Consider the following 43,858-nt stretch of genomic DNA (forward strand, 5'->3'; position numbering starts at 1 on the left):
CCGAATTTTCGGGGTGGCTTTCTTCCAGGCATCCCCCGTCCATTTGAACCACTGTTCCTGGTCCTGGTCGAATACATAGAGCGGTTTGTTGAACAGCTTGGCCAGTTCGGCGCCCCAGCCGGTGCCGCCTTTTACCGTTTTGTCTTCCAGGATATGACCGACCACGAACACTTCCCCCGCTTGGTTGACCATGTGCCAGATACTTTGCAGGACTTTTCTAAACAACGGTCCGTCACTGTACTTGCGGCGCATGAGTTTGGAGACGTAAACCAGGCTGACATCCCCGTGTTTTAGCTCTTCCTGGGTAAGAAACCGGGTGCCACGCTTGCGGACGATTTTGTGGCCGTCGAAGGTGAAGTGGACTTCCTCCATGCCCAGGCGTTCGGCATTGGCACCGAACTCCGCCTCCGCGCCTTTCACGCCACCACTGAATAATGTGAAATCTTCCGGCTTCATAAACGACCAAAGGGCAAGAAAAAGAGATGGAAACCGGTCTGGACCGGTCTCCACAAGCCAAAACAATGTATGCGAATCCACCTAAACTCTCAAGGAATTTCTTGGTTTGAGCGGATATAATGAAGAGAGGGGAGACGCTGCCGTCCACCCGGACGCCACAAAAGGAGTGATTATGAGCCACTTGTATGTACCCCCCGACTGGAATGAAAATTCCCGAAGCATCACCCCGCAGACCCTGTTTTTCAATCGCCGCGATTTTCTCCAAGCAATGACGGCCGCTGGTCTGGTGGTTGGCGGAGCATTATTGCCGAAATCTGCGCAGGCCGAGACCGGCTGGCTGGACCGCCTTCTGGGTGAGCCCGATCGAAAGCTCCAAACCGATTTCACCCCCATCCCCGGTTTGAAACGCAACCCGGCCTATACGGTTTCGCGGCCAATGACTCAGGAGGCCGTAGCGCTCCAGTACAACAATTTTTATGAATTCACCTCCGTCAAGGAAGGCGTGTGGAAACTGATCGATGCATTCCAGCCCCGACCGTGGCAGGTTGAGGTTTCGGGTCTCGTCAACAACCCCAAAACGTATGATGTGGACGACCTCATCAAGACCATGCCGCTGGAGGAACGCGTGTACCGCCACCGTTGTGTGGAGACGTGGGCGATGGTGGTGCCGTGGAACGGGTTTCCGCTGCGCGAACTCATACGCCGCGCCGACCCCAAACCCGGGGCGCGGTTTGTGAAATTCACCAGCTTTCTCAATCCGCAAGTGGCCCCGGGGCAGGAGCAGAGCCACCTGCCGTGGCCTTACACCGAGGGGCTGACGGTCGCCGAGGCGATGAACGAATTGACGATCATGGCTACCGGGGTGTACGGTCACGTGCTGCCCAACCAGCACGGAGCGGGAATCCGGCTGGTGACGCCCTGGAAGTATGGTTATAAAAGCATCAAGTCGGTGGTCAAAATCGAGCTTGTGAGTAAACAGCCGGCGACCTTCTGGAATACACTGGTTCCCCACGAATACGGGTTCGTTTCCAATGTGAACCCGGATGTGCCGCACCCGCGTTGGTCTCAAAAAAAGGAGAAGATGATCGGCACCGGCGATATTTATCCGACCGAAAAGTTCAACGGCTATGGGAATTGGGTGGCCTCCCTCTACGCCTGATCGAACCAGGGATTCGCGGAATCAAACCGGAAACCGGGACAAAAAGGAATGGGGCTACTGGAAGTCCCGGAGGTCCTCTTCGTCGAGGATGTTTTCGTTGACCCCATCCTCAATGATGGCGTCGGCCAGTTCGCCGAAACCACCGGTTTCGTAATTTTCGACATTTTCGTTGTCGAAGTCATCAAAGTAGACTTTGTGTTCATTTTCACACCATTCACGAATGGTATTGCTGAAACGGAGGACCCGTTGCACGGCTTCCAGTTTATCCATATCCTAGTTCCTGCTGAGATGGGGGTTCAGTAATTTCAGTGTCGAGTGAAGAAAATTTTGGGGATCGATACCAGAATAATTATAATACGAAGTTCAGTGGTTCAAATTAACAGCATCCATATCGGAATTCAACCTGGGTTGAAAACGAAAAGGGGGGGGACTTGGCGACCAAAATCAAAGACATGATCGGTTCCTGGGCGGCCTCGCCGCCTGTCTTGTATTACCAATTGAAGCAGGCCATGGACGATCCGGAGAGCAGTTTTAATGATTATTCCCGGATCATCAGTGCCGACCCTGCACTGACAGCGCGCCTTCTCAAAATCGTGAACAGTCCCTTCTATGGTTTTTCCTCCACGGTGGAAACCATCGACCACGCTCTCAACATCATCGGTACGGACCAACTGATGGACCTCGCTCTGGCAACGGTGGTTGTGAGCAAGTTCAAGGGGATCCCGCGCGACCTGATTAACATGGAGACGTTCTGGATGCACAGCATCGCCACCGGCATTGCGGCACGTAAAATGGCAATAGCCGTGGGTATCGAGAATCCGGAACGTTTTTACCTGGCCGGAATGTTGCATGACATCGGCACCCTCCTTCCTCTCAAACAGCAGACCGAGGTGGCGAAGGGTGTGCTGGAACAGTGCAGGGAAACCAAAAAACACCTGTTCCTCGTGGAAAAAGAAACCTACGGGTTCAGTCACGCCGAGGTTTGCCAGCTTTTGCTTATGGAATGGCAGCTTCCCCAGCGTCTTGTGGATATGGTGACTTACCACCACTTTCCCCTTGAAGTCAGTGACCCCGAAGTGAGGCGGGATTGCTGTATTCTCAACATGTCAGACATCATGGTTTACTTTTTGAAGATCGGGAACAGTGGCGAGCCCGCCGTGCCGCAATTGCTCCCCGATGTGCCGAAACATGCCGGTGTGCCGAAGGATGTCATCGATAAAATCCGTGAAGAAGTCCCCAATGAGGTCGATGAAACCGTCAAAATGTTCATCTGAATTTTAGAACGGGCTGAAGGGGGGCGTGGGCCAGGCTCACGCCCCTTTTAATTTTTATGCAAACTCCACCAAGTGTGATTCCGCCCTTTTTTCTCTCTCTGATTTTCAGTATATTTTTAATAGAACCATCCACGGACCGGGGGGCGCCATGAAACAATCCCAACCCAAATATTGCATCGGCCAGATGATCCACCACAAATTATATGATTATTATGGGGTGGTCCTCGGTGTCGACCCGGAATTCCTGCTCTCAGAGGAGTGGTACGAGAAAATGGCCCGCAGCCGCCCCCCGAAGGACCAGCCCTGGTACCACATAAAAGTGCACGGCGAGGACAGCCTGCGCTATGTGGCTGAACGCCATTTGGAATTGGACAAGAACGTCTTCAACTAGGCCCTTCGGGGCCTGCTCTGCCCGGGAGGGCCGTTGCCCGCTTCTCCTTCATTATTCCTCTGGATTATTGCATCAGGCCTGCTGGCATTGTTTGTGTGGGTGGGGGTGGGATTGGTACTGGACCATCTTCCCTGGACTCTCATTGATACCTCGTCCCCCGGCAAAAAACAGGTGATTGCTGTGGTTTTAATTGTGCTGGGTGGACTGGGCTACCTGTCCTTGCGGGAGGTCCTGAGGTATGTCTGGTGGGGACTTCGTTACTTGCTTGGGATGGAATTCGAAGGCTTGTAGGCAAAAAAAGGGCCCCTGCATCTGGGGATGCAGGGGCCTTAAATTTCCTCTGGATTACTGTTCCAGATGTGCGTTTTTGCGGTCCGGATTGCGGAACAGGGAGGTCTCTGCGCTCAATTCGTCGAGCGCCGGGAACGTCTGGTCCGGGTGGATCTGCTGAGCACGCTCAAGCAGAAGCTCTTCGGATTCGCGGCGGTCCGGGTCCGGGATGCAGCAGTCTACCGGGCAAACTTCCTGGCAGGCTTCCTCACCATGGAAACCAACGCATTCGGTACACAGTTCCGGATCGATGTAGTAGAAATCGATCCCTCCCTTGGTACCATCGTCAATGGCGGCGTTTGGGCATTCCGGCTCACACACACCGCAGTTAATGCATTCATCAGTAATGATTGTTGCCATCGGCTGTCTTCCTCTAATGAATTAGTTAGATAGAAAAAATTTATAACCGAAGAATATTCCCTGTGAAAGGAGGAATTGAGTATTTTCTGTTTGGGCAGTGGGTTCAGGCTTCCTTTTGAAACGCAGGCCTTACCTTAAACTGCTGAAATTGAAATTTCAATCCCTTTTGTATTTTTTTTTGCAGGGAAACCCCGGATTCGAAAAACAGGAAGCACCCCAACCTGCTTTCGCAACTGGGCTTCCTCAGAAAAATACTGATAACCTTTTTAGAAATGGGAAGTTATCAGTTTTTCAGGGGACCGTCAAGGCCCCCCAAATGGCCCCTTTTTTCCAAAGTTTGGAAACCGGCCGGAAATTACATTCTTTTCCACCCACCCCAAAAACCCCGGGCGGCTTGCATGCTCATCGGCAGAAACAAGTCCGTTTTTTTTCGAGTTCCGGTGGCGAAAAAATAAAGGAGCAAGGAAACCGTACCTTGCTCCTTTTCTATTTGGTAGCGGGGACAGGATTTGAACCTGCGACCTTTGGGTTATGAGCCCAACGAGCTACCGGACTGCTCCACCCCGCAATAATACAAAAGGACGCTCCGGCAAATGCCGGAGGGTATTGAGTGAATATACCGATTCTTAAACTTTGTCAAGTGGGAAGCCGGACGGAAAGTGCGGGAACCACAGATATCCGGTTTTGTATTTCGGAAGCACTCAGTAGCCATTGTATAAGAAAGATCCGGGAATAGCCACCCCTCATTTTTGCAGTGTGAACGCTTGATTGCCAACTACGCCCATGGTGTATGGGCCGAGGCCCCCTATCACCGCCAGCGTCCGCTCGCAGAAAAAACCGATGTGGGTGGGATCGTCCTTGTACCACCAGTTCCCGAATTGGAGGGCGGCGTCCGGTTGCTCGATAAATGGAGTGGTCATCCCCGTTGTGAAGACAGCCACTCCCTCAGGCACCATGACGTTCACAATATTGCGGATTTCTTCCAGAGGGTTGGGCAAATGCTCTATGACCTCCACCGCAATCACCGCATCGAAGGGTTGTGCGTAATTCTGCTTGTTCAGGAAACCGTGCTCCATGGGGTCCAGGGCCGTTACATCGAAACCCCGGCTTTGCAGCTCCCGTGTCAACGCTCCCGATCCCGATCCGAAATCGAGCAAACGCTGATGAGGGATGCCCATTTCGCTCAGAATCTGCAACACCCCGTCCGCCTGGCCTTTGAACATATCTTCCGTCTGGTCTCCCCATTGCATCTTGTAGTGCCCTTCAGCCACCTCGTCCGCAGGCAGGTGGTTGGTAAAGATGTACCAGCATTGGGGGCATTTATGGAAAGTCCGGTCATCCCGGTAAAACTCGGGAGACGGGGCCTGGCAAATTCGGCATTCTGGGGCGGAAGGCGATTCGATCATAGATGGATTTTAAACACCGGCAACGATAAAGGCAAGGTGTCGCAGGGAGGGAGCGGGTTCCTGCAACCCAAACGGAAACCGCCATCCGGACCTCAATAAACAATCCGGTTTTGAAATTCATGGACGCTGTGTATTATTGTGAAGATAAGGATTTGTGAATATTTATTTTTCCTTTGAGCCGCCTTCATGTGGACCAAACGCATTCTGATTTTCCTTCCCCTGCTGGTCGTCCTCCTTCTGCTTCAGTCGTATTTCTGGGTACCCACTTATGACAAGCAGGGTTCCGGCAACCCGGACCGCCTGCACCAATTCATCGAGACTTCCATCGGCGACGCGGAAATCCTGAACCCCGTTCTGAGCGCGGATACCGCAAGCAGCCGCATCAACGACTTCGTGTTTAACGGGCTGATCGATTACGACGACCAGCTCAACCTGCGGGGAAGACTGGCTACCGACTGGATCATTTTTGAAAACGCTTATCTGCAGATCCTTCCCGGTTTTCGCGTGGAAAGGAAGGCGCTCGACACGCCGGAAGACTGGATTCAATTCATCCGCGAACGCACCGGTGACAACAAGGCGTGGTGGGCAAACATCGAGTCGGTCACTGTTCAGCCGGCCCGGCGTATCGACGATGTCCTATCGCTTCCGGAACTGGGTGCCGACGACAAGCCGGTTATGAAAAACGGGTTCCCAAAAATGACCGAGGTGAAATACCGTGTTCAACGCCCGCCGCGCATCCACTTCAAACTGAAAAACGTGGACCAGCATTTTTTCAATCCGCTGGAAAAGCTGTTTGGCGACAAGCTTTTTGAACAGTATCCCCACGAGCGTTTTGTGAAAGCGGTTGATACAAAGGAAGCGGGGAGGCTGTCACAACGATACGCGGAAATCATGCCGGTCAAGGAACACAATCCGGTCATCCGTTTTCAACTGCGCAAGGGTGTACGGTTCCATGATGGACATGAATTCGATTCCGGCGACGTGTTGTTCACCTACCGGGCGCTGATGAATCCCAACAACGCTTCGCCGCGCACCTCTGATTACGAACCCGTCAAAACCGCCGAAGTGCTGGGTCCGCACGAGATTCAATTTGTGTACAAGCGGTTGTTCTCACCTGCCATCACATCCTGGATGATGGGCATCCTTCCCGAACACCTGTTGAACAAAGAAGCTCTCAAAAAAGAAGCCCAGGTGGCGGGGAAGACGCCGGAGGAGATCAAAAAACTCTCCATGCGGGACAGTGCCTTCAACCGGCATCCCATCGGTACCGGACCCTTCAAGTTTGAGCGCTGGGAGGGGGATGTCGAAATTCGCCTGACACGAAACGACGACTATTGGGAGGGCCCGCCGGAGTATGGCGAGTACGTCATGCGTATCATTCCCGACGCCATCACACAGGAGATGGAGTTTTACGCCGGGGCGGCGGACAATTACAACGTCCAGCCCCACCAAGTGGTCCGTCTCAAGGACGACCCCAAGTTTCACAGCATCTCCACGGTGGGGAACAATTACTCCTACATCGGCTACAACCTGCGCAAGCCGCTGTTCGCCGATCCCCAGGTGCGCAAGGCGCTCGGCATGGCCATCGACGTGGACAAGATCATCAAACATGTTATGTACAATCAGGCGGAAAGGGTTACGGGACCGTTCGCCAAGGGCACGCAATGGTACGACGAATCGGTGAAGCCGCTTCCGTACGATCCCGAAGGCGCACTGAAAATCCTGAATGAGCTCGGTTGGAAGAAAAACGCCGACGGGTGGCTGGAGAAGGACGGCAAGGTGTTCGAGTTCAACCTCATCACCAACCACGGCAATCCCATTCGCAAAAACATCATGACCATCGTGCAGAACAACTGGCGCAAGCTCGGCATCAAGTGCAACACGCAGTTGTTCGAATGGGCGGTGTTCCTGAAGGATTTCGTCAACGCGCTCAAGTTCGACGCGTTGATCCTGGGATGGAGCATGGGCTTCGATCCCGACCTGTACCAGCTGTGGCATTCAAGCCAGACGCATCCCCGGCAGCTCAACTTCGTCGGTTATAAAAATGACGGAGCCGACCGCCTGATCGTCGCCATCCGCCGCGAGTACGACCAGCAGGTGCAGGAACAGATGACACATCAACTGCACCGAATTATCGCCGATGACCAGCCCTATACGTTTTTGTTTGCAGGAAAATCAACGCTCCTGCTGGATAAGAAGATCGTTGTCGTGGAGAAAAAGCCAGATGGCAGTGAGGAATATAAAAAGATCCGACCGGTGAAGGGCGGGCTGGTGTATTACCATTTCAATGACTGGCGCAAGCTCCCCACCGTTCCCAACTTCGCTAAGTGACGCGCGTTTATTTCATGACGCCGCGCCCCAGAAAGATATCCACCGTTCCCTCCGTGTTGCTGGCGACGGCGACATCGTCCAGGCCATCGTTGTTGAGATCGGTGCTGACGATCGCCAGCGGCGTGCCTCCGGTGACGTAGTCGCGAACCGGAAAGCGAAACGCGCCGTTGGGATGGCGGGTGATGAGGGAAAAGGAACTGCTTCTGGAATTGGCCACCACCACGTCCTTGTGATGGTCGCCATCGAAGTCGCCGATGGCGAGGGAGACGGGTCCGCCGCCGCCGGAAAAGGACACCGGCCGACCGAATTTGCCGTTGGTCCCCATCGGAATGTAATACAGGTTGTCGCCCTTGGCGGAGGTGGCGACCAAATCATACAGGCCGTCCCCGTTCATGTCTTCTTTCGCCAGGGTGAGACAACGCAGTCCCTGGGCGATCCGCTCGCTTTGCCGGAAGGTGCCGCCGGAGCCGCCGGTGAAAATGCGGATGGAACTGGCGTTGCTGGACTGCACGGCCAGCAGGATGTCCTCGAGCCCGTCGTCGTTGAAGTCGCCGGACACCCCGGAACTGGAGCGTGATCCGGTCTCGTAAGTCTCTCCCCGCTTGAAGCGTCCGTCGCCGGTACCGAAGTGCAGCTCCAGTTTGCTGAAGGTCAACGTCACCGCCACGTCCTTGTGGCCGTCGCCGTTGTAGTCGCCGACGATGAGGGCGAGGGGTACCGGCCCGGTCGGAACCGCTGCATCGGATGAAATGTTCCTCCACCTTTACCGAGAAGGACCTGGAACGCTTCGCCGCCTTCGCTGTTGAAAAGCAGGTCCGGCGTGTTGTCATGGTTGATGTCGGTGATGACGATGTGAGACGGCTCCACGGGCACCGGGAGGGTCTGCGGCGATTCGAAAGTACCGTCACCCCTGCCGAACAGGAAGGTAAGAGTGTGGTCCTTGGAGTTGGCCACCACGAGATCCTGATTGCCGTCGCGGTTGAGGTCGCCGTGGGCGAGGAAGACGGGTCCCCAGCCCACTTTCACCGTATTGTACGGGATGAGGACATCGGGGGGAGGTTCAGGCAGGGAGACGTCACAGCCGCTCCAAAAACCCACCAACCCCAGGAGGAGGCCCAGCCAGAGGGTGGCAATCCGGGTAACGGTCCATTTCATGATGTGCTCTCCGGGGCCGGAAACGGGGGTTTTCCCCTTGCTTTTAAGGCCTTGTTGTGACAGTATTTACCAAATTTTATCTTACCCACATCCTCGCTCCGGCCGCCGAGCCGGGGCTATAACTCAGGAGGAGGTCTCAATTGCGAAGCTATCAGTCTGTCCTGATTCTGAAACCTGACCTCGACGAAGGCAATGTCGATCAGGCCGTAGAAAAAATCACCGCCCTCATCCAGAAGCACAGCGGCGAAGTGCTGAGGCTGGAAAAGTGGGGCAAAAAACGCCTCGCGTACAAAGTCAAAAAGAACAAATTCGGTTATTACCTCAATATTTACCACACCTGCGGCGCCGGGGAAATTCCCGCTCTTGAAAAAGAGTACAAGCTGATGGATGTGCTCATCAAGTTTCTTGTGATCGTCCTTGATGAAAAGGAACTCGAGCGGGCCATGAGCCGGGGAACCGAATCCGGCGAAGAGGGCGAGGAGTCCAAGGCATCCGACGGGGAAGGGGAAAAGGAAGCCAAGAAGGAACCGGTTCCAGCCGCATCCTGATCCGTACGTCTGCACCGTCTTGAATCGTTTGGAAGGACATCACCTATGGCCAGTGTGAATAAAGTATTCCTGTTGGGAAACCTGACCCGCGACCCGGAACTGCGTTACACCCCAAGTGGAGCCGGCGTTGCCAGCTTCGGCCTGGCGGTGAACCGTAGGTACAAGGTCGGCAACGAAAACAAGGAGGAAGTCTGTTTCGTGGACATCACCGTGTGGGGCAAGCAGGGTGAAAACTGCGTGGAGTACCTCAGCAAGGGCAGCCAGGTCATGATCGAAGGCCGCCTTCAGTTCCGGTCCTGGGAAACGGATGACGGCCAGAAGCGCAACAAGCTGGACGTGGTGGCCAACAACGTGCAATTCCTCGGGAAGCCGGGCGGCGGCGCGGGCCGCAGCATGGACAGCTTCGAGGAAGAAGACGGTATGGGCGTGAAAGACGATATCCCGTTCTGAACAACGACATTCGAATAAATTGAAAACAAAGGTAGCCAAACAATCATGAACAAACCAAAAAAACGCGCATTCTTTTCACAGAAAATCTGCCGGTTCTGCGCCGAGAAAATCGAGCACATCGACTTCTACGACATCAAACTGTTGAAGCCGCTGATCTCGGAGCGGGGCAAGATCGTGCCGTCCCGCATTTCCGGAAACTGTGCCCGGCACCAGCGACAACTGACCACCGCCATCAAGCGGGCGCGCAATATCGCGCTGTTACCATTCACGGTCGAGCATTGATTTGTGAATGACCCGCTGACACCCAGGGATCTGTTCCTGCCCTTCGGGATTCTGCTGGTCATTCTGCTCCTGGGAACCCTGGTGCCGCCCCTGGGCGTGGTGGGAGGCATTTTCGTCCCGGTGCCACTGATCCTCATATACCTGCGTTACGGCAAGCAGGTGGGGCTGGTCTCCATCGCGCTTGTGTTCGTCGCGGTTTTGATGATGATGGGATTCAAGCAGGCGATCCTGTTCGTAACGGAATACGCCGTGGTCGCGGCCATTCTCGGTGAAACGGTGCGGCTGGGTTTCCCCTTTCAGCGCAGTGTGCTGTTTGCGGCGCTGGGATCGATCCTGCTGTCGGCAATGATGATCCTCGTGATCTCCGCGGGCCAGGAGATGTCGCTGACCCAGCTGTTCGAGCAGGAATTCCGGAAGGGTGCGGACCAGTACATCCAGTCCCTCGAAGGGGCGGGCGGAAAACCGGAAAACAAACAGATGCTGGAGGAGATGGCCGACCGCGTGGTCCACATGTTCGCGCTGTCATTCCCGGCATTGCTGGCGATCGGTTCGCTGTTCGCCACCGCACTCAATTACCTGGCGGTGCGCTGGGTGTGGCTCCGGTTTTACAGGTTGGGCGGCTTGTTTGAAAATGCCGATCTCACCCGGCTGATGATCCCGGACAACTGGGTCTGGTTCTTCATCATTGGTACCGGATGCGCGGTTCTGGGAGAGGGCTACCTGCAGGCACTGGGACTGAATTTGTTCATTGTGCTCGGTGGGCTGTATTTTTTGCAGGGACTGGCCATCTTCCTGCATATTTTGAAAGAGAAAAACATCCCGAAGTTTTTCTGGTACCTGGCGTTTTTGCTGATTTTCACCCAGCCGCTGTTGATCGGGCTGGTCGGCGGACTGGGGTTGTTCGACATCTGGGTGGATTTCCGGAAAATCCGCACCCAACCGCCCGAACCGGAAACCGATGAGGACGACGACATCGGGCCGCTGGGATGAGACGATTTGAAACCGAAATCTGCAGGACAAATTTCTTATTATTGCGTTGTGTCAATCAGGGAGTGTGAATCAAACGATGAAACTTTTACTTTTGGAAGAAGTCGAAAAGCTGGGCCACCTCGGGGATGAGGTGGAAGTGCGCGACGGTTATGGCCGCAATTACCTCATCCCGCAGGGCAAGGCGATTCTGGCAACGGCCAACAACGTCAAGGAATTCCAACACCACAAGGGAATCATCCAACGCAAACTGAAAAAGCTGAAAGGCGAGGCGGAAACCCAGGCCGAAGCCATCGGCAAGCTGCGCATCCAGGTCAGCAAGAAGGTGGGCGACCAGGGCAAGCTGTTCGGTTCCGTCACATCACAGGAAATCGCGGACCTCGTGGAAGCGCAGGGCGTGCAGATCGACCGGCGCAAGATTCAGTTGAGCGACCCGATCAAGGCGCTGGGAGAGTTTGAGGTTCCCCTGAAATTGCACCCGGAAGTGACGGCGAAAATTCACGTCACCGTATCCGCGGAAGAAGAGCCCAAGGCGGATGCGGAAGAAGAAACCGCGACGTCTGAACAGGCCGAAACCGAATCCGCCTGAAGCGGCGCTTTGCCGCGCCGGCGGGCCTTCACCCATCACTCGAACCGGAACCGCCCATGCCGGATGTCTCTGATATTTCACTGAGGCGCCTTCCTCCTTACAGCGAGGAGGCGGAGCAGTATGTGCTTGCCGCCTGCTTCGGTTCCAACGACGTCTTCGCCCGTGCTCTGGAAATCATCGGCCAGGACGATTTCTACAAGGCCGCGCACCGCAAAATCTTCGGTGGCATGCAGGGCCTGTTCGAAGACAACGAGCCCATCGACATTCTCACCCTGGCCGATCGTCTGCGGCGGGACCACGCCCTGGACCAGGTGGGCGGACTCGATTATCTGGATTACCTCGAAAACCTGGTGCCGACGGCGGAAGCCATGGGCTACCACGCACGCATCATCCGCGAAAAGAAAATCCTGCGCGACCTCATCGAAACCGCGACTGAAATCGTCACCCACAGTTACGAGGATTCCGACGGCGCGGACGTGATCCTCGATCGAGCGGAACAATCGATTTTCCAGATTTCCGAGCGCCGCACCCGCAGAACGTTTTTCGGCATCAGCGAAATCATCAAGAGCAGTTTCGATTCCATCGAGAAGCTGTTCGAAAGTCCGGGGATGATCACGGGTATCGAGACCGGGTTCAAGGACCTCGATCACATGACCTCCGGCCTGCAGCGGTCGGACCTGATCATCATCGCGGGACGACCCAGCATGGGCAAAACCAGCTTCGCGCTGGACATCGCCCGCTTCGCCGCAAGCAAACGGAAAGTACCGACGGCCATTTTCAGTCTTGAAATGTCCAAGGAACAGCTGGGCATGCGCATGCTGTGCTCCGAAGCACGCGTCAGTTCCGTGAAATTGCGTACCGGGTTTCTGGCGCGCGAGGACTGGCCAAATCTAACCGCCGCGGCGGGGCGCATCTCGGAGGCCCCCATTTTTATCGACGACAGCCCGCAGGTCAGCACACTGGATGTGCGCGCCCGCGCCAGGCGCTTGAAGGCCGAACACAACCTGGGGCTGGTCATAGTCGATTATCTGCAACTCATGCACGGCATCCAGAAGACAGAGAGCCGGCAACTTGAAATCTCCGAAATCAGCCGGGGCTTGAAAGGACTCGCCAAGGAGTTGGACGTTCCCATCATCGCGCTTTCCCAGTTGAGCCGCGCAGTGGAAAGCCGGACGGATAAGCGGCCCTTATTGGCTGACCTCCGCGAATCAGGCTCCATTGAGCAGGATGCCGATGTCGTGGCCTTCATTTACCGGGATGAAGTTTATAACGAGAACTCAGAGGATGTGGGCAAGGCCGAAATACTGATCCGCAAACAACGAAACGGCCCTATTGGAGAAGTCAAACTCGCCTTCCTGAAAGAATTCACCCGCTTTGAAAATCTGGCGCATCACGAATTTGAAGCTCCGATGGTCGAAGCGTAATCCAATGTCTTGCATGACACGCCTCAACTCATTTTGCTGCCGTCTTTCCGCATTGATTCTATTGCTGGCGGTAACGATGGTTATGACTGCACCCGTTGCCGCGCAGTCGCCGCATACGGAATGGGACAAGCTGTCCCCCATGCAAAAAGGGGAAATATACTTATTAAGAAAAAAGCCGGCGCAGGCGCTCGACACGTTCCGTAATATCTGGCGGCAGGAACCGCACAACCACTATGCCGTGCGCGGTATCGTCCGAGCTTATCAGGTGGCGGATCAACTCGACGAATCGCAGGCGTTCTTTCAGAAATTCGTGAATGACAATCCCGAAGCCGCACCGGCGTGGTATGGGTTGGGATACACCTATTACCAGATGGGAAGGTACCCGGAATCGAAGGTCCCCTTGAAACGCGCGGTGGAACTCGACCCCAATCTCGCCCTGGCATGGAACGCTCTGGGCGCGGCGTTAACGCAGTTGAAAGATTACGAAACCGCTGTGAAATACGTGAAACGCGCGATCGGCCTGCATCCTTCTGAAGTGATGTTTTTCCGCAACCTCAAAATGATATATCAACGCAAGGGAACACCTCAGGAATTTGAAAACGAATACCGGTATCATCTTAAGTCCGGCAATACAGCGGTGGCGAAGCAGTACGGTTTGGTCATGGCGCAAAACTTTCGACAAAAAAGTTTCAGCGAATACGCAGGGGGGAACCAAAGAAAGGCGATTGAACTGACCCGTGAAATGCTACAGGTTTACATGGAAATCAACCACATCACCGGGGTCGTGGCGGCGCACTTCAGTCTGGGCCTGCTTCTGGAGGAGGCCGGAGCCCTTGAGGAAGCCCACTCGGAATACCGGGAGGTCTTAAAAATCAATCCGAACCACCTGCAGGCGCGGGAAAAAATCCGGGCTTTGGAAGAAAAAATAACTGATCCCATATTTTTGATAAGTTTTTGAATTTATGTTTGTTAGGTTTCATCCGCTAAGGATTAAGGATCGCCGATATTCAAAAACCATTGACAACAAAGGAAGTAAGCAATTAACCTTGAGACGATTTCGTCCGCAGAGGGGCTTTCTGCGCTTAAGGGCTTGAAAAGTAAAAATAAAAAGGAGGTATGGTGGATAAAGAAGTCTACACCATAGTGGTTTTTCCCGAAGCCACAGAAAAACCCAAGCGATTCCAGATTCCCAAAAAAATTGCCAGGATTGCTTTGTACACGAGCCTGGTATTGGCAGTGGGATTTGGCGGTGCGTTTGCGTATCTGACTCAGCAGTTTCTTCAGTTCCGCGATGATAAGGTGGAACTGGCCGAACTGAAACGCAAAAGCAAAATCCAGAAAGTGCAGATAGAAAAATTCGGGAAGCGGGTGCGGACGTTTGAAACCGAAATGTCCCGGCTCGAAAACTTTGAGAAAAAGCTTCGCATCATCACTGCTCTCGACAAGGATTCCAAGCCCAGAGATGAAAACTGGGGTGTCGGTGGACCCCACGGTCTCTCCAATCACAGCATACGCACTGCTTTGGATAAAGAAGTGCAGGCCATGCTTGACAGTCTGGAAGGAGACCTGAATATCCTTACCAGCCAGGCGAAACTGCGCCAGGTGAGCTTCCAGGAATTGGACGAATTTTTCAAAAACCAGCGGTCTCTGTTGGCATCCACCCCGTCCATCTGGCCGACACGCGGCTGGGTGACTTCCGGTTTTGGATATCGAAAGTCACCGTTTACCGGCCTTCCCGAAAAACATGAAGGGCTGGATATTGCTTCCCGCAAGGGCTCCGAAATCCGTGCCACTGCCGACGGCAAGGTCATTACGGCCGGGCGGCAATACGGTTACGGTAACCTGATCGAGATCGATCACGGTTATGGCGTGATCACCCGCTACGGGCATAACTCCAAAAACCTTGTTAAGGTAGGTGACAAGATCGAGCGCGGCGACCTTGTCGCGCTGGTAGGCAATACCGGCCGCAGCACGGGGCCCCACGTCCATTATGAAATCATTGTGGACGGGATTCCGGTAAACCCGCGGAACTATATTCTGGAAGACTGATCCGGCTGACCCCGTCTTCCGGCTCCACCCGTCTCATTTCCTCTTGGTGTGACGCATCCCGTGTAGCCTGCACAGGAGTCCACCTTTATTATGACAGGCATTGCCCGCCGCTGGCCCCACGCAGTCGAAAGACTGAAGAAGTCCGTGGGCCTTTTATGTTAATCTGTTCATCAAAATTCGAACTCGAACAGGACGAAAACGCCAATGGTATTAGGACTGATAAAAAAAATTGTCGGTACCCGCAATGACAGGGAATTAAAACGGATCCAGTCTTACGTGGACCAGATCAATGAGCTGGAGCCAAGCATCCAGGACCTGTCCGACGACCAGTTAAAGGCGAAAACCCAGGAATTCAAGGAACGTATCAAAGGCGGGGAGGGATTGGATGAAATTCTTCCCGAAGCGTTTGCCGTGGTCAGGGAGACCGGCAGGCGCACCCTCAAAATGCGTCATTTCGATGTGCAGTTGATTGGGGGCGTCGCCCTGCACGAGGGCAAGATCGCCGAAATGAAAACCGGTGAGGGGAAAACCCTGGTTGCGACGCTTCCGGTTTATCTCAACGCGCTCGCCGGGCGCGGTGTTCACGTGGTCACCGTCAACGATTACCTGGCCAAGCGCGACGCGGAATGGATGGGAACCATCTACCGCTGGCTGGGTCTGGAGGTGGGCGTGATCTACCATGACATGTCTGAGGAGGACCGCAAAAAAGCCTATGCGTCGGATGTCACCTACGGGACCAACAATGAGTTCGGGTTCGATTACCTGCGGGACAACATGAAGTTTGCGGCGGAGGATTACGTTCAGCGGGAACTGAATTTTGCTATCGTGGACGAGGTGGACAGCATACTGATTGACGAGGCGCGTACGCCGCTCATCATCTCCGGTCCCGGCGAGGAATCCACCGACAAGTATTACGTCATTAACAACATCCTTCCCAACCTCCAAAAAGAAACGCATTACACGGTGGATGAAAAGGCGCGCTCCGTGGCGCTCAACGACGAGGGCATTTCGCTGGTCGAGAAACAATTGAATATCGACAATCTTTACGACCCGTCGCACATCGATATCCTCCACCACGTCAACCAGGGGTTGAAGGCTCACGCACTGTTCAAAAATGAGGTCGATTACGTTGTCAAGGACGGGAAGGTGGTCATTATCGACGAATTCACCGGCCGCATGATGCCGGGACGGCGTTACAGCGACGGCCTGCACCAGGCCCTGGAGGCAAAGGAAGGTGTCGAGATCGAAAATGAAAACCAGACTCTCGCCACCATCACATTCCAGAATTACTTCCGCATGTACGACAAGCTGGCAGGCATGACCGGCACCGCCGACACGGAAGCCGAAGAATTCAACTCCACGTACGGCATTGAGGTTCTCGTGATTCCCACCAATCAACCCATGGTTCGCGACGATCATGCTGACCTCATCTATCGCACCGAAAAGGAAAAATTCGATGCCGTTATTGAGGAAATCCAGGAATGTTACGAAGTGGGTCGGCCGGCCCTGGTTGGGACCATTTCCATTGAGAAATCCGAACTGTTGAGCAAGCACTTGAAGCGTTGTGGCGTGCCGCACAATGTTCTTAACGCCAAGCATCACGAACAGGAGGCGGAAATCATTGCGCAGGCGGGACAACAGAAAGCGGTGACGATTGCCACCAACATGGCCGGCCGCGGTACCGACATTGTTCTTGGAGAAGGCGTGCCGGATTTGGGGGGGCTGCACATCATCGGCACCGAACGCCACGAAAGCCGTCGTATTGACAACCAGCTTCGCGGCCGTTCCGGCCGACAAGGGGACCCCGGCTCATCTCGTTTTTACCTTTCCCTGGAAGATGATCTTCTTCGCATCTTCGGTTCAGACCGCATTTCCGGTTTGATGGGCAAACTGGGTATGGAGAACGGTCAGCCCATCGAGCACGCCATGGTCTCACGGGCGGTCGAAAACGCACAGCGCAAGGTGGAGGCCCACAACTTCGAAATTCGCAAGCATCTTTTGCAGTATGACGATGTTATGAACAAACAGCGCGAGGTGATCTACACCTTGAGGCGGGAAATCCTCACTTCGGCCAACCAGAAGGAACTTCTGTTTGACATGGCCGATGAGGTGCTGGGCGAACGCATTGACGAGATGTGCCCGGAGGGGGTGTACCCGGAGGAATGGGACATCGAGCAGGTCCATAACTATACCGACCGGGTTTTCGGCGTGGGAATCACCAAAGCCAGCGATCAGGAACTGGAAGTCTGCGGCAAGACCCGGCTGGAGTTGGAGCATTGTACGGCCGCTCAACTGCAGGAAACCATCCTCAATATGGCCATCGAACGTTACGAGGCCAAGGAAGCGCAGGTGGGTGGGGAATACATGCGCTACCCGGAACGGATGATCATGCTCCAGGTTCTGGATAATTTGTGGCGCGAGCATCTCCTGGGCATGGATCACCTCAAAGAAGCCATCGCCTTCCGTGGTTATGCACAGAAAAACCCCCTCAATGAATACAAGAAGGAAGGCTTTCAGTTATTCAGCGAAACCACCTTTCGCCTCAAGGAAGAAATCTGTGAGTTCCTGTTCAAGGCCCAGATCACCAAAGAGACGGTTTCCACGCTGGAAGAAAATCAGGAACGGGAAGCCCAGAAAGTCCGCGAACACCGCGGTGAAGGGGAAGGGGAAAGTAAAACCGAACCGGTCCGGCGGGATGATAAAAAAGTCGGCCGGAACGATCCCTGTCCCTGTGGAAGCGGAAAGAAATACAAAAAATGCCACGGCCAGTGACCCGGCCGGATTGAAGGCAGAACTCAGGAGACTTCCAGACTTTCCTGGCACTCGATACAAAGCGGCGTCAGCGGCATGATCTGAAGGCGCTTGACCGGAATGTTTTTCGAACACCCCTCGCACACCCCGTAGGTTCCCTTTGCCATCTTGAATAACGCCTCTTCAATCAACTTCAACTCGTTGCGCTCGCGGCTGGAAAGCTGAAACGCCATCTCCCGGCCCTCCAGGCTGGAAGCCAGATCGATCTCATTGCTGAACGTGATCTCGCCGATGTTTCGTTCCACCTCCTGAGACGACTTGATCATCGTCATCAGTTCATTGCGCTGCTGGATTAATTGGGAGCGGATCTTGAGAATGATTGGATCGAGGTTTCGCGGCGGCGGCTCCTTGTGAACCGGCTTTTCGACGGGTTCTTCCACAACGGGAGCCGACCTCGGTTTAGCCGGTGATTTCAATTTCCTTTGCGTCGGTGTGGGTACAGAGGCAGCTGCTTTTTTGGCAGTGACTTTTCTCTTTGCCGGGGTGGCCTTTTGGGTTGTTGTTTTTTGGCTTTGGTGGATGCCTTTTTTACCTTGGCTCTGGTTTTTTTCGTTGCTTTGGCTTTAGTCTTGGTCTTTTTTACCGCTGTTTTTTTCTTGGCAGTTTTCTTTTTTGTGGTTTTCTTCTTGGTCGTGGTCTTTTTCTTAGCCTTCGCCTTGGTATTGGCCTTGGCCTTGGCCTTGGCTTTAGATCCCGACGACTTTTTCTTCACCACTGCCTTCTTTTTGCTCACGGTTTTTTTCTTTTTAACAGCCACCGCGCCGTCTCCTGGTTCAATAGAGGTGTGGGTACGTGTTTTGAAAAAAAATCATTTGGAACTGTGGTTCCGCTTTTGAAATGGCCTATTTAACTCTGATTGCCCCCTAAACTCAAACTTTTTCTTACAGTATGACTAGCTGATTAACTGTAAATGTGTACAGAAAAGCCAACAAAGGTTATCATTGGATGTTTAAAAGTACAAGATTTTATTTAACTTATACGGATTTTCCGGGTTTCCTCAAGCGGGTGGGAACACCTTCAAATTTCATAATCCACGACAACAGTGGGGTGGCAGATCTCCCTTGCGAGCTGAATGACGGGCTGGTGCACCGGGTGCCGGGCGTAGGACTCAAGCCCCTCCCGGTCGTCGAAATGGGTGGTCAGGACGACGTCGAAGGAGCGCTCCGATTCCTTGAAGTCACGCCCCACCTCAAGAAACCGCAGGGAATCGATTTTACCCACCATGCCTTCCAACGCATTCACCAGCGAATCCACGTTATCAGGAGTTTTGTCCTTCAGTTTGAACATGACGATGTGCTTGACCATCCGCATTCTCCCTTGAGGTGATTGAAAGTCAAAGACGCAAGGTTACCCGCATCCCTCGGCACAATCAAGCCCAGCGCGTTTTGAAGTGAAAATGGGCGGTGGGTTGTTGTATGGTGATGCGGGACCGGGAGTTCAATCGATTGATTTACGGGTGAAACGATTCTATGTCGTGGTTGTTTGGCGCCGGATTGGGATTTTTGCGGGGCGGACCGTTGGGAGCTGTGGCGGGCGGCGTAGCCCAGCATTTCCTGTCCAAAAAGTTCCAGAAACTGGTGCGCAAAAGTCTTCCGGGCGTGAAGAACGAACCGGTGTTCGTCGGGTGCATCATCGTGGTGATGACGAAGATCGCCATGATCAAGGGTGCACTCCTGCCGCGCGAGGTGGAAACCATTTACCGGTTTTTTGTACGCAACCTCAATTACAAGGAAGGCGACTTCGACGGGATCAACCGCGTCATCCGCGAGACCTACGAAAAGAACCCCGATCTCCAGCCCATTATCGAGCAGTACAAGCAATCTTCCGAATCGAAATACCGCGGTCTCCTTTTGACGCTCGCCTACCAGATAGCGCTGGTGGAAAATTCGCTTTCCGAAGACACGCAAAAGGAGATCAACGAACTCGCCCACCTGCTCGAGTTGTCGCACGAGAGGCACAACGCCATCCGCGAACAGTTTTCATTGGACAGCCTGGTGACACCGTACGGCATTCTGGGCGTGCCGGTTTCCGCGACGGATGAGGAAATCAAAAAGGCCTACCGCCGGCTGGCGGCGCAGTACCACCCCGACCGCGTGGCGCACCGGGGTGGTGAGGAGGTGGAACAGGCGCACATCCGGTTTTTGCAGTTGCAGGAAGCGTACAAGGAAATCCGTGAGGTGCGACGGTTCTGAGTTCAGGGACGTGACGAGGAAAAAGACGCTTTCTTCGGCTTGTTATGTTTCGGAGGCGTGTCGCTTTCCATGGAAGCCGGATCGGCTGACGGAGCGGAATTCGAAACGGCTGAGGATTTTTCTTTGGAAGCGGCCGATCCTGATTGGCTGTTGCCCGCTTTTTCGCCGTTCTGGGTTTCGGCATCGAAATCCGGCGGCAGTTTGCGCAGAATGACGGAATTGATTTTGCGCTTGCTCGCCTCTTTTACGGTCAAACGGCAGTCCTGAACGATCACCTGGTCGCCGGCGACGGGTATTTTCTCCAGCCGGTCGATCATCAGTCCCGCCACCGTTTCGTAATTGCCTTCGGGGAGATCCAGCTCCAGTTCCTCGTTGAGCATGGCGATCTCGATGTCTCCTTGCACCAGGAAACCATCTTCATCGTATTTTTCGTAATACTTCGGCGGCTCGTCGTACTCGTCCTCGATTTCTCCGACGATCTGTTCCAGCAGGTCCTCAATAGTGATGATGCCCACACACCCTCCGTGTTCGTCCACAACAATAGCCAGGTGAAGGCCGCGTTGTTGCAGTTCCTTCAACAGGTCGTCCAGCTTTTTGTTGGGCGGAATGTAATAGGCCGGGCGGATGAGGTCGGTGATGGGGCTGTTGTCCGGCGGCACCGTCAAGAGGTCGAAGGTATTGAGGATGCCGATCAGGTTGAACATGCGTTCGTGAAATACGGGAAGACGTGAAAAACCCGATTCCATGGCCAGCTTGTTGGCCTCGTCCACCGTGGCCGTGTCTGAGATGGCGTAGAGCTGTATCAGCGGCACCATGCACTGCTCCACCGTAAGTTCGCTGAAATTGAAAATACGGTGAATCATCACCCGTTCTTCCGGTTCCAGTTCCGATGTGTCCGACTCCGGGTGTGAGATGTGGCGGATCTGTTCCCGGCTCACCCTCGTGTAGCCGGGAACATCGGATTGCCGCAGGATTTTTTTGTAGAGAAACGCATTGATGTGCGTGAACATCGCGTTGAACGGCGCCAGAATTTTGCCGACGATGTTGAGCGGATACACCATCGCCGACATGATGGCGTCGGAACGGCTCTGGAAAATGAGCTTTGGGATGATTTCCCCGGCGAACAGGATGAACGGGGAGATGATGAGCATCGAAAGAAAATCACCCCAGCTACCAAATGTCGTGACCAGATAGCTCGTGAAGACGGCAGTGGAACTGACCACGCAGACATTGGTTCCGAGCGAGGTGATGGCGAACAGTTGTTCCGGGGTTTGCAGGAGCTTGTTGATGAGGCGTGCGGATCGCACCCCTTCGCCTGCGAGCTGTTCCATGCGGATGCGGTTGACGGAGATCATGCCGATCTCGCAACCGGAGAAAAAACCTTCCAGCAAAATGAACACGCCTACCAGAAGCAGTGTGGTTCCCAGGTCCATCAGCCTGCGGCCTCCTCTTCAACCATATTCGGTTCGGGCTTTTTCGCGGCGGTCACCGTGAGGTGAAGGCTCAAAATACGCGCTCCTTTCATTTTCTCCACGCGGAATTTGAAGCGCTCGAAACTGATGGTTTCCGCCGAGCGGGGAACGCGGCCGAACAGGCCGAATACAAAACCTCCAATGGTGTTGAACTGTTCATCCGGCAACGATGCGGTGAAGTAATTGTTGAACTCCTCTATGCTCAGCATGGCATTCAGGCGGTACCGTTTTTCCGTGATCTTGTGTATGAAGCTTTCTTCCCGGCGCATCTCGCTGTCAATTTCACCCACCAGCTCCTCCAGAACATCCTCCAGCGTGACCAGGCCGTCAATGCTTCCATACTCGTCCAGCACGATGGCCATGTGGCGCTGAGACTTGCGGAAATTCTTCAGCATGTCTTTCAGGTTCTTGGACGCGGGCACGGTGAGTGCCGGCTTGGCGATGTTTTTGAGATTGAATTTTTCCGGCGGCAGTTGCCGGTAGTTGGCCAGGTCCTTGGTCAACAGCACCCCGACCAGGGTTTCTTCGTCCTCTTCGAAAACCGGAACGCGGGAATAAAAGTTCTCGATGATCTGCGGCAGGATCTCGTCCATCTTCTGGTTCACCGTGATGTAGAACATGTCGATCTTGGGCGTCATGATCTCCCCCACGGTCTTTTGCCCGAACTCGATGACGTTGTGAATCAGTTCGCCTTCCTCGGCGTCGATGATGCCTTCGCCCTCGCCGATCTTCACCATGGCGCGAAAATCCGCATCGGTGATGATGCCTTCTTCTTCAAAGGTCGGGACGCCCAGGTAGGTGATGACTTTCTGGGCAAAGCGCACGAAAGGCTTCTGGATGGGTTGAACCAGGTAGGCGAACACTTTGAGGGGAAACGCCGCCAGCAGGGCGAACCGCTCCGCAAAGTTGAGGGCCATGGATTTCGGCAGGATTTCGCCGAACAGCAGGATGAGGAAGGTGCCTATACCGATGGCGATGGCGACACCCACGTCGCCAAAAATCGTCAGGGCAATGGAGGTGGCCAGTGCGGACACACCGATGTTGACCAGCTCATTGCCGATGTAAATGGTGATAAGCAGTTCGCGGGGCGTTTGCAGCAAGTCGCTGACCAGGGTCCCTGTCCGTCCGTGTTGGTCTTTGAGAGAGGCGACCTGCGCGGTGTTGAGTGAAAAGAACGCCGCTTCGCACGCCGCGAAGAATCCGGAAAGCCCCAGTAAAGTGATCAGTATGACGGACCGGGGTAATATCGATGACTCGTCCAATAGTTTTTTTAAGCCCCCAAAAGGCCGGAACTCATTGCCTGAGCCCGGGAGATGCGTTCCCGCAAGGGATGAGGTCGTGGTTCAACCATTTTCTTTAAAGTGATTGAATCCCGCAGGCTTTCGGAGAGTTTGGCGGCGTCCGTTGGTGCGGACCCAAACGACCCCTTGGCGGGCCGTGACCTCTCCGATTTGAGTCACAGGCGTTCCGTAATTAACAAACGACCTCAACAATTTTTTAACATCTTCAGATTTTAATGTAAATAACAATTCATAATCCTCTCCACCCCCGAGAGCCAGTTCTCCAGCCTCCAAACCGTTTTTAATGCACGTATTTTCAAAGGGTTTGCTGAGTGGCAGGGATGCCTCCCAAAGCTCTGCCCCGACTTCGGAGGCGCTAAGCAGGTGACCCAGGTCCTGACCCAGTCCGTCGCTCACGTCGATCATCGACGTGACCCTCAACCTGGATTTAGCCAATTTTGCGGTTTCTTTCACCCGGGCGGTGGGCTCCAGATGCCGTTGGATGAGGTGTTTGCGGTCAGCGGGGCTCCCGGACCATTTTTTACCCGGCGATTTCAGGATCTGAAGGCCGAGAGCGGAGTCGCCGACGGTGCCGGTCATCAGGATGGCATCCCCCGCCTTGGCCCCCTTGCGGGTGAACAGGCGTTTCTTGCGCGTCTCGCCCAGCATGGTCAGGCTCAGCATCCAGTGTTCCGGGGTGGACACCGTATCGCCGCCCACGAGGTCCACTCCGAACGCCTCGCAGGCACGGCCGAGTCCCTTGTAGAGCCGGTCCAGAAAATTGACCTTGGTGGTTTTGGGAATGCCCAGGGTGACGACGGCGAAGCGCGGCGCCGCACCCATCGCCGCTACATCGCTGGCGTTGACCGCCACCGTTTTCCAGCCCAGTTGCTCGGGTGTGGTTGTGTTGAGGTCGAAATGAACGGATTCGATCAGAGCGTCGGCGGTCACCACGAGGTAATTGCCGCCGGGCTGGGAATACACCGCGCAGTCGTCGCCGATGCCTTTCACGACGCGTCGTGACCGATGGGGTATGTGGGAGGCCAGCCGGGCGATCAGCCCGAACTCGCCCAAGCGATCGAGGTCCATTGCCTGCCCCGGGTTAGGGTATCCGCTGTCACTGGTTTTCTTTGAAGAAGTCGCGGGCGAGGGAATCGAAATCCGCCTGCTTTTCGATTTTGATGGTCAGCTTGTCGCCCACCTGGAACCCGTTCTTCTGAAAGGTATTTAAATCCAGCGTGATTTCGAATTCGTTGCTGGTCTCGTCGATCCAGATCTCGAGATCCCTCTCATACTCCGCCTTGTTGGGCGGAACCTTGATATGTGTGATCTCACCTTCAAACATGAGCATACAGTAAATCCTTTCTTGCAACGGCCCTGCAATGCCGCGCGGATAGAACGCTGATCGATGTGAAATGGTTTCGCGGGCCTCACGCGGAACAGCTGACCTGCATGCCGAGGTAAGGTTCCGGTGTGTCGCTTGCGTAGTGTTCGGGATCGATACTCCATTCCCGGAACAACTCCGGTTGGTCCCCGAAGGGGTGCTTCAGGATAACCCGAAGCCGTTCGATTTCCGAATAATCATTTTCCTTGAGCGCCCGGTCGATGGCCTGCTGGGCGAGGTAGTTGCGGAGAATGAATTTGGGGTTGACGGCGTCCATCGCTTCCTTCTGCTCTTCGGGGGAGACGTCCTCCCGCTCCAACAGGCGCGTGTAACGATCCAGCCACCCGTCGAGTTCGTCAGGGTTGTTGGGGAAATACGTTCGCAGGGCGTCGAGCGCGCCGCAACGGAACCCGGAAAGCGTGCGGAAAAAGTTGGTGTGGTCGGGTTTGTGCCGGGAGAGGAGTTGGATCAATCCGCTCACCAGGTTATCGAATTCGGAATCGAGCACACTCAATCCCAGTTTACGTCCCATCATCGTACGGTTGTAGTGGTTGAAGCGGGCGGCATACTGTTCCAGCTCTTTCTGCAAACGTTCGGGTTCGACCAGGTGAGTCAGCGTTTCGCCCAGCTTGGCCAGGTTCCAGTGGCCGATCTGGGGTTGCTGGGCGTAGGAGTATCGTCCGTGAATGTCCGAGTGGTTCGGGACGAAAATCGGGTTGTAGCGGTCCATGAAGCCATAGGGTCCGTAGTCGAACGTCTCACCCAGGATCGACATGTTGTCGGTGTTCATCACCCCGTGGCCAAACCCCACCGCCTGCCAGCAGGCGATCATCCACGCTGTTTTGTCCACCACCTGGGCGAACATCTGCGCGTACTTGTCCGGCGCCGATTCCAACTCCGGAAAGTAATGGTGGATGACGTGATCGGCCAGCTCAGCGACTTTTTCCGGCCGGTTGGTGTAGTGGAAGTAATCGAAATTGCCGAAGCGGACGTGAGTGCGGGCGATGCGAACCAGCACGGCGGCGGGTTCCGGCAGTTCGCGCTGGATCAACTCCTGAATGCCGACCACCGCAAGGGATCGGGTGGTGGGAATGCCGAGCCCGGCCATGGCCTCCCCGCACAGGTATTCGCGGATGGAGGAGCGGAGCGTGGCCCGTCCGTCAAAACCACGGCAGAACCGAGTCTGGCCGCACCCTTTGAGGTACACGTCCCAGAATTCGCCCTGCTCGTTTTGGACTTCGCCAAGCAGAAGGCCGCGTCCGTCGCCCAGTTGCGGATTGTAGCTGCCGAACTGGAAGCCCGAATACACCATCGCCAGAGGCTGGGCTCCGGGCAACACCCGGTTCCCACCGAAGTGCTGCCAGAACTCAGGCCGTTCGAATTCCTGAGGATCGAGGTCCAGCAGACCGGCGACGTCCGGGTTTTTGGCCACGGGGAACGGGTTTGATACCGGGGTGGGGGGCTTGTACTGATAAAACTCCCCGCCCAGGCGGACGAACCGGTTTTGAAAATTCAGTGTTTCCAGAGTCTGCAACAGCTTCCCTTAAAAGTCTTCCCTTACCCTGAAATCTTTCGAGTAGTAGGCGACCAGGTCCTTTATGGAAAGGATGCCCACAATCTTGTCGTCATCCGTAATCCCCAAGTGCCGGATTTTATTTTTCTGCATGTACCGGTTGGCCTCCTCGATGGGCATGTAACGGTCCATGCTTTTGACCGGGAAACTCATGATCTCGGTGGCCTTGATTTCCTCCGGATTTTTCCCTTTTGACAGAACCTTCTGTGTGAAATCCCTTTCTGTCAGGATACCGATGTCCTCCCCGTACTGCTCGACAATCAAGCTCCCGACGTGATTCTGTTCCATCAGGATGGCTGCGTCCTGAACGGACGCCTCCGAGTCGATGCGCAGAACCGGGGAAGACATGAAGTTTCCGACTTCTTCAAGAATATCTGTCATGGGATCCTCCTTTTGCATAAGTTGAAGGAGCGATGAACCCTGCGCTTGTGTTTAAGATGTGCTGTCAAAAGGCAGGGATTTTTTTATGACTGAAAACGTTTAATGAAAAACCGGTTTTGATATCGGAGGGGGCAGGAAAGGACACAACAGGAACGGAACTTCCCGGTGGTGAAAGGAAAACCGTCTGAGAAGGGGAGAAACTACTCGCTATTTCGGACCAGCCAGACATAATAGTTTTTGGCCGTAGTGTGATGCCAGAAAATGGCACCGATATTAAAATGGATCAACCAGGCTCCCTGCTCGCCCTGCTGGCACAATTTTTTCTGATACCTGTCTTCCACCACGGATACTTTCTCGCAAGTGGTGGAGGTCCAGTAATAATGCCCGCGTCCATCATCGAATATGGGGTTGACCCATGCCTTTTGTCCACTGGCGTTTGCAACTCTTTCATTATACAACAGAGTTTTCAGCTCGGGTAAAGTCGGAACCCGCCACCCTGTTTTTCCCGACTGTTCTGCGGTCAACGCCAGGTCTTCGGCCTCCTTCAAGGAATACTTTTGGTCACGGATGCCGGCTTTAAGCCACTCCAGGTGGTTGACGGTGTCCTTGACCGTGCCGTCTCCGGATTCCACAAACTTGGGAGTGGCCAGATCTTCCAGGCGGGTTTCAGAAACCTTTTTGCATTCCCCCAGCAGTGGCGCGGCATTCGGGCATTTATCTAGAATGTCAAAATGGCCCATGGTTTTCATCATGGAGCACACTTCCTCCTTGGTGCAATCCGCCCACACCGAAGACGCCATGGAAAGCCAGATGATCAATCCGATTGCCAGAATACGCATTGTGCCAACTCCTTGAGGATATGAAACGATTATTCAGGGTTCTTCATCGAATTTGGCAAAGAATACTATATTTTCCGACATGAAGATACGCCAAATTTCCCGTTCCGGAGGCCCGTATTTTGTGGGCGTTCATTCCATTTTTTATTTCCCTGCGCACTGGAGCATTCAGTTTCTCAAAGAGGAAATAGCCTGATCGAGCGCCTCCAGTGCTGCCTTACCAGGCATCTCCAGCATGAACTCGGTGCGCAACAGGGCGTTTGCGGAAGGGTCGAGATTGATGTTGACCACCGGTGCACCCTGATCGCGGAAATGCATGGCCAGATAATCGTTGGTGGGCACCGCGCCGGAACTTCCAATCAACAGCACCGCGTCTACCGGGTTCTTAATGAAGCGCGAAAAGTTGACGTCCTGCTCAGGGTGCCCGGTGTACTGTGCGTCGCCGAACATGAGGATGTGCGGACGCGCCACCGCCCCGCATTGAGGGCACAGCGGAAAGTTCGACGCCTTCATGGTGTCATAATCGAGCCCGCAAAGCGGTACTGCCGGTTCGTCCCAGAAATCGTCACAGCAGGGGCGCGTGCACTGCAATCTCCACATGGAACCGTGGACTTCCTTCACCTTGTCTACCGGGGCTCCGGAGCGGAGATGGTACCCGTCAGTGTTGGTGGTGTGGATGAAAGCGTTTGCAAATACCTCGTCCATCCAGCGGTTGAGAATGTGATAACCGGGGTGCGGCTGGTTTTCATCGGCGTTGCGCCGCCGCCATTCATAAAATGCCCAGGCATGCTCCAACTCGTGTTCGAACGCCCACGGGTTCGCCAGGTCCTGCGCTTCCAGTCCCTTTGATTTGAACGGCGGAAAATTCTTCCAGTACCCCTCCTTGTCGCGAAAGGTGGGGATGTTGGAGTCGGCACTCATGCCGGCGCTTGTCAGGATCAAAATGGAGTCGGCCATCGAAAGCACTTTGGCACAACGAAGGAGTTGGCTAGAGGTTTCCATCCCATTCTCCGAAAAACTGTTGGAGGTACTGTTCCATGAAGCGGTGCCGCTCCTCGGCCAGCGCACGGGCCGTCGCGGTGTTCATGCGGTCCTTGAGCAGCAGAAGTTTTTCATAAAAGTGATTGATCGAGGGTCCCTTGTTTTTTTTGTATTCGCCGAAGCTCTGGTGAAGCACCGGTTCCTGCGCCGGGTCGTGGATCAGCCGGTTCCTGTTTCCTCCGTAGGCGAACGCCCGCGCAATACCCACCGCGCCGATGGCGTCCAGACGATCCGCATCCTGCACGCACTGACCTTCCAGGCAGTTCACGGGTGTCGTCACCCCGGCTCCTTTGTAGGAGACTTTGGAGATGATATCGCACACACGTTCCACCGTCTCCGCAGGCAAATCGTCCTTGAGCAGATTGCGGATGGTTTCGTAACCCTGCTGTTCTTCGCCGTTTCCCAGCTTCCAGTCGGCGACATCGTGCAGGAGGGCGGCGATTTCCACGACCGTACGGTCGGCGCCCTCGGCGTCGGCCAGTTTGCAGGCCATCTGCCACACCCGGTGTACGTGCCACCAGTCGTGACCGGAACCGTCGTCAGCGAAAAACGATTGTGCGAACTTCCGGGTTTTTTCAATGACGGCGGAGGACATGAGGGTACTCTTTCGGTTGGGGGTGGTGTATTTTGCGGAATCTTAATATACTCATTCACAATTTCAACAACTAATCGGCCTATTGGAAAGGAACCGGCAACGCATGGCGGGTCACACCCCTTTGTCGAAAAGTATTCTTGAAAGCCGTTACCAGAAGGGCGATTCCTTTTTTCATAAGTTGAGCCCGGGCTGGAAGATTCTTACGGTGCTGGGTCTCCTTGTGTGGATTGCCCTTGCGGACCTGACGGTGCTGGTCGGTCTCACGATACTGGTCGTGCTTTGCGCAATCAGCGCGGGCATTCCCCTTGCCACGTTGCTCAAGCTGCTCCGGTCATTGAGATGGTTGCTTCTGGTGATCGGGGTGTTCCCGATGCTGTTCACACCCGGCACCGTGATTCCGGTTTTGAGTTTTCTTCAGGTTCCCATTACATGGGAGGGCATTCATGGGGGGACCATGGCCTGTGTGAAACTGACCGTGATGTTTGTACTGTCGATCTTGCTCACCCGCACCACGCCGCCGATGGCTCTCATTGAATGCCTGCAAAGGTGGGTGATCCTTCCCTCGCCCGTTTGGAGACAGAAAATTCTGGACGTGTTTACGGTTGGATTGTGGTCGATTCAATTGATCCCGATTCTGTGCGTTGAAGCGGAGCGGTTCATTCTGGGCGAAATGGAACGGCGGCGGGAAGCGAACGCAGAAACGCAAAAGAAAATGGGCCTGCGTGATGCATGGTCGGCGGCGCTGCTTCTCGGACCGCTGGTCACGCACCTGTTTGGTCAGGTGGACCGCTTTGCGTTGGAGTTGCAGCAGGAAGGCGACACCGTGCCAGAGCAGGGAGTGGCTTGAATGGAAGGGAGAATCAGCGGGGTCGGTGCAGGCCGCATTCCTTGTGCTCGGGATTTTCCCACCACCAGCGTCCGGCGCGGATGTCTTCCCCCGGTTCAATGGGCCGGGTGCACGGCGCACAGCCGATGCTCGGGTAATTCCTCGCGTGCAGGGCGTTGACCGGAATCTTGTGGTCTTGGATGTACTGGTTCACCTGCGCCTCGGTCCAGTCCGCCAGCGGATTGAATTTGATGAGGGGCGGATGGTCTGCATCCTCATGCGCTTTTTGAATGTCGCTACGCGTCACACTCTGCTCCCGCCGGACACCGGTGATCCATGCATCGAGCTCTTTCAAAGCACGTCCGAGCGGTTCTACCTTGCGGATGCGACAACACTCTTTACGGTTTTCCAGGCTTTCGCGGAACGAGAACAGACCTTTTTCCCGTTCCAGGGTTTCCACGGCAGTGGCGTCCGGAAAGTAGGCGCGAACGGGGATGCCGTACCTGGCGCGCGTCTTTTCCATAATCTCGTAGGTTTCCTCGTGCAGGCGACCGGTATCCAGCGTGAACACGGTGAAAGGTTTGCCGGAGCGGTGCGCGAGGTCGATCAGCACCATGTCTTCCAAACCGAAGCTGGAAGCGATGCCAGCCCGCTCGCCGAAACGGTCCAGCGCCTCGTTCATGATCTCAGAAGCTGATTTTTGCTCAAATTCCTGCCAGTTCATACTTAAACTCCCGAATCGACGAAGGATTATGTGAGACAGTGTACTACACTGCCGGGCGGGGAAAAAGAAACTGTATTATTTACCAAGGTTTACACCGGATTGCAAGAAGCGCTTTTTCCCTTGACACCCTCATCAAATCTGTATATATAAAGTGATTCGAAGGGCTCCAAAGCCTTTATTTTTTCAGGGTCTAAGGGTATCCGGGCAGGGTATAAGGCCTTGAAAATAATGGACTTTTGGGGTACCCATTGCGCCAATGGGGACCGCAGTAGGAAGAGAAATAGTGGTAGATAGTTTGGTTGTGAGGCGACCTGTTCGTTGCAAGACCTGTTTCGGTCCACCCCAAACGGAGTGATCCCTCCATTTTCTTTTCTTTCCGGGTTTCTGGAATAAGGAGCACCACCGCTAGTAGGCGGAAAACTGGCAGGGTTGAAACATGAAAAGCCGGTTGGTTACCAACATATATTTCTTGTTGGCGTTTGTCCCGTGTTTGATGTTGGGTTCAAGCGCGTTGGCCGGGCATTCATTGGGCAATGGTTTGCGTGTTCTGGAAGAGGTGGAATCGGGCCTTGTTGGGCTCGCGGAGCATACGTTGCCTTCCGTGGTCAGCATTTCGCCGTTCGTTCCGGAATCTTCGGTGGGCACGCCGGAATCCCTGCGCAAGCGGCCGAACAACGCCGGCGCCGGTGTGATTGTTGACGGGCGGAACGGATACCTGATCACCAACGCGCATGTGGTGAGGAAGGCTGAAAAGATTAGGGTGACTCTTTACGGCGGTCAGGAATATGTCGGAAATGTCTTGGGGACCGACGAAGAAACGGACTTGGCGGTCGTTCATATTAATAGCGACGAGATCTTGCCGCAGGTGAGCCTGGGGGATTCGTCAAAATTGAAAATTGGCCAACTGGTTGTCGCCATCGGCAACCCCTATGGATTGAAAGAAACCTTGAGCCTTGGCGTGATCAGCGGTCTCAACCGGGAGAACATCAACCTTTCCCGTTACGAAGACTTCATTCAAACGGATGCCTCCATCAATCCGGGCAACAGCGGGGGGCCTCTCCTCAATATCCGTGGCGAAGTGATCGGAATCAATACAGCCATCATCAACTATGCGCAGAGCATCGGCTTTGCCATTCCCTCCAATGTCGTCAAAAACGTTTCACGCCAGATCATTGAGCACGGTGAGGTCAACCGCGGCTGGTTGGGAGTGGGTATTGAGAACGTTCCTGAAGACGTTGCCGCCCAGGTCAACCTCGCCAAAGGGCGGGGTGTGATGATCAATTCCATTTTCGAGGGGCAGCCCGCCCATATGGCGGGACTCAAGGTGGGGGATATTATTTTGAAGATAGGGGGTTCCAATGTGGATTCCCCCAACGGGATGATCCGGCTCATCGGCAACGTTTCCCCCGGTCAGTTCATCAACCTGGATATCCTCCGCGATGGCGAGGAGCGAACGTATTCGATTCAATTGGGGCACCGCAAAGACCAGATGGAAATGGCGTCCCTGCAGCAAAATCCACTTCCCGAGCTTGGTTTCGATTGGACGGAGCATGAGGCTGGCGCCACGACGGGGGACCATGAAGATTCAGATAAGAAAAAAGAGGGCGTCCTTGTGACCCGGGTGGAACCGGGTGGGTCCGCGGACCGGGGCGGCCTCATGGTAGGCGATCTGATCACCGCCCTGAACGGGCAGGATGTGATCAATCGCGGTCATTTTGAAAGTATACTCCGGCAGAATCATGTGCGGGGGTCGATTTCGGTAACCGTTCAACGGGCCGATGAAGAGGTGAGCCTGACATTGAGCAGGAGCGAATAACCCGATGGGTTTTTCAATATAGGTTCCAAGATTCATTTATTATTTTTTAGCGGAAGAATCTTAGGAGGTAGCTAATGGCAATCGCTAAATCAACAAAGTGGGTGGGGCAGCTTCTGGTTGTCCTGCTGGCCGCGCTGAGCCTGGGTATCACTCCGGCCCTCGCGAATCCCAAGCATGAGGGGCACGACGGCGCTGATCGTCCCGACTGGTTGAAGAAGCTCGAAGAGCAAGTCGACTACGAGGAGATGATGGAAGGCCTGGGAGGCAACCAGCAGAAGCTGGACAAAACCTTCCGCACCCTCATGGACAACCTGAAGGGCAAGCTTTTGGAGCACGCCGTTCCCGCATCTTCAAGCGGTATGTTCCATGAGTCGTGGGCAGCACATCAGTTGCAGCAGGGTTACCTGTTGGGGCCGACGAAAGCTGCCAACAAGGTGTACAGGGGTGCACATTGCCCGGCAGGAGTGCCCACCAAGCACTACGATGTCAGCGCCATCAACGTGGAGATCACGTTGAACCAGTGGGGCGACTATTACCCTGGTTACATGTACGTGCTGACCAAGGACATCGATAAAGTGCGTGCTGAGGAAGAAAAGAACGCCGCAGCTCGGGAGGAAGCTCTCGATCCGGGTGCGGTGCGGACGGGTCATCAGGGTGATGCCATTACCCCCATGTCCATTCGTGCCAACCAGGGCGACTGTGTGCGCATCACCTTCCACAACAAGCTCGAATACGAATCTGCCGGATTTCAGATCAACGGTTCCGCAATGATCATCAGCGAAACCGGTGAGCCGAACACGGCGGCGACCAAAGGCGCCATCATCGCTCCGGGTAAAACCCAGGAATACGAGTGGTACATTCCGATCGACGAGCAGGAAGGCGGTCGAATGATCGTCAGCCACGCCGGCCGGGATCCCGCATCCCTGGGTCTCATCGGTGCGTTCATGGTTGAACCGCGCGGCTCCGAGTACCTGAACCCGTGGACCGGTGAGCCTCTGGAAAACGGCTGGATGGCGATGATCACCAACAAGGACGCCAAAGACTTCCGTGAGTTCGTGATTTTTTACCACGAAGTCGGTGACGAGTCTTTCCGCCCGCTCAACCGCCACGGTGAGATGATTCCGCAGCGCGATCCGCAGACCGACTCGTATCGACCTTCGGCGCGTGCGATCAACTATCGCAGTGAGCCGTTCGGTATCAACAACCTGGCTGTTCAGGAGAAGATGTTCCACTTCGAGGACGAATCCCTGGGTTACAGCTCGTACACCTTCGGGGATGCCCCGACCACGATTCCGCGGTCGTACCTCGGTGACCCGGCGAAATACCGCCTGGTACACGGTGGTGGTGAAGTGTTCCACTCCCATCATCCGCACGGCGGCACCATCCGCTGGACGCGTTCCCCGAAACGGGAGCCGGGCCTCGAAAACCTGGTGACCGCCGCGTGGGATGGTCCTGTGAAATACCCCGTTGTCCGCACCACCACCGACCGTGTTGACGTGCAAGTCATCGGCCCGGCCGAAGTGGTGGATCTGGAAACCGAGTGTGGTTCCGGTCTGTGTCAGCGTCTGGCAGGTGACTTCCTGTTCCATTGCCACGTGGCGCACCATTACGTGGCCGGAATGTGGGGGTACTGGCGTGTGTACAACACTCTGCAGGAAGGCAATTACCCGCTCGGTTCCACCGACATCATGCCGCCCCTGAAGGAGTTGCCGGATCGCAAAGGCCGTATCCCGAGAGGTGTGACCTCGGACCAGCTGGTCGGCAAGACCATGGACTGGTTCGGCAAGCATTTCCAGATTGTTGATAAAGGCAATAGCGACTGGAACCGGGAATCCCCTGTCGTCAACGTGAAGGACTGGGTCAAGTACATGCTGCCCCCTCAGGGCAACCCGGGCCATACCAACGACGAGAAGGGTCAAATCCTGTCGTACGATGGTACCGTGCTGGGCTGGGCCTGGAATGGCAATCAGGCCTTGTCCGAGAAGGAAACCACGTACAAGGTTCCGAAGTACATTTCTCCGCGCCCGGGCAAGCGGCATCCGCTCCAGTTCAGCCCGCTGACGGGCAAGCTGGCGTGGCCGCACCTGACGCCGCATTTCGGCAAACGGGTTCCGTTTGCACGGCATCACGGTGGTGCTCCGTGGCTCGAACCGTTCCATATGCTCCCCGATCCGAAGATTCTGCATTCCGAGTCGGGAAGTGGCCGGTCCGGTCCCAACGTGGAGAACTCGTCTCCCGCCAAACCCGGTGCGCACGGACGTTGGAGTCTGTGCCCGGAAGGTGCGGGACGCAAGCAGTACAATCTGCACTTCATCAACACGCCGATCGAAGTATCGGGCGCCTATGGCAACACGCCTCCGGTTCTCGATAAGTACGGTCTGATCTACGTGATCGATGAAGATATGGCCGGGGTGAAAGCGGATCCGAAGAAAGCGATTCCGCTGGTCATCCGCGCCAACGTGTACGACTGTGTGGACGTCCTGTTGACGAGCGAATGGAATGACGATGATTTCACCAACTTCCAGATGTCCAAGGTGAACATCCATCCTCATTTCTTCCAGTTCGACAACCAGGCGTCGGACGGCGTTATCACCGGTTTCAGCTACGACCAGTCGATGCGTCCGTACACGCAGTTCACCAAGAAAGAGAAGAAAGGGCATCATGTCGGTTTGCCGGTGCCCATGAACGCGAAGGTTTTGGAGGATACGAAACCGGGCGACACCACCGTGAAAATCAAGATGGCGGAGGGCGCGACCCCCTACCATGTTGGTGCGGACATCATTGTTGGTATTGAAGTGCCCAACAAGAAGGATGCGCGGTGGATCAAGAAGATGAGCCCGGATCCGAGCAAAGGCTTCGCCAAAGACGGTGTTTATACGATCACCTTCTCGGAGGGCATGAGCCATCCGCACAAGAAGGGACAGATCGTTTCCACCGAATATGTGCGGTACCGCTGGTGGGTGGATGCGGACGTCGGACTGGTGTTCTGGCATGACCATGCCTTCGGTGCGACGACCTGGCCGCATGGCGGTATTGGATCGACGATCGTAGAGCCCTGGGGTTCGACCTATCACGATCCGAAAACCGGCAAGGAAGTACGGAGTGGCCCGGTTGTGGATATCCACGGCACGGAGCCGGTCGCGTACTCCCGCAGCGGTGCGTTCCGCGAAATCGTGGTTCAGTTGCACGACACGGTTCCGCACACGGCACAGCTGGTAAGCAAGGGCAACCCCCCGGGACTGTCGCGTGAGAACGCGATCGCCGCGGGTCAGTCGGTTTCCTTCCAGATGCCGAAAGACATGTTGGAGGTGGCGTTCCCGCATCTGAACGGCGGCACGCACACCACCGGTTCCGGTTTCAACTTCCGGGCGGCGTCTCTGACGTCCCGCCTGAGGGCGAACCCGAAAGCGGAATGGCTGTTCAGCAGTCTGAAGCATCGCGATCCGGATACCCCGCTTGTTCGGGCGTATTTGGGTGACAGCGTGGTCTTCCGGCTGTTGCACGGTTTGATGAACGAGACCCATACGTTCGTTGTGTCGGGTCACGGCTACCGCCCCGAGCGGTACGACGGTGATTCCCGCGTGACGAACACGATCCATATCGGTATCGCAGAGCGGTACGATTTGGCCACGACGGCAGGTGGTTACCAGCAGATGGCCGGTGACTACTTGTTCTACAATGGCCGGACGTCCCATCTGTCGGAAGGCAGCTGGGGTATTCTCCGGGTCTACGATGAACTGCAGAAAGACCTGAAACTGTTGAACCCGCATGCACCGATTCCGAAATCAAAAACGGAATTGTGCCCGGCGGGCGCACCGGTGAAACAGTTCAACGTGGTTGCTGTCAACAAGGAGCTCAAGTTCAACCCCAATGCGGATGACTACCTTGAGGTGGATTTTGAGCGCAAGCTTTTGTTGGCGAACCCGGAGGGCAAGGTGTTCATGCTGGAAGACGAAGTGAGCAAGGCTTCGGACGACGACGTGATGCCGCATCCGCTGACGTTGCGCGTCAACATCGGCGACTGCGTGAAGATCAAACTCACCAATCGTCTGGAGAAGAGCAATACTTCGTTGCATGTCAACAACATCGCGTTCGATCCCAAAGATTCTCAGGGGATCAACGTGGGCAACAACCCGGGAGACCAGACGGTCGCCCCAGGCAAGTCGAAGAATTACACCTTTTACGCGCATCCGGGATTCAAGATCAACGGATCGCTGATTTGGGACTTCGGCAACCTGGTTGGGAACGTCCGGGATGGCCTGTACGGTGGTATCATTGTCGGCCCGCGGGGTTCCGTTTACCGGGATCCTGAAACCGGCAAGGACATCTCCCTGGGTAACTCCTGGAAAGCGGACGTCATCATCGATAAATCCTATCCGGAGAACTCGGATATGGAGAACTATCGTGATTTCGCCCTGTACTTCCAGGACGAGGACAACATCATCGGTACGTCTTTCATGCCTTACCTGCAGAATGTGGCGGGCCTGACGGGCGTCAACTACCGGCTGGAGCCTTGGCTGTATCGGGAATTCGAGGGTTGTGACTTCGGTAATATGTTCACGCCCTGTGTCGCTGCGGAAGGCGATCCGGCGACCCCGGTGCTCAAAGCGCATGCTGGAGACAAGGTGATGATCAACGTCTTCGGTGCCCACAACGAGCAGAACCAGATGTTCAACCTGGATGGCCACCAGTGGCGCCGTCATATGGACCAGGAAGGTTCTGATATGATCGACGTCGAGCAATTTGGTGGCGGTGAGTACATCCAGGCCCACCTGCGCAACGGTGCAGGCGGCACGTATCACAACCCGGGTACCTACCTGTGGTTGAATGCGCGGACGCCTTACCAGCAGGCGGGGCAATGGGGGTATTTCAAGGTCCTGCCGCAAGGCGACCGGTCGATCCTTCCTCTGGATGGAGCGACCCCCCAGGGCTTGAAATCCGCTCAAAATGTGGATGACAACAAACTGTCCATGCGATAGCATCGCTTGAGACAGAAAAAACGAGGGGCCTCCTACCCGGGGGCCCCTTTGTTTTAAGTTTTTTCCATTTTGTGTTATGATTTCTGCTTTCGGTTTGAAGCGAGCTGTAAATTTTGTGGATTTCTGTTTCAGTTCTCAGTTAGTTTTTGTTGCTTGAATATTCAAGTATTAAGGAGAGAGAAGGAATGATTAAAAAAAGCTTGTTCCAGATTCTGGCAGTACTGGCGGTGCTGGCACTCACAGCTTCCCTGTCCATGGCAAAAAAGGGGAAGTATGAGGAAGGCAGCGTCAGCAATGGAGGTTCTATCAGCGGTGTGATCAATTTCAAGGGCACGGTTCCTGATCCCATCATGGAAGACCTCAATAAAGGTAAAAATGTGGAATTCTGTGCGACGCACCCAAACACCCAGGACGGTAACATCCGCCCTCGGCAGAAGGTGGTTGTGAGCGGTGGTAAACTGAAAGACACCGTGGTTTTTATCGAAGACATCTCCAAGGGCAAAGCATGGCCGGGACCGATCAACTTCGATTTCGCGAAGTGTGACATCGAGCCGAAGGTGACTGTTGTTCGCCGCCCGCCGCGGGGTGTCCGTGAAGGCCTGGTCATGGTTACCAACCAGGACCCGGATATCCTCCACAACCCGCACGGGTATTCCGTAATGGGTGCTCGCCGTAAGACCCTGTTCAACAAGCCTCTGCCCAGCAAAGGTGACATTGCGGACGTCACCAAGAACCTGATGCGGATGCGCCCGGGTAAAGACCAGCATTTCTTCCTGCAGTGCGACCAGCACAACTTCATGGAAGCCGATGCTCGCGTTGTCTGGAATCCGTACTACACTGTTAGCGGTGCTGATGGGTCCTTCAAGATCGATCAGATTCCTGCCGGCAAGTACAAGGTAACCGCCTGGCACCCCTATGTAGGTGAGGTGACCCAGGAAGTGACCGTAAGCGGTGGTGCAGATGCGAAGGCGGACTTCACGTTAGAGAAGAAGAAGTAAGCATTTCGCACTGGTAAAAATTAACAGCACCGGACAATGTCCGGTGCTGTTTTTTTTGACCATCTTTTAACTTATTTCCGGTTTCAGATTGTACGCTCAACCCCAACAAGGAGCATGGGGCCACGGGCGGAGCCTCTATGAGCCGGGGCCAAGCCGCTTCTTTTTTGATTAACAAAAGAGTGGGAATAGGATATCCTCTGACCAGAAAGTTGGGATCTCCAATCAGAAATTCCTATGTGATTTTTCATGCTTCGAATTCTGAAATCATTCTTCCTCACAATTTTTATTTTGGCGGTTTTGCCATTTTCTGCTGGTGCCCAAGGCGAAATCGAACGAATCAAAAATAAATTCGATGCCCTCATCAAAAAAGGCCGCCCCCTGTACCTGCACTACTGTGCGCATTGCCACGGCCTTTCTGGAAACGGCGATGGTTACAATGCCGAGCAGCTGGAAAAATGGCCCGCCGAACTCTCCGATCCTGACTTTGTCCAGAAGAAGTCCAACGAACAGCTTTTTCGAGCCATCAAACTGGGGGGGGAGGGAACACGCAAATCCCACCTGATGCCCGTATTTGGCCGCACCCTCTCCGAAGAGGAAATCTGGAGTCTCGTGGCTTACGTGCGGTATCTGGCCGGAGACCGATCTCAGCCTGTCACCCTTCCGGAAGATGTCAATACCCAAAGGCCACACGTTCCGTCCCTGGATTCCAAGGAGGTTGATGAGTTCCGTTCGTGGTACGAAAAGAATGGCAATAATCCAAAAAATATCGGGGACGGCCGCTGGTTGTTCCGTGAAAAGAAAAGTTGCTTCGCTTGCCATAGGGTGAATGAAGAAGGCGGAGTGGTGGGTCCGGATTTATCCCGCGCGGGCTTTATGTACACTCCGGAATGGATTTACGCCTGGATCCGCAGCCCGCAACTTGTCAAACCTGAAACCAAAATGCCAACCATTGGTCTGGATAAAAAAGAAGACCGTTTGATCACCGCATTTCTTTCCAGCCTCAGTGGAACGGAAATTGCCAAAGGGTGGAAAACCTACCTTGAAAAGAAAGGGGATGCCAAACGTGGTAAGAAATTGTTCTACGATTCAAAGGGGAATGCTTATTGTTCCAAATGTCACAGCATTGGCGGTGATGGCGGGAATGTAGGGCCCGACTTGAGTTACGTGGGCGTCAGCCGGACACGTCCCTTTATTCTGGAATCGATTCTCAACCCACGGGAGGTGATCACCGTAGGCTATTCATCTGTCCTGATTCTTACCAAGAAAGGTCAGTTCCTGACCGGTATCAAAATCAATGAAGACGACAAGTCGATCGATATCGTCAACAAAGAAGGGGAAAATATTCATATTGAGAAAGACGATATCAAAAAATATAAAACTCAGGATATTTCCATAATGCCCGGCAACTTTGGTGACATTCTCTCCCAGCAGGATATTCGCGATATTCTTGCATACCTGTCCACGCTGGAACCGCCCCAATCTCCGCCGGGAAAGAAGAATGTTTCGGTCGTCAAGCGCTGATCAATCCAGTATCAGTTTGTACCAGCTTGAGACTGCTTTCTTGCTTCCCGACTCACCCTCGTTTCCATCCCAGGCATTGAAAGCAATCGGCACTTCCTGTCCCGTTTGGAATTGAATATCACGTTTCCTGTCGGAAGTGGTTAGGGCGCGCTTCAGCACCAATTGGTATTGCCCATAGCGGAATGCCACCTTGCCCTTCACTTCCTGGCTCATTCCTTTGCGGGACCATTGCGAAACACCTTGTGCCGTCCATTCAGTGATCTGGTTCGGGTAAGAAGTCCAATGCCAGAGCGTCACCGGGCGATCCGGGGACCCGTTTAAAAAATGAGGAAGGTTACCGGAGCCCAGCGAAGCCGGAAACTGCAACGCAAACGCGTCCGGGATTTTCTGGGGTTTGGGTTTGGGAGGAGGCGGTTGATCCGCGGGATCCGCCTGCAGGTGGGCAGGCAGAGGAGGTGGAGGCGACTCCAGAACCTTTGCTGTTTCTTTTAAAATCGGGTCGAAGGTCGGGTCATCCCAACGGATGCGGAACGCGATTTCGCGTCCGTTGTGGACTGCCTGGATCCACAAACTGCTGGTAGTGGTGAAATTGGATTTGGGTTCTTCTTCCAGTTGTCCCCCCAGCGGAAAATAGTAGGCGGTAACCAATTTCCACGCGGGGTCCTCCGGATCGTCGGGCAATGGGCCCTCCACCCGTTCGGCCCGCATTTCTTCCAATACTGCAGGCTGAACCGCGGGCGAAAGGGTATATACGTAGTTGACGAGATCCCACACAGTCTCATCCGAATGCACCCGCGGGGACAAGCGGGGCATGGCTGTCAGCGACAATCCCGTCCTCAGGGTCTGGAAAAGGTCCTTGCGAGTGTGGCTCCGGCGAAACAGCCAGGATTGGGTCAGGTTCCGCGGGCGTAACTGATCCTTGGCGATGTTGACGATCTTGTGCGTGGAGGCGCCGTCACTCCTTCCTTCCACCCCATGACAGCCGGAGCAGTTTTTTATAAAGAGTTTGCGGCCGCGCTCCTTGCTTTCGAGCGTAAAGGGTGCGGGTTCCGGCACCGGGATCACCTTGTGCGATTTTCCGCGTTTCTTGAATTTCTCAAATTTTCGTCCCAGGGATTTCAGGTAGAGAACCAGGCTTTCCCGGTCCACTTCCGGCAGGTGTTTCCATGAAGGCATGGTGGTGCCAGGCATGCCCGTAACCAGCATTTTACGCATATCATCATCCGTGGGAATTTTACCAAAGGCCGTGGAGCGGAATTTGTAATGTCCCTTGGTGAAGTTGCGTGGCCGCGGGCTGGAAAAAGGGGCCGCGATACCCTTGCCGTCGCCTTTCGCTCCGTGGCAGTGCAGGCAGTGCTTTTCGTACACCTCGGTGCCCCGTTCAACGCTGGCCTTTTGGGGCTCGTTGGGCACAAAGGGATATCGAACCGAATCAAAGAGAAAAAGAACCACCTGCCAGATTTCCTCCGGGGTCAGTTTTCCTTCCCATTCCGGCATGGCGGACTCCCACGGCCGATGCGCTTCCGGCAGCCCGCGACCCCCTTTTGCGATCCGCCAGAATGCGTAACTCTCTTTCTTGTCCGCGTCGGCCACAAGCTTTCTCAGGTTGGCCGGGGCCGGACTGAAACGGTCGCCAAACACACCACGTCCGTCCTTCAAATCGCCGTGGCACAGGTAGCAGTGGGTGAAGTACAGCTTTGCTCCGGCTTCTCTGTGGTCCTTCAATTTGGTTTTGTCGGCGCGAAGCGGGTTGTCCAGGTTGGGCAGGGAATAGGTGGTGGAGCCGACAGTGATGGTTTTCGGCAGGTCGGCACTCGTTGGGTTGGTGAACGCAGAAACCGGGCTGACGAGCAGGCTCACAAGCAAGGCGAGCCCCCCCAGCCCGGGTCGATACGTCCGTTGAAGTTTATCGATAACGGATGAAATCAACGGGTTATCCAGCGGAAAGTATGGTTCCGGATTGATTCCTCAAGGCATCAATGAATGGTTCCCGGCAACCGGGCGTCTTTCTTGATGCGTCCGGACTTGATCGTTTCGTAAAAAGGCCGCTCGATTTCGTCTCCATCGAAATGGAAATCGATCTTCACGTCCTCATTCGGCCCGATCTTGATTTTTTGGGTCCGCACCTTCATCAGGTAATGCCAGGCGTTGACGGTGTATTCCCCGGGGGGGATGTTTTCGATTTTGAAAGTACCATCGGCGCCGGTTTTGAAGAAGTAGGGATTCTGTACACGGTAGCCCCAGGTCTGCATGAACTCGTGCATGCCGCAGATCATCTGAAAGATTTTATAGTGCTTCTGGAAATGCACCTTGCCTTCTGAGATTTCCTCTGCGGGGATGGGGATATTCAGAATAATCTTGCCGCGTTCCTTCTGGTAAACCTGGCTGTTGTGCATCACCGCATCCTGGTTGTCTACGAAAAAGGTCTCTCCTTGCCGGATCACGTTCACGTCCGGATAAAATTTGCAGTTCTCGGACAGGATGTTGATGGGTTTGGGCCTGAACGGTTTGCCCGCATCCACGTGCTCCAGCGTGACGACCACATCGCGCATACCGCGGTTTTCGTCCACGATGAAGTCGTAGAGAACGCGGTTCATTTCGTCATCGGTTTCCACCTCGGCGCAGATGTCGAGATTGGGGAACAGCACCAGGTGATACACGCGGGGCTGGGGCATGGGGCCATCCAGAATGGCTCTTCCGGAAATCGAGCCGCCGTTGGTCACTTCAATTTCCTGGTATGCCCAAGAGGAAGGGGCCAATCCCAGCATGAGGACAAGCAGGGCGGTGAACGCGCAACTCATTTTTACGGAAAAATGTTTAATCCAATTTTCAAACATGGTAACGACTCAGGAAAACTTAAGGTTATTGGTTCAGTGATACCTGTTCGGCCAACTCGGGGAAATCGAAATGAATTTCCTGATTGGCGCCGGAAACTTCAACTTCCAGACTCTGCGTTCCCAGAACTTCGTGCCAGACATTCAAGGTGTAATTTCCCGCAGGCACATCTGGGATGGTGAACGCGCCGGACTCCAAGGTGGTGGAATAATAAGGATTCGGGGTCACCACAATCCAGGCCTGCATCCAGGAATGCAGGTCGCACTCGACTTTCACGATCTCCGCCTCTTCAAATTCCTGGACGTGTTCCTGTCCCGGAATGAACATCAGGTTGATCGGATCGTTGTCGAAGGAATAGGTATGAATGTTGTGGTTGATCGGATCACTGGAAAGGATCGTCAACTCGCCGCCCCGCGGCATGGCCACCACGTGTGGTGCATAGCGGCACTTCGTCTGATCCAGCACGAATTCGCCCGAGGCGTCTTTATCTTTGAGGGCATGGCCTTTTTTCTCGGTCAGCCAGACCACGGCGTTCTGTACGTTTTTTCCTTTAAGAAGTAGCGTCTGACCGGCAAACTCCGGTCCACAAGCCTTGCTGTATCTTCCGGTTTTATGGATGGTCGCAGGGGGCGGCGTTCCGCTGAATGTGACGGTCCCTTTGAGCTCGGCCGCGGACGCGGTTCCGACCAACGCAAACAGGCTGAGTGTAAGAAAAAAACCTTTAAACATATCGACTTAAGTCCTACAAAGGAGTATTACTAACGAATCATATCTCAATCCCCAAACAAGTGCAAGGGGGGACTTGATGGGCCACAAGGCCGGATTTTCAGCCGCTTTTGTCAGGTTCGCGCGGCGCATCCCACTCTTTAAGTCTAAACCGGTTGCATTAAACGATGCTTAACCGGAGATGAAATTCGCTTAATGATTGATGTACACCTTTTGTCTTTAATTCGCATTCCCCGTATTTTAAAATGATGAAAAAGGTGCCCATTTAAAGTGCAAATCCGGGCTCTCAACCGTAGCGTTAAGGAAGGAATGAGGACACCATGAAAAAATGCGCCATTTTCGTCACAGCGTTGTTGTTGATCTGGCAGACTGCCTGGGCGGCTGTTCCAAAAGCGGGAGACCCGGCCCCGGGTTTTTCCCTGACCTCTGTGGACGGCCAGCAGGTCTCGCTGAGCGACTTCAAGGGCAAGGTGGTCCTGGTCGGCATGTTCCACATTTGTGTTCCCTGTATGAACCAGGCGATGGAATTTGAAAAAGTCCGCAAAGAACTCGGCGATAAGGTTGCAATCATCGGTATCAACACCAGTGGCGATTCTAAAGACAAGGTAGTCGATTACCTTTCCCAATTCCCGAATAAGGTGGATTTTCCCTATTTGCTGGACCCCAACCACACCGTC

General features: G+C 54.6%; 43 protein-coding genes and 1 tRNA gene. 21 read left to right on the forward strand and 23 right to left on the reverse strand.

Annotated elements, in window-relative coordinates:
- On the reverse strand, nucleotides 1–456 hold a 456-nt coding region (locus TX82_RS16290), incomplete at its 3' end, for a hypothetical protein (protein WP_042251022.1).
- Between the two features lie 172 nt (nucleotides 457–628).
- Between TX82_RS16290 and msrP the strand changes: the two genes are divergently transcribed.
- The gene (msrP, locus tag TX82_RS09675; protein ID WP_005009829.1) at nucleotides 629–1,615 is read left to right on the forward strand and encodes a protein-methionine-sulfoxide reductase catalytic subunit MsrP; all 987 of its coding nucleotides are present in this window, start codon (nucleotides 629–631) and stop codon (nucleotides 1,613–1,615) included.
- Nucleotides 1,616–1,669: 54 nt separating this feature from the next.
- On the opposite strand, the gene TX82_RS09680 is transcribed toward msrP, so the two are convergent.
- Entirely contained in the window at nucleotides 1,670–1,885 is a 216-nt protein-coding gene (locus TX82_RS09680) for a hypothetical protein (RefSeq protein WP_005009832.1), read from the reverse strand.
- Between the two features lie 161 nt (nucleotides 1,886–2,046).
- Between TX82_RS09680 and TX82_RS09685 the strand changes: the two genes are divergently transcribed.
- The 3 genes from TX82_RS09685 (at nucleotide 2,047) to TX82_RS09695 (ending at nucleotide 3,571) form a co-directional block, all read left to right on the forward strand.
- The gene (locus TX82_RS09685; protein WP_005009834.1) at nucleotides 2,047–2,889 is read left to right on the forward strand and encodes an HDOD domain-containing protein; all 843 of its coding nucleotides are present in this window, start codon (nucleotides 2,047–2,049) and stop codon (nucleotides 2,887–2,889) included.
- Between the two features lie 148 nt (nucleotides 2,890–3,037).
- On the forward strand, nucleotides 3,038–3,280 hold the full coding sequence (gene hspQ, locus TX82_RS09690; protein WP_052338244.1) for a heat shock protein HspQ: 243 nt from the start codon (nucleotides 3,038–3,040) through the stop codon (nucleotides 3,278–3,280).
- 33 nt (nucleotides 3,281–3,313) lie between these two features.
- Complete coding sequence (locus TX82_RS09695) at nucleotides 3,314–3,571, forward strand: hypothetical protein (RefSeq protein WP_005009836.1); 258 nt, start codon at nucleotides 3,314–3,316, stop codon at nucleotides 3,569–3,571.
- Nucleotides 3,572–3,625: 54 nt separating this feature from the next.
- Here the strand turns inward: TX82_RS09695 and TX82_RS09700 are convergent, their stop codons facing one another.
- The 3 genes from TX82_RS09700 to TX82_RS15280 form a co-directional block, all read right to left on the reverse strand.
- Nucleotides 3,626–3,970, reverse strand: a complete 345-nt coding sequence (locus tag TX82_RS09700; RefSeq protein ID WP_005009838.1) for a YfhL family 4Fe-4S dicluster ferredoxin — start codon at nucleotides 3,968–3,970, stop codon at nucleotides 3,626–3,628.
- Between the two features lie 491 nt (nucleotides 3,971–4,461).
- Nucleotides 4,462–4,538 (reverse strand) — tRNA-Met (locus TX82_RS09705).
- Between the two features lie 175 nt (nucleotides 4,539–4,713).
- A complete protein-coding gene (locus TX82_RS15280; protein WP_005009844.1) occupies nucleotides 4,714–5,376 on the reverse strand; it encodes a class I SAM-dependent methyltransferase in 663 nt (220 codons plus the stop codon).
- Between the two features lie 186 nt (nucleotides 5,377–5,562).
- Here TX82_RS15280 and TX82_RS09715 point away from each other — a divergent pair, with 186 nt between their 5' ends.
- Nucleotides 5,563–7,707: an ABC transporter substrate-binding protein gene (locus TX82_RS09715; RefSeq protein WP_005009846.1), complete on the forward strand. Its 2,145-nt coding sequence runs from the start codon at nucleotides 5,563–5,565 to the stop codon at nucleotides 7,705–7,707.
- Nucleotides 7,708–7,714: 7 nt separating this feature from the next.
- Here the strand turns inward: TX82_RS09715 and TX82_RS09720 are convergent, their stop codons facing one another.
- Nucleotides 7,715–8,368 (reverse strand): FG-GAP repeat domain-containing protein, encoded by a 654-nt coding sequence (locus TX82_RS09720; protein ID WP_144079150.1) that lies wholly within the window; start codon nucleotides 8,366–8,368, stop codon nucleotides 7,715–7,717.
- Nucleotides 8,365–8,862 (reverse strand): FG-GAP repeat domain-containing protein, encoded by a 498-nt coding sequence (locus TX82_RS09725; RefSeq protein ID WP_005009853.1) that lies wholly within the window; start codon nucleotides 8,860–8,862, stop codon nucleotides 8,365–8,367. Before TX82_RS09725 ends, TX82_RS09720 begins: the two co-directional genes overlap by 4 nt.
- A 140-nt stretch (nucleotides 8,863–9,002) precedes the next feature.
- Here TX82_RS09725 and rpsF point away from each other — a divergent pair, with 140 nt between their 5' ends.
- From rpsF to secA, 9 genes are all read left to right on the forward strand, one after another.
- Nucleotides 9,003–9,410 carry a 30S ribosomal protein S6 gene (gene rpsF, locus TX82_RS09730; protein WP_005009856.1) on the forward strand — a complete coding sequence of 136 codons (408 nt, stop codon included), beginning with the start codon at nucleotides 9,003–9,005 and terminating at the stop codon, nucleotides 9,408–9,410.
- Between the two features lie 45 nt (nucleotides 9,411–9,455).
- Nucleotides 9,456–9,860 (forward strand): single-stranded DNA-binding protein, encoded by a 405-nt coding sequence (locus TX82_RS09735; protein ID WP_005009857.1) that lies wholly within the window; start codon nucleotides 9,456–9,458, stop codon nucleotides 9,858–9,860.
- 45 nt (nucleotides 9,861–9,905) lie between these two features.
- A complete protein-coding gene (gene rpsR / locus TX82_RS09740; protein ID WP_005009858.1) occupies nucleotides 9,906–10,142 on the forward strand; it encodes a 30S ribosomal protein S18 in 237 nt (78 codons plus the stop codon).
- 3 nt (nucleotides 10,143–10,145) lie between these two features.
- Nucleotides 10,146–11,132, forward strand: a complete 987-nt coding sequence (locus TX82_RS09745; RefSeq protein ID WP_005009863.1) for a DUF2232 domain-containing protein — start codon at nucleotides 10,146–10,148, stop codon at nucleotides 11,130–11,132.
- 76 nt (nucleotides 11,133–11,208) lie between these two features.
- A complete protein-coding gene (rplI, locus tag TX82_RS09750; protein WP_005009864.1) occupies nucleotides 11,209–11,718 on the forward strand; it encodes a 50S ribosomal protein L9 in 510 nt (169 codons plus the stop codon).
- Nucleotides 11,719–11,774: 56 nt separating this feature from the next.
- Nucleotides 11,775–13,142, forward strand: coding sequence for a replicative DNA helicase (gene dnaB, locus TX82_RS09755; RefSeq protein ID WP_005009865.1), 1,368 nt, complete (start codon nucleotides 11,775–11,777; stop codon nucleotides 13,140–13,142).
- Nucleotides 13,143–13,224: 82 nt separating this feature from the next.
- The gene (locus TX82_RS09760) at nucleotides 13,225–14,100 is read left to right on the forward strand and encodes a tetratricopeptide repeat protein (RefSeq protein WP_187291946.1); all 876 of its coding nucleotides are present in this window, start codon (nucleotides 13,225–13,227) and stop codon (nucleotides 14,098–14,100) included.
- Between the two features lie 158 nt (nucleotides 14,101–14,258).
- On the forward strand, nucleotides 14,259–15,191 hold the full coding sequence (locus TX82_RS09765; RefSeq protein ID WP_237100698.1) for a M23 family metallopeptidase: 933 nt from the start codon (nucleotides 14,259–14,261) through the stop codon (nucleotides 15,189–15,191).
- 204 nt (nucleotides 15,192–15,395) lie between these two features.
- On the forward strand, nucleotides 15,396–17,963 hold the full coding sequence (gene secA, locus TX82_RS09770; protein ID WP_005009872.1) for a preprotein translocase subunit SecA: 2,568 nt from the start codon (nucleotides 15,396–15,398) through the stop codon (nucleotides 17,961–17,963).
- 23 nt (nucleotides 17,964–17,986) lie between these two features.
- Here secA and TX82_RS09775 read toward each other — a convergent pair whose 3' ends face one another.
- From TX82_RS09775 to TX82_RS09785, 3 genes are all read right to left on the reverse strand, one after another.
- Nucleotides 17,987–18,382, reverse strand: coding sequence for a TraR/DksA family transcriptional regulator (locus TX82_RS09775; protein ID WP_005009873.1), 396 nt, complete (start codon nucleotides 18,380–18,382; stop codon nucleotides 17,987–17,989).
- A gap of 32 nt (nucleotides 18,383–18,414) precedes the next feature.
- On the reverse strand, nucleotides 18,415–18,759 hold the full coding sequence (locus TX82_RS09780) for a hypothetical protein (protein WP_005009875.1): 345 nt from the start codon (nucleotides 18,757–18,759) through the stop codon (nucleotides 18,415–18,417).
- A 260-nt stretch (nucleotides 18,760–19,019) separates the two neighbouring features.
- A complete protein-coding gene (locus tag TX82_RS09785) occupies nucleotides 19,020–19,307 on the reverse strand; it encodes a Dabb family protein (protein ID WP_005009876.1) in 288 nt (95 codons plus the stop codon).
- Nucleotides 19,308–19,471: 164 nt separating this feature from the next.
- Here TX82_RS09785 and TX82_RS17015 point away from each other — a divergent pair, with 164 nt between their 5' ends.
- Complete coding sequence (locus tag TX82_RS17015; RefSeq protein WP_005009878.1) at nucleotides 19,472–20,194, forward strand: J domain-containing protein; 723 nt, start codon at nucleotides 19,472–19,474, stop codon at nucleotides 20,192–20,194.
- A 2-nt stretch (nucleotides 20,195–20,196) separates the two neighbouring features.
- On the opposite strand, the gene TX82_RS09795 is transcribed toward TX82_RS17015, so the two are convergent.
- The 9 genes from TX82_RS09795 to TX82_RS09835 form a co-directional block, all read right to left on the reverse strand.
- Complete coding sequence (locus TX82_RS09795) at nucleotides 20,197–21,627, reverse strand: hemolysin family protein (RefSeq protein WP_005009879.1); 1,431 nt, start codon at nucleotides 21,625–21,627, stop codon at nucleotides 20,197–20,199.
- Nucleotides 21,627–22,928, reverse strand: coding sequence for a hemolysin family protein (locus tag TX82_RS09800; protein ID WP_005009880.1), 1,302 nt, complete (start codon nucleotides 22,926–22,928; stop codon nucleotides 21,627–21,629). The genes TX82_RS09795 and TX82_RS09800 overlap by 1 nt, the downstream gene beginning before the upstream one ends.
- Before the next feature lie 81 nt (nucleotides 22,929–23,009).
- The gene (gene thiL / locus TX82_RS09805) at nucleotides 23,010–24,035 is read right to left on the reverse strand and encodes a thiamine-phosphate kinase (RefSeq protein ID WP_005009882.1); all 1,026 of its coding nucleotides are present in this window, start codon (nucleotides 24,033–24,035) and stop codon (nucleotides 23,010–23,012) included.
- A gap of 28 nt (nucleotides 24,036–24,063) precedes the next feature.
- On the reverse strand, nucleotides 24,064–24,297 hold the full coding sequence (locus tag TX82_RS09810) for a hypothetical protein (RefSeq protein WP_005009883.1): 234 nt from the start codon (nucleotides 24,295–24,297) through the stop codon (nucleotides 24,064–24,066).
- A 79-nt stretch (nucleotides 24,298–24,376) separates the two neighbouring features.
- Complete coding sequence (locus TX82_RS09815; protein ID WP_005009885.1) at nucleotides 24,377–25,864, reverse strand: protein adenylyltransferase SelO; 1,488 nt, start codon at nucleotides 25,862–25,864, stop codon at nucleotides 24,377–24,379.
- Nucleotides 25,865–25,873: 9 nt separating this feature from the next.
- Entirely contained in the window at nucleotides 25,874–26,284 is a 411-nt protein-coding gene (locus TX82_RS09820) for a CBS domain-containing protein (protein WP_005009886.1), read from the reverse strand.
- A 200-nt stretch (nucleotides 26,285–26,484) separates the two neighbouring features.
- A complete protein-coding gene (locus TX82_RS09825) occupies nucleotides 26,485–27,123 on the reverse strand; it encodes an Lcl C-terminal domain-containing protein (protein ID WP_005009887.1) in 639 nt (212 codons plus the stop codon).
- A 165-nt stretch (nucleotides 27,124–27,288) separates the two neighbouring features.
- Nucleotides 27,289–28,122 (reverse strand): SIR2 family NAD-dependent protein deacylase, encoded by an 834-nt coding sequence (locus TX82_RS09830; protein WP_005009888.1) that lies wholly within the window; start codon nucleotides 28,120–28,122, stop codon nucleotides 27,289–27,291.
- Nucleotides 28,109–28,756 (reverse strand): HD domain-containing protein, encoded by a 648-nt coding sequence (locus TX82_RS09835; RefSeq protein WP_005009889.1) that lies wholly within the window; start codon nucleotides 28,754–28,756, stop codon nucleotides 28,109–28,111. Before TX82_RS09835 ends, TX82_RS09830 begins: the two co-directional genes overlap by 14 nt.
- Before the next feature lie 103 nt (nucleotides 28,757–28,859).
- Between TX82_RS09835 and TX82_RS09840 the strand changes: the two genes are divergently transcribed.
- A complete protein-coding gene (locus TX82_RS09840; protein ID WP_005009891.1) occupies nucleotides 28,860–29,603 on the forward strand; it encodes an energy-coupling factor transporter transmembrane component T family protein in 744 nt (247 codons plus the stop codon).
- Nucleotides 29,604–29,616: 13 nt separating this feature from the next.
- Here TX82_RS09840 and TX82_RS09845 read toward each other — a convergent pair whose 3' ends face one another.
- The gene (locus tag TX82_RS09845) at nucleotides 29,617–30,306 is read right to left on the reverse strand and encodes a phosphoadenylyl-sulfate reductase (protein WP_005009894.1); all 690 of its coding nucleotides are present in this window, start codon (nucleotides 30,304–30,306) and stop codon (nucleotides 29,617–29,619) included.
- A 493-nt stretch (nucleotides 30,307–30,799) separates the two neighbouring features.
- Here TX82_RS09845 and TX82_RS09850 point away from each other — a divergent pair, with 493 nt between their 5' ends.
- The 4 genes from TX82_RS09850 (at nucleotide 30,800) to TX82_RS09865 (ending at nucleotide 39,620) form a co-directional block, all read left to right on the forward strand.
- Complete coding sequence (locus tag TX82_RS09850) at nucleotides 30,800–32,122, forward strand: trypsin-like peptidase domain-containing protein (protein WP_042252383.1); 1,323 nt, start codon at nucleotides 30,800–30,802, stop codon at nucleotides 32,120–32,122.
- Between the two features lie 74 nt (nucleotides 32,123–32,196).
- A complete protein-coding gene (locus tag TX82_RS09855; protein WP_005009899.1) occupies nucleotides 32,197–37,101 on the forward strand; it encodes a multicopper oxidase domain-containing protein in 4,905 nt (1,634 codons plus the stop codon).
- A gap of 185 nt (nucleotides 37,102–37,286) precedes the next feature.
- Entirely contained in the window at nucleotides 37,287–38,099 is an 813-nt protein-coding gene (locus TX82_RS09860; RefSeq protein ID WP_005009901.1) for a carboxypeptidase-like regulatory domain-containing protein, read from the forward strand.
- 246 nt (nucleotides 38,100–38,345) lie between these two features.
- Nucleotides 38,346–39,620, forward strand: coding sequence for a c-type cytochrome (locus tag TX82_RS09865; RefSeq protein ID WP_005009902.1), 1,275 nt, complete (start codon nucleotides 38,346–38,348; stop codon nucleotides 39,618–39,620).
- Here TX82_RS09865 and TX82_RS09870 read toward each other — a convergent pair whose 3' ends face one another.
- From TX82_RS09870 to TX82_RS09880, 3 genes are read right to left on the reverse strand one after another with little or no spacing between them, the layout of a single operon-like run.
- Nucleotides 39,621–41,549, reverse strand: a complete 1,929-nt coding sequence (locus TX82_RS09870; protein WP_005009904.1) for a c-type cytochrome — start codon at nucleotides 41,547–41,549, stop codon at nucleotides 39,621–39,623.
- A 47-nt stretch (nucleotides 41,550–41,596) separates the two neighbouring features.
- Nucleotides 41,597–42,457, reverse strand: coding sequence for a peptidase associated/transthyretin-like domain-containing protein (locus TX82_RS09875; RefSeq protein WP_005009908.1), 861 nt, complete (start codon nucleotides 42,455–42,457; stop codon nucleotides 41,597–41,599).
- A 25-nt stretch (nucleotides 42,458–42,482) separates the two neighbouring features.
- Nucleotides 42,483–43,184, reverse strand: a complete 702-nt coding sequence (locus TX82_RS09880; RefSeq protein WP_005009909.1) for a hypothetical protein — start codon at nucleotides 43,182–43,184, stop codon at nucleotides 42,483–42,485.
- A 317-nt stretch (nucleotides 43,185–43,501) separates the two neighbouring features.
- Here TX82_RS09880 and TX82_RS09885 point away from each other — a divergent pair.
- Nucleotides 43,502–43,858 (forward strand): peroxiredoxin family protein (locus TX82_RS09885; RefSeq protein WP_042251031.1); only part of this gene is annotated, 357 nt, incomplete at its 3' end.

The sequence above is a fragment of the Nitrospina gracilis 3/211 genome, assembly GCF_000341545.2.
In the GTDB taxonomy this organism is placed as follows: Bacteria; Nitrospinota; Nitrospinia; order Nitrospinales; family Nitrospinaceae; genus Nitrospina; species Nitrospina gracilis.

Excerpts from the sequence above, each read along its gene's own strand:
- TX82_RS09875 (WP_005009908.1), bottom strand. The coding sequence starts at position 42,457 with ATGTTTGAAAATTGGATTAAACATTTTTCCGTAAAAATGAGTTGCGCG.
- TX82_RS09825 (WP_005009887.1), bottom strand. The coding sequence starts at position 27,123 with ATGCGTATTCTGGCAATCGGATTGATCATCTGGCTTTCCATGGCGTCT.
- TX82_RS09845 (WP_005009894.1), bottom strand. The coding sequence starts at position 30,306 with ATGAACTGGCAGGAATTTGAGCAAAAATCAGCTTCTGAGATCATGAAC.
- secA (WP_005009872.1), top strand. The coding sequence starts at position 15,396 with ATGGTATTAGGACTGATAAAAAAAATTGTCGGTACCCGCAATGACAGG.
- TX82_RS09715 (WP_005009846.1), top strand. The coding sequence starts at position 5,563 with ATGTGGACCAAACGCATTCTGATTTTCCTTCCCCTGCTGGTCGTCCTC.
- TX82_RS09785 (WP_005009876.1), bottom strand. The coding sequence starts at position 19,307 with ATGGTCAAGCACATCGTCATGTTCAAACTGAAGGACAAAACTCCTGAT.
- TX82_RS09725 (WP_005009853.1), bottom strand. The coding sequence starts at position 8,862 with ATGAAATGGACCGTTACCCGGATTGCCACCCTCTGGCTGGGCCTCCTC.
- TX82_RS09820 (WP_005009886.1), bottom strand. The coding sequence starts at position 26,284 with ATGACAGATATTCTTGAAGAAGTCGGAAACTTCATGTCTTCCCCGGTT.
- TX82_RS09810 (WP_005009883.1), bottom strand. The coding sequence starts at position 24,297 with ATGCTCATGTTTGAAGGTGAGATCACACATATCAAGGTTCCGCCCAAC.
- TX82_RS09760 (WP_187291946.1), top strand. The coding sequence starts at position 13,225 with ATGACTGCACCCGTTGCCGCGCAGTCGCCGCATACGGAATGGGACAAG.
- TX82_RS09830 (WP_005009888.1), bottom strand. The coding sequence starts at position 28,122 with ATGGAAACCTCTAGCCAACTCCTTCGTTGTGCCAAAGTGCTTTCGATG.
- TX82_RS09855 (WP_005009899.1), top strand. The coding sequence starts at position 32,197 with ATGGCAATCGCTAAATCAACAAAGTGGGTGGGGCAGCTTCTGGTTGTC.
- hspQ (WP_052338244.1), top strand. The coding sequence starts at position 3,038 with ATGAAACAATCCCAACCCAAATATTGCATCGGCCAGATGATCCACCAC.
- dnaB (WP_005009865.1), top strand. The coding sequence starts at position 11,775 with ATGCCGGATGTCTCTGATATTTCACTGAGGCGCCTTCCTCCTTACAGC.
- TX82_RS09680 (WP_005009832.1), bottom strand. The coding sequence starts at position 1,885 with ATGGATAAACTGGAAGCCGTGCAACGGGTCCTCCGTTTCAGCAATACC.
- TX82_RS09795 (WP_005009879.1), bottom strand. The coding sequence starts at position 21,627 with ATGGACCTGGGAACCACACTGCTTCTGGTAGGCGTGTTCATTTTGCTG.
- TX82_RS09840 (WP_005009891.1), top strand. The coding sequence starts at position 28,860 with ATGGCGGGTCACACCCCTTTGTCGAAAAGTATTCTTGAAAGCCGTTAC.
- TX82_RS15280 (WP_005009844.1), bottom strand. The coding sequence starts at position 5,376 with ATGATCGAATCGCCTTCCGCCCCAGAATGCCGAATTTGCCAGGCCCCG.
- TX82_RS09835 (WP_005009889.1), bottom strand. The coding sequence starts at position 28,756 with ATGTCCTCCGCCGTCATTGAAAAAACCCGGAAGTTCGCACAATCGTTT.
- rplI (WP_005009864.1), top strand. The coding sequence starts at position 11,209 with ATGAAACTTTTACTTTTGGAAGAAGTCGAAAAGCTGGGCCACCTCGGG.
- TX82_RS09735 (WP_005009857.1), top strand. The coding sequence starts at position 9,456 with ATGGCCAGTGTGAATAAAGTATTCCTGTTGGGAAACCTGACCCGCGAC.
- TX82_RS09860 (WP_005009901.1), top strand. The coding sequence starts at position 37,287 with ATGATTAAAAAAAGCTTGTTCCAGATTCTGGCAGTACTGGCGGTGCTG.
- thiL (WP_005009882.1), bottom strand. The coding sequence starts at position 24,035 with ATGGACCTCGATCGCTTGGGCGAGTTCGGGCTGATCGCCCGGCTGGCC.
- rpsR (WP_005009858.1), top strand. The coding sequence starts at position 9,906 with ATGAACAAACCAAAAAAACGCGCATTCTTTTCACAGAAAATCTGCCGG.
- TX82_RS09700 (WP_005009838.1), bottom strand. The coding sequence starts at position 3,970 with ATGGCAACAATCATTACTGATGAATGCATTAACTGCGGTGTGTGTGAG.
- TX82_RS09765 (WP_237100698.1), top strand. The coding sequence starts at position 14,259 with ATGGTGGATAAAGAAGTCTACACCATAGTGGTTTTTCCCGAAGCCACA.
- TX82_RS17015 (WP_005009878.1), top strand. The coding sequence starts at position 19,472 with ATGTCGTGGTTGTTTGGCGCCGGATTGGGATTTTTGCGGGGCGGACCG.
- TX82_RS09880 (WP_005009909.1), bottom strand. The coding sequence starts at position 43,184 with ATGTTTAAAGGTTTTTTTCTTACACTCAGCCTGTTTGCGTTGGTCGGA.
- msrP (WP_005009829.1), top strand. The coding sequence starts at position 629 with ATGAGCCACTTGTATGTACCCCCCGACTGGAATGAAAATTCCCGAAGC.
- TX82_RS09865 (WP_005009902.1), top strand. The coding sequence starts at position 38,346 with ATGCTTCGAATTCTGAAATCATTCTTCCTCACAATTTTTATTTTGGCG.
- TX82_RS09850 (WP_042252383.1), top strand. The coding sequence starts at position 30,800 with ATGTTGGGTTCAAGCGCGTTGGCCGGGCATTCATTGGGCAATGGTTTG.